The sequence below is a fragment of the Allofranklinella schreckenbergeri genome (assembly GCF_003703475.1).
In the GTDB taxonomy this organism is placed as follows: domain Bacteria; phylum Pseudomonadota; class Gammaproteobacteria; order Burkholderiales; family Burkholderiaceae_C; genus Lampropedia; species Lampropedia schreckenbergeri.
Genome location: NZ_RDQM01000014.1, coordinates 1 through 53213, shown reverse-complemented (window position 1 = coordinate 53213; position 53213 = coordinate 1). Strand labels below are relative to the sequence as shown.

General features: G+C 64.0%; 66 protein-coding genes and 2 pseudogenes (1 of these 68 running past the window's edge). 24 read left to right on the top strand and 44 right to left on the bottom strand.

The genetic code is table 11. The features are described 5' to 3' along the window. Positions 1–36: the 3' end of an endonuclease III gene (gene nth / locus EBQ26_RS10660; RefSeq protein WP_122239001.1), read on the top strand. Its footprint begins 609 nt before the window's first position; 36 of the gene's 645 nt are visible here — the last part of the coding sequence; its start codon lies off the left edge, out of view; it ends in the stop codon at positions 34–36. A gap of 98 nt (positions 37–134) precedes the next feature. Here nth and EBQ26_RS10655 read toward each other — a convergent pair whose 3' ends face one another. The 3 genes from EBQ26_RS10655 to EBQ26_RS10645 form a co-directional block, all read right to left on the bottom strand. Beyond that, on the bottom strand, positions 135–407 hold the full coding sequence (locus EBQ26_RS10655) for a hypothetical protein (RefSeq protein ID WP_124780652.1): 273 nt from the start codon (positions 405–407) through the stop codon (positions 135–137). An 80-nt stretch (positions 408–487) separates the two neighbouring features. Next, complete coding sequence (locus tag EBQ26_RS10650; RefSeq protein ID WP_122238999.1) at positions 488–1690, bottom strand: M48 family metallopeptidase; 1203 nt, start codon at positions 1688–1690, stop codon at positions 488–490. Positions 1691–1707: 17 nt separating this feature from the next. Then, positions 1708–3240, bottom strand: coding sequence for a DUF898 domain-containing protein (locus EBQ26_RS10645; protein WP_238944307.1), 1533 nt, complete (start codon positions 3238–3240; stop codon positions 1708–1710). 278 nt (positions 3241–3518) lie between these two features. Here EBQ26_RS10645 and EBQ26_RS10640 point away from each other — a divergent pair, with 278 nt between their 5' ends. The 5 genes from EBQ26_RS10640 to ahpF all read left to right on the top strand — a co-directional run bounded on the left by EBQ26_RS10640 (position 3519) and on the right by ahpF (position 8797). Further along, positions 3519–4604: an LLM class flavin-dependent oxidoreductase gene (locus EBQ26_RS10640; RefSeq protein ID WP_122238997.1), complete on the top strand. Its 1086-nt coding sequence runs from the start codon at positions 3519–3521 to the stop codon at positions 4602–4604. 24 nt (positions 4605–4628) lie between these two features. After that, positions 4629–5180 carry a flavin reductase family protein gene (locus EBQ26_RS10635; RefSeq protein ID WP_122238996.1) on the top strand — a complete coding sequence of 184 codons (552 nt, stop codon included), beginning with the start codon at positions 4629–4631 and terminating at the stop codon, positions 5178–5180. Between the two features lie 188 nt (positions 5181–5368). Then, the gene (locus tag EBQ26_RS10630; protein WP_122238995.1) at positions 5369–6364 is read left to right on the top strand and encodes an AraC family transcriptional regulator; all 996 of its coding nucleotides are present in this window, start codon (positions 5369–5371) and stop codon (positions 6362–6364) included. Between the two features lie 115 nt (positions 6365–6479). After that, the gene (gene ahpC, locus EBQ26_RS10625; protein ID WP_122238994.1) at positions 6480–7043 is read left to right on the top strand and encodes an alkyl hydroperoxide reductase subunit C; all 564 of its coding nucleotides are present in this window, start codon (positions 6480–6482) and stop codon (positions 7041–7043) included. Positions 7044–7243: 200 nt separating this feature from the next. After that, positions 7244–8797 carry an alkyl hydroperoxide reductase subunit F gene (gene ahpF, locus EBQ26_RS10620; RefSeq protein WP_122238993.1) on the top strand — a complete coding sequence of 518 codons (1554 nt, stop codon included), beginning with the start codon at positions 7244–7246 and terminating at the stop codon, positions 8795–8797. Positions 8798–8976: 179 nt separating this feature from the next. Here ahpF and cobU read toward each other — a convergent pair whose 3' ends face one another. From cobU to EBQ26_RS10565, 11 genes and pseudogenes are all read right to left on the bottom strand, one after another. Beyond that, entirely contained in the window at positions 8977–9582 is a 606-nt protein-coding gene (cobU, locus tag EBQ26_RS10615; protein WP_238944306.1) for a bifunctional adenosylcobinamide kinase/adenosylcobinamide-phosphate guanylyltransferase, read from the bottom strand. Next, positions 9579–11324, bottom strand: coding sequence for a nucleotide-binding protein (locus tag EBQ26_RS10610; protein WP_122238992.1), 1746 nt, complete (start codon positions 11322–11324; stop codon positions 9579–9581). The genes cobU and EBQ26_RS10610 overlap by 4 nt, the downstream gene beginning before the upstream one ends. Before the next feature lie 278 nt (positions 11325–11602). Beyond that, positions 11603–11770 (bottom strand): annotated as a pseudogene (locus EBQ26_RS10605) (transposase); the annotation flags it as partial. 151 nt (positions 11771–11921) lie between these two features. Then, the gene (locus tag EBQ26_RS10600) at positions 11922–12800 is read right to left on the bottom strand and encodes a DNA cytosine methyltransferase (protein ID WP_122238991.1); all 879 of its coding nucleotides are present in this window, start codon (positions 12798–12800) and stop codon (positions 11922–11924) included. Beyond that, positions 12766–12987, bottom strand: coding sequence for a Com family DNA-binding transcriptional regulator (locus EBQ26_RS10595; protein ID WP_122238990.1), 222 nt, complete (start codon positions 12985–12987; stop codon positions 12766–12768). The genes EBQ26_RS10600 and EBQ26_RS10595 overlap by 35 nt, the downstream gene beginning before the upstream one ends. A 165-nt stretch (positions 12988–13152) precedes the next feature. Next, positions 13153–13839: a hypothetical protein gene (locus EBQ26_RS13050; RefSeq protein ID WP_238944305.1), complete on the bottom strand. Its 687-nt coding sequence runs from the start codon at positions 13837–13839 to the stop codon at positions 13153–13155. A gap of 11 nt (positions 13840–13850) precedes the next feature. Then, the gene (locus EBQ26_RS10585) at positions 13851–15497 is read right to left on the bottom strand and encodes a carboxypeptidase-like regulatory domain-containing protein (RefSeq protein WP_122238989.1); all 1647 of its coding nucleotides are present in this window, start codon (positions 15495–15497) and stop codon (positions 13851–13853) included. Continuing rightward, positions 15494–18664, bottom strand: coding sequence for a hypothetical protein (locus tag EBQ26_RS10580; RefSeq protein ID WP_122238988.1), 3171 nt, complete (start codon positions 18662–18664; stop codon positions 15494–15496). Before EBQ26_RS10580 ends, EBQ26_RS10585 begins: the two co-directional genes overlap by 4 nt. Before the next feature lie 117 nt (positions 18665–18781). After that, a complete protein-coding gene (locus EBQ26_RS10575) occupies positions 18782–19156 on the bottom strand; it encodes a hypothetical protein (protein ID WP_122238987.1) in 375 nt (124 codons plus the stop codon). 23 nt (positions 19157–19179) lie between these two features. Beyond that, positions 19180–19494 carry a hypothetical protein gene (locus tag EBQ26_RS10570; protein ID WP_122238986.1) on the bottom strand — a complete coding sequence of 105 codons (315 nt, stop codon included), beginning with the start codon at positions 19492–19494 and terminating at the stop codon, positions 19180–19182. An 80-nt stretch (positions 19495–19574) separates the two neighbouring features. Next, entirely contained in the window at positions 19575–23705 is a 4131-nt protein-coding gene (locus tag EBQ26_RS10565; RefSeq protein ID WP_122238985.1) for a tape measure protein, read from the bottom strand. Here EBQ26_RS10565 and EBQ26_RS10560 point away from each other — a divergent pair, their 5' ends adjacent. Both EBQ26_RS10560 and EBQ26_RS10555 read left to right on the top strand, forming a co-directional pair. Continuing rightward, positions 23706–23900, top strand: a complete 195-nt coding sequence (locus EBQ26_RS10560) for a hypothetical protein (protein WP_122238984.1) — start codon at positions 23706–23708, stop codon at positions 23898–23900. A 36-nt stretch (positions 23901–23936) separates the two neighbouring features. Beyond that, complete coding sequence (locus EBQ26_RS10555; RefSeq protein WP_122238983.1) at positions 23937–24191, top strand: hypothetical protein; 255 nt, start codon at positions 23937–23939, stop codon at positions 24189–24191. 95 nt (positions 24192–24286) lie between these two features. On the opposite strand, the gene EBQ26_RS10550 is transcribed toward EBQ26_RS10555, so the two are convergent. The 30 genes from EBQ26_RS10550 to EBQ26_RS10410 all read right to left on the bottom strand — a co-directional run bounded on the left by EBQ26_RS10550 (position 24287) and on the right by EBQ26_RS10410 (position 43471). Further along, the gene (locus tag EBQ26_RS10550; protein WP_122238982.1) at positions 24287–25078 is read right to left on the bottom strand and encodes a phage tail tube protein; all 792 of its coding nucleotides are present in this window, start codon (positions 25076–25078) and stop codon (positions 24287–24289) included. Positions 25079–25081: 3 nt separating this feature from the next. Then, positions 25082–25273 (bottom strand): DUF7210 family protein, encoded by a 192-nt coding sequence (locus tag EBQ26_RS10545; protein WP_122238981.1) that lies wholly within the window; start codon positions 25271–25273, stop codon positions 25082–25084. 12 nt (positions 25274–25285) lie between these two features. Next, complete coding sequence (locus tag EBQ26_RS10540; protein WP_147474051.1) at positions 25286–25714, bottom strand: hypothetical protein; 429 nt, start codon at positions 25712–25714, stop codon at positions 25286–25288. Between the two features lie 14 nt (positions 25715–25728). Further along, entirely contained in the window at positions 25729–26235 is a 507-nt protein-coding gene (locus EBQ26_RS10535) for a hypothetical protein (RefSeq protein WP_122238979.1), read from the bottom strand. 43 nt (positions 26236–26278) lie between these two features. Continuing rightward, positions 26279–26509: a hypothetical protein gene (locus EBQ26_RS10530; RefSeq protein ID WP_122238978.1), complete on the bottom strand. Its 231-nt coding sequence runs from the start codon at positions 26507–26509 to the stop codon at positions 26279–26281. Positions 26510–26546: 37 nt separating this feature from the next. Then, entirely contained in the window at positions 26547–26930 is a 384-nt protein-coding gene (locus EBQ26_RS10525; RefSeq protein ID WP_122238977.1) for a hypothetical protein, read from the bottom strand. Further along, positions 26927–27382 (bottom strand): phage tail terminator protein, encoded by a 456-nt coding sequence (locus tag EBQ26_RS10520; protein WP_095552943.1) that lies wholly within the window; start codon positions 27380–27382, stop codon positions 26927–26929. The genes EBQ26_RS10525 and EBQ26_RS10520 overlap by 4 nt, the downstream gene beginning before the upstream one ends. 12 nt (positions 27383–27394) lie before the next feature. Continuing rightward, a complete protein-coding gene (locus EBQ26_RS10515) occupies positions 27395–27943 on the bottom strand; it encodes a gp436 family protein (RefSeq protein ID WP_122238976.1) in 549 nt (182 codons plus the stop codon). A gap of 22 nt (positions 27944–27965) precedes the next feature. Beyond that, positions 27966–28874 carry a Mu-like prophage major head subunit gpT family protein gene (locus EBQ26_RS10510; RefSeq protein WP_122238975.1) on the bottom strand — a complete coding sequence of 303 codons (909 nt, stop codon included), beginning with the start codon at positions 28872–28874 and terminating at the stop codon, positions 27966–27968. A gap of 21 nt (positions 28875–28895) precedes the next feature. Beyond that, the gene (locus tag EBQ26_RS10505) at positions 28896–29291 is read right to left on the bottom strand and encodes a hypothetical protein (protein ID WP_122238974.1); all 396 of its coding nucleotides are present in this window, start codon (positions 29289–29291) and stop codon (positions 28896–28898) included. Between the two features lie 15 nt (positions 29292–29306). After that, complete coding sequence (locus EBQ26_RS10500; RefSeq protein WP_122239007.1) at positions 29307–30470, bottom strand: phage protease; 1164 nt, start codon at positions 30468–30470, stop codon at positions 29307–29309. A gap of 109 nt (positions 30471–30579) precedes the next feature. Then, entirely contained in the window at positions 30580–30960 is a 381-nt protein-coding gene (locus tag EBQ26_RS10495; RefSeq protein WP_122238973.1) for a hypothetical protein, read from the bottom strand. Continuing rightward, positions 30960–31160 carry a hypothetical protein gene (locus EBQ26_RS10490; protein ID WP_122238972.1) on the bottom strand — a complete coding sequence of 67 codons (201 nt, stop codon included), beginning with the start codon at positions 31158–31160 and terminating at the stop codon, positions 30960–30962. Before EBQ26_RS10490 ends, EBQ26_RS10495 begins: the two co-directional genes overlap by 1 nt. A gap of 222 nt (positions 31161–31382) precedes the next feature. Then, positions 31383–31868, bottom strand: a complete 486-nt coding sequence (locus EBQ26_RS10485) for a phage virion morphogenesis protein (protein ID WP_122238971.1) — start codon at positions 31866–31868, stop codon at positions 31383–31385. A gap of 159 nt (positions 31869–32027) precedes the next feature. Then, the gene (locus EBQ26_RS10480) at positions 32028–33365 is read right to left on the bottom strand and encodes a phage head morphogenesis protein (protein ID WP_238944304.1); all 1338 of its coding nucleotides are present in this window, start codon (positions 33363–33365) and stop codon (positions 32028–32030) included. Then, complete coding sequence (locus EBQ26_RS10475; RefSeq protein WP_122238970.1) at positions 33362–35068, bottom strand: DUF935 domain-containing protein; 1707 nt, start codon at positions 35066–35068, stop codon at positions 33362–33364. The genes EBQ26_RS10480 and EBQ26_RS10475 overlap by 4 nt, the downstream gene beginning before the upstream one ends. A 14-nt stretch (positions 35069–35082) precedes the next feature. After that, positions 35083–36525, bottom strand: a complete 1443-nt coding sequence (locus EBQ26_RS10470; protein ID WP_122238969.1) for a phage terminase large subunit family protein — start codon at positions 36523–36525, stop codon at positions 35083–35085. A gap of 9 nt (positions 36526–36534) precedes the next feature. Next, on the bottom strand, positions 36535–37122 hold the full coding sequence (locus EBQ26_RS10465; protein ID WP_122238968.1) for a phage protein Gp27 family protein: 588 nt from the start codon (positions 37120–37122) through the stop codon (positions 36535–36537). A 9-nt stretch (positions 37123–37131) separates the two neighbouring features. Beyond that, positions 37132–37452: a hypothetical protein gene (locus EBQ26_RS10460; RefSeq protein ID WP_122238967.1), complete on the bottom strand. Its 321-nt coding sequence runs from the start codon at positions 37450–37452 to the stop codon at positions 37132–37134. Then, complete coding sequence (locus tag EBQ26_RS10455; RefSeq protein WP_147474050.1) at positions 37449–37829, bottom strand: hypothetical protein; 381 nt, start codon at positions 37827–37829, stop codon at positions 37449–37451. Before EBQ26_RS10455 ends, EBQ26_RS10460 begins: the two co-directional genes overlap by 4 nt. Next, complete coding sequence (locus EBQ26_RS10450) at positions 37826–37975, bottom strand: TraR/DksA C4-type zinc finger protein (protein ID WP_122238965.1); 150 nt, start codon at positions 37973–37975, stop codon at positions 37826–37828. The genes EBQ26_RS10455 and EBQ26_RS10450 overlap by 4 nt, the downstream gene beginning before the upstream one ends. A 96-nt stretch (positions 37976–38071) precedes the next feature. Next, positions 38072–38521 (bottom strand): hypothetical protein, encoded by a 450-nt coding sequence (locus EBQ26_RS10445; RefSeq protein WP_122238964.1) that lies wholly within the window; start codon positions 38519–38521, stop codon positions 38072–38074. Positions 38522–38600: 79 nt separating this feature from the next. Further along, a complete protein-coding gene (locus tag EBQ26_RS10440) occupies positions 38601–39302 on the bottom strand; it encodes a transglycosylase SLT domain-containing protein (RefSeq protein ID WP_122238963.1) in 702 nt (233 codons plus the stop codon). Positions 39303–39324: 22 nt separating this feature from the next. Beyond that, entirely contained in the window at positions 39325–39675 is a 351-nt protein-coding gene (locus EBQ26_RS10435; protein WP_122238962.1) for a putative holin, read from the bottom strand. A 151-nt stretch (positions 39676–39826) separates the two neighbouring features. Then, positions 39827–40453: a hypothetical protein gene (locus EBQ26_RS10430; RefSeq protein WP_147474049.1), complete on the bottom strand. Its 627-nt coding sequence runs from the start codon at positions 40451–40453 to the stop codon at positions 39827–39829. Next, positions 40408–41463 (bottom strand): hypothetical protein, encoded by a 1056-nt coding sequence (locus tag EBQ26_RS10425; protein WP_147474048.1) that lies wholly within the window; start codon positions 41461–41463, stop codon positions 40408–40410. The genes EBQ26_RS10430 and EBQ26_RS10425 overlap by 46 nt, the downstream gene beginning before the upstream one ends. Before the next feature lie 17 nt (positions 41464–41480). After that, positions 41481–41621, bottom strand: coding sequence for a hypothetical protein (locus EBQ26_RS13045; RefSeq protein ID WP_238944303.1), 141 nt, complete (start codon positions 41619–41621; stop codon positions 41481–41483). A 37-nt stretch (positions 41622–41658) separates the two neighbouring features. Then, positions 41659–42825 (bottom strand): type I restriction endonuclease, encoded by a 1167-nt coding sequence (locus EBQ26_RS10420; protein WP_122238959.1) that lies wholly within the window; start codon positions 42823–42825, stop codon positions 41659–41661. Between the two features lie 33 nt (positions 42826–42858). Next, positions 42859–43059: a hypothetical protein gene (locus EBQ26_RS10415; protein ID WP_122238958.1), complete on the bottom strand. Its 201-nt coding sequence runs from the start codon at positions 43057–43059 to the stop codon at positions 42859–42861. Further along, complete coding sequence (locus EBQ26_RS10410; RefSeq protein ID WP_122238957.1) at positions 43031–43471, bottom strand: helix-turn-helix domain-containing protein; 441 nt, start codon at positions 43469–43471, stop codon at positions 43031–43033. Before EBQ26_RS10410 ends, EBQ26_RS10415 begins: the two co-directional genes overlap by 29 nt. 213 nt (positions 43472–43684) lie before the next feature. On the opposite strand from EBQ26_RS10410, the gene EBQ26_RS10405 reads away from it, so the two are divergent. The 16 genes and pseudogenes from EBQ26_RS10405 to EBQ26_RS10330 all read left to right on the top strand — a co-directional run. Then, on the top strand, positions 43685–43939 hold the full coding sequence (locus EBQ26_RS10405) for a DNA-binding protein (RefSeq protein ID WP_122238956.1): 255 nt from the start codon (positions 43685–43687) through the stop codon (positions 43937–43939). Further along, positions 43936–44265, top strand: coding sequence for an IclR family transcriptional regulator (locus tag EBQ26_RS10400; protein WP_122238955.1), 330 nt, complete (start codon positions 43936–43938; stop codon positions 44263–44265). The genes EBQ26_RS10405 and EBQ26_RS10400 overlap by 4 nt, the downstream gene beginning before the upstream one ends. 339 nt (positions 44266–44604) lie before the next feature. After that, positions 44605–45342 carry a hypothetical protein gene (locus tag EBQ26_RS10395; RefSeq protein WP_122238954.1) on the top strand — a complete coding sequence of 246 codons (738 nt, stop codon included), beginning with the start codon at positions 44605–44607 and terminating at the stop codon, positions 45340–45342. 10 nt (positions 45343–45352) lie between these two features. Then, positions 45353–47152, top strand: a complete 1800-nt coding sequence (locus EBQ26_RS10390) for a DDE-type integrase/transposase/recombinase (RefSeq protein WP_122239005.1) — start codon at positions 45353–45355, stop codon at positions 47150–47152. A 20-nt stretch (positions 47153–47172) separates the two neighbouring features. Then, complete coding sequence (locus tag EBQ26_RS10385) at positions 47173–48390, top strand: ExeA family protein (protein ID WP_238944311.1); 1218 nt, start codon at positions 47173–47175, stop codon at positions 48388–48390. 2 nt (positions 48391–48392) lie between these two features. Then, positions 48393–48575 (top strand): hypothetical protein, encoded by a 183-nt coding sequence (locus tag EBQ26_RS10380; RefSeq protein WP_122238952.1) that lies wholly within the window; start codon positions 48393–48395, stop codon positions 48573–48575. Then, entirely contained in the window at positions 48572–48763 is a 192-nt protein-coding gene (locus tag EBQ26_RS10375) for a hypothetical protein (RefSeq protein ID WP_122238951.1), read from the top strand. The genes EBQ26_RS10380 and EBQ26_RS10375 overlap by 4 nt, the downstream gene beginning before the upstream one ends. Beyond that, a complete protein-coding gene (locus EBQ26_RS10370; protein ID WP_122238950.1) occupies positions 48760–48948 on the top strand; it encodes a hypothetical protein in 189 nt (62 codons plus the stop codon). Before EBQ26_RS10375 ends, EBQ26_RS10370 begins: the two co-directional genes overlap by 4 nt. Next, positions 48945–49208 carry a hypothetical protein gene (locus EBQ26_RS10365; RefSeq protein WP_122238949.1) on the top strand — a complete coding sequence of 88 codons (264 nt, stop codon included), beginning with the start codon at positions 48945–48947 and terminating at the stop codon, positions 49206–49208. Before EBQ26_RS10370 ends, EBQ26_RS10365 begins: the two co-directional genes overlap by 4 nt. Further along, positions 49202–49939, top strand: coding sequence for a hypothetical protein (locus EBQ26_RS10360; protein WP_122238948.1), 738 nt, complete (start codon positions 49202–49204; stop codon positions 49937–49939). Before EBQ26_RS10365 ends, EBQ26_RS10360 begins: the two co-directional genes overlap by 7 nt. Next, complete coding sequence (locus EBQ26_RS10355) at positions 49936–50184, top strand: hypothetical protein (protein ID WP_122238947.1); 249 nt, start codon at positions 49936–49938, stop codon at positions 50182–50184. Before EBQ26_RS10360 ends, EBQ26_RS10355 begins: the two co-directional genes overlap by 4 nt. A 17-nt stretch (positions 50185–50201) precedes the next feature. Then, entirely contained in the window at positions 50202–50744 is a 543-nt protein-coding gene (locus EBQ26_RS10350; RefSeq protein ID WP_122238946.1) for a hypothetical protein, read from the top strand. Positions 50745–50937: 193 nt separating this feature from the next. Further along, positions 50938–51231, top strand: coding sequence for a hypothetical protein (locus tag EBQ26_RS12735; RefSeq protein ID WP_147474047.1), 294 nt, complete (start codon positions 50938–50940; stop codon positions 51229–51231). A gap of 2 nt (positions 51232–51233) precedes the next feature. Beyond that, a complete protein-coding gene (locus EBQ26_RS10340; RefSeq protein ID WP_122238944.1) occupies positions 51234–51884 on the top strand; it encodes a gp16 family protein in 651 nt (216 codons plus the stop codon). After that, complete coding sequence (locus EBQ26_RS10335) at positions 51881–52264, top strand: Mor transcription activator family protein (RefSeq protein WP_122238943.1); 384 nt, start codon at positions 51881–51883, stop codon at positions 52262–52264. Before EBQ26_RS10340 ends, EBQ26_RS10335 begins: the two co-directional genes overlap by 4 nt. 563 nt (positions 52265–52827) lie before the next feature. Continuing rightward, a pseudogene (locus EBQ26_RS10330) lies at positions 52828–53094 on the top strand (transposase); the annotation flags it as partial. Between the last annotated feature and the right edge of the window lie 119 nt (positions 53095–53213).

Sequence of the window (53213 nt, the reverse complement as noted above, 5' to 3'; positions counted from 1 at the left end):
GATTACCAGCCCAAAACGGCCGCACCCACACGCTAAGCCCTTTTTGCAACCTTATTTTCTAAATCAAAAAGAAAATAAATCGCCTCATTTCGGCAATTCCATGTTCAAGTGATTTTTCCATTGATTTGGAACATTCATTTACCCGGAATCACCTCCAGCAACTCCAGTTGGCTGCCCAGCAAATAGCCGGTGTGGTTGCCCCACTGGCGCTGCTGCACATCGAAGTCGCACAGCACAAGGTAGTGCCCGCCCAGCGCCCGCACCTCGGGCCCTTGCAGCGCTTCGCACTGGAGGGCGGGCCAGGCGGTGTCGCGCCCCTTGCTGCGCAAATAGCCTTGCACCGCCGCCACGGCTTGCTGTGCCCCAGGGGCTTGAGGGGCTGAAGGCTGCGCAGTGCATCCGGTCAAGATCACGCAAAGCGCCGCGCCAGCGCACACCGCTGCCGCCCGGCATGGCCCATGCACATCGCCGCCGCTCATACGCAGCATTAGCGCAACCGCCCCGTTGCCATATCGCACTGCATGGCTTGCCCCGAGGCGAACATGCCGATGCGCCCTTGCGTGCCGGGGTGGCTGGAGAGCCAATCCAGCCCTTGGCTGCGCGCGTTTTTGGGGGCGTTTTCAGGTGTGCTTTCGGGGGCGTTTTTCTCGACAGACACGGCCCGGCCCTCCATCGCGGCAAACAGTTGGGCCAGGCCTTTGGGGTCGATGCGCTGGTGGCGCATCAGGGCCAGGGCAAAGCAATCGGCCTCGCGCTCGTGGTCACGGCTGTAGGACAAGACCGTCAAGCTGGTGCTGGCCAGCGCCACCATGCTGGAAACGTCGTTGAGCGCCACGCTCAGGGTGGCATTGAGCACGCCTTGCTCAATCAGCATGCGGCTGGAGTGGCGGTGCACGATGTGGCCGATTTCATGCGCGATCACCCCCATCAGGGCGTGATCGCCCAAGCCTTTGGCCTGGGCCAGTTCGACCATGTCGTCCGTCACCACCACCAGCCCGCCGGGGAAGGCCAGCGCATTGGGGCCGATGAAGCTGGCGCGAAACTCCAGCCGCCACAAGGGTTGGTAGCTGCCGTAGCGCTGCATGCGCTCGGGGATGTCGGCCAGCATGGCGGCAAAGCGCTCTTTCAAATCGCTTTGCCGCTGGGCAGAGAGCTTGGTGGGGCGAAAGAACTTGCCCTCGATTTGCTCCAGGAAACCATCCGTCATCGCGGTTTCCCACCCCAGGGGCACAAAGCGCGCCAGTTGCCCGGCGGCCCAGGGGGTGCCGTAGCGGAAAAAGGCCACCAGCAAAAGCACGCACGCCAGCGTGAAGCCGATGAGCATTTTCCAGCCCGTTTGCAAGCGTTCGGCCATCTTGCGCCGCCCGCCTGCCAGCTCATAGGCACGGTGCCACTGCGCAGCGCTGGCCACTTGCAGGCTGCCGTGCTCGCCCAAGTTCACCGTCAGGCGGCGCTTGGGGTCGGCCTTGCCGTAGGTTTGGGGCCATTTCACGTCGGGGCTGTCCAGCGTCAGGCCCAGGGCCTCGGGGTCCAGCGGCGCCAGCGTCAGCCGCGGCCCCTTGGGGCCTGGCTCAATCAGGGCCAGCACGCGCTGGCCGCTGCTGCTGGTGCCGTCGAACCACAAGGCTTTGAGGACCGGCGGGGGCGCGGCAGCAGGGGCCGCGGCATGTTCAGGGGCTGCGCTGGGCATGGCAAATGGCCTCGTGCTCAGGAAACGATGTCAAAGCCAGCGAAGTCGGCAACGGCATCGGCAAATGCACCGCCTTCTTGCTGGATGGTCAGCAGGTTTTGCAGGCGCGAGGCTCCGCCACGGATGTGCACGGTGGTGGAAGTCCAGCGCGCGCGGTATTCACGCACCCGCGCAAAGGGGCGGAAAAAGCCCAGCGTGATGACGGTGAGCAGCCAGTTTTGCAGCCGCAGCCACACGTAACCGCCCACGCTGAGCTTGCAGCGAAAGCGCGCAATATCGCTCACGCCCGAAAGATTCCACACCAGCCGGTGCTGCTTGGCCTCACGGTAGGCGTGGGCGATCTCGAACACCAGCAGCATGGGCAGCCAGGACAGCACTATCAGAGCGATCAAGACGAAATCGGCGCCGCCCGCCTCCAGCGCTGCCTCATCGGTCTCTGCCTCGGCCGGATCGGCTTCGCCTTCTGTCCACCACCCGGCAGCGCTTTGGCAGTAAGGCTGCTGGCTCTGGCCCGGTTCGCGGCACTTTTGCTGGCGGGCCTCCTCAATGGCCTGCATCTCGACGCGGAAGGTTTCCCAATCGACCGATTGGGGCGATCGCTCCAGTTGCTCCTGCATTTTTTCGTAAAGCTGCCTGCGCGCCTGGCTGAATTCGTCCTCTTCCGCAGCGGCTTGCTCCACAGCAGCCTCGACCTGCTCATCCCAGCCGAAACGGCTGGGCAATTGCTCGGCAAGCAGCAGACTGGCCCCCGTGACAACGGTCGCAAATCCCAGCACCGCAATCAGGGTTGCGCCCAGCCAAATCCGCACGAAATCGCCGTAAGTGCCGCGAAAGACGCCCTGTTCCACCCCGATATAGGTGCGCTCAATCGTCAAGCGCTGGTAATTGAACATCACCCGCACAAAGCACAGCCAGCTCACCACCAGGCCCAGCGCCACCAATATCCAATCGATCACCGTCAGGCCCAGAAACGTTTTGGGGCGGGTTTCTTCCAGCAGGCTGGGCGAGGTGAAGGTGTGGCGCATGTCGATGCCCGCGTACACACAAAACCAGACCAGCGCAATCACGAACACCGGCCAACTGGCCCAGTAAATCTCTTTCCAACTGGTGCCAAAACGCAAGCGCAGGCCGCGCCAGCGTGTGGCGGTAACGCGAAAGCGCCGCGCACTCCCCCACAAAAACGGCACCGATACCGCCGCCGCCAGCAGCGCCAGCCCCACCAGCAGCGCGTTCTGGCTGTTGGTGGCTTGCTTGAACAAGCTGTAAAGCCCCAGAAAGACGAAAAAGCCAATCACCATGCGCCGGGTTTCCGCCGTGAACTCCAGCGGACTCCGCGCCAACACGCTATGGCCGAAAAAATACTCCACCGTGCGCTTGCGCGCCCAAGGGGTGTAAATGCCCAGCGTGAGAACCATCAACAGCATGTTGACAAACCAAACGCGAAAGTACTCTGCCCCCGTGCCGGTGAATTTCAGCCGATAGGCTTTGACGACTTTGGATGAATCGGCCACACCCACAGGCGCGGCCGCAGCACGGGCACTCTCTGGCATACAAGGCTCCTTTTGATGAGCCCTCACGGTCTGCTTGGGCCGGGCGCGATTGTAAAAGCCTGCCCAAGCCAGCCGCTCGCCGACCTCGGTGTGTGCTGCGTCTCGCGCGCGCATTCGCCCCAAAGCATCTGCCACGGCCATCCACAACAATCAATCAATTGCAGCCTTTCGATAAAACCGCATTTTTTTGATAGAGCTGCATGGGCCGTCTCCCTAGACTGTGCCGCGCCAGCACCAGCGCGGGCTGGCCTCATCCAACAATATCCAGGAGACACACCATGGCCCAAAACGCTTTATTGACCCACGACAAGTTTTTGCTCGGCACTTTTGCTTCCAACTGCGGCGGGGGCATGACGGTATCCACCTTGCCCGACCGCTGGCAAGCCACTTGGGACAACAACCTCAAGCTCGGCCGCATGCTCGACGAGGCGGGCATCGACTTCATGCTGCCGATTGCACGCTGGATTGGCTACGGCGGCCAAACCGACTTCCACGGCTATGTGCTGGAAACCATCACGTGGGCGACCGCCTTGCTGGCCCATACAAGGCGCATCAGCGTCTTTGCCACCGTGCATACCGTGGCCAACCATCCCGTCGCGCTGGCCAAGCAAATTGCCACCATGGCGCAAATGAGCGGCAATCGCGTGGGCCTGAATATCGTGGCGGGCTGGAACAAGCCGGAATACGACGCCCTGGGTATTGCCCTGCCCGATGACCACGAAACACGCTACGGCTATGCGCAAGAGTGGTTCGATGTGATCAAGAAAATCTGGCATCACGAAGGCCGGTTTGATTGGGATGGCCAATATTTCCAGCTCAAAGGCGTGTATGGCAATCCGCGCCCCGAGTTCGATCCTCCCGTTTTCAATGCGGCTGGCTCCGGCCAGGGGCGCGAATTCGCCAGCCGCAATGCCAACTTTCTCTTTACGCCCGCCATGCAACTGGAGCGCTCGGCAGAAGAGATCGCCGCGCTCAAAGCCCAGGGCCAGGCGCAGGGCCGCAAGGTGGACGTCATGACGTTCTCCCATGTCATCTGCCGCCCCACCGAGGCCGAAGCCAAGCAGGAATGGCAGCGCCAGCTCCAAAACACCGACGAGGGCGCTTTGGACAATCTCATGCATCTGCAATTTGCACACGCCCACTCCTTCCCCCACGAGCTGCTGGCGCAAATTCGCGAGCGCATGGCAACGGGCCACGGCGGCTTTCCTTTAGTGGGCACGCCAGAGCAAGTGGCCGAGCGCTTGTGCGCATTGCAGCAAGCAGGTTTTCGCGGCACCACGCTCTCGTTTTTCGACTACGTGCAGGAGTTCCCCTACTTCCGCGACACCGTGCTTCCCCTGCTCCAACAACGCGGCATCCGCTAAGGCCAGTTGGACATGGGTCACCCTATGGTTTCCAAGCCCCTGCCAGCAGCCATTGCCCATCCGCACGATGGGCGCCTGCCCGGCGCGGTGTCTGCCGATCAATTCAAGCAGGCCATGCGCCATTTGGGCGGAACGGCCAACGTCATCACCGTCGCGCATCAAGGGCGCCGGGGCGGCTTGACCGCCACTTCCGTGACATCGGTATCGGCTGAGCCGCCAGAAATCCTGGTGTGCATCAATCAAAGCGCGTCTTCATGGCCTTTGCTGCGCGATAGCGGACTGTTCGGCGTCAATATCTTGAGCGCAGCGCAAATGGGCCTGGCGCAGCAGTTTGCCGGACTCCAAGGCGAGCAAGGCGAACAGCGCTATGCCGGCCATGAGTGGATGTGTACCGAACACGGCATCTGGCTGGCGCGCCTTGCGCCGGCGGCCTTGGCCTGCCAAGTCGTCGAGATCGTGCTGCGCCACAGCCACGCCATCGTGCTGGGCAAAGTGCTGCAAGTGCATCTGCCCCAGCCGCTGGAAGATTCGCCTTTGCTGTACTGGCAAGGCCGCTTTGGGCGCTTCCAGGCATAACAGCGCAGCGCACAGCAACCAACTGCCCCATGGCAGCGGCCAGGCAGCAAACGACCTGCGCTGCCTGGCCTGGCAATAAAGCGCGAGGCCGTACCGATCATTGAGAGCCAAAGCAATAGGGATAGCCTTGATTTCCTGCCGCCCTCAAGCATGCCAAGATGGCAATCGGCTTTTGCCCGTTGTCCGCTATGGCTTCTTTCTTGACGCAACATGCGCAGCTACGCTCCTGCGATGTGGGGCATGTCCAGCGCCACATCACGCAGGTCTTCTGCCCCCACAAGCTGATCCTGCTCGATCAGGGTGCCAGCCTGGATACCCACTTGTTTCTGCGTCAAGGGCAGGATATGGCCTATGGCCGTCTGCGCTACGGCGCGCAAGTGCGCATTGAGCCTCAGCCGCTTGACGACTTCTACCTGCTGCAAATTCCATTGCGCGGGCAAGAGCAAATCCACACCCCCAATGCCTGTTTTTCCTCCACCGCCACCCTGGCCTCGGTCATCAGCCCTGCGCAGCAGTTCTGTATGGAGCACAGCCATGACGCCGACAAATTGTTTGTCCGCATCAACCGGCACGGTCTGGAGCGCCACTTTCGCGACTACTTCGGGCAAGATCCCGGCGCGCTGCTGCAATTTCACCCCCGTATCGATTGGGGCCAACCCGCAGGCGCCAGTTTGCGCCGCCTGCTCAATTGGCAGTTTGCCGAAATCTCCGAAAACGGCTCCTTGTTCGAGCACCCCCGGCACATCCAGCATTTCGAACAAACGCTCGCTTACGCACTATTGGCATTACAAGCGCACAACCAAGCCAGCAACCGCCCCGCCACAGTGCTGCCACACGTTATTCGGCGCGCGCTGGAATTCATGGAGCAGCATCTACCCCACTGCATCGGCATCGCCGACGTAGCGCAGGCAGCGGGCATTAGCGTGCGCAGTCTGCATGTCGGATTTCGCAACCATCTGCACACCTCCCCTATGGCGCACCTAAAAAACATGCGACTGGAAGCAGCGCGGCGGCAACTGTGCGCGGACAGAGCCTCCGTCACCCAAGTGGCGCTGGCGTGCGGCTTTACCCACCTGGGGCAGTTTGCCGCCGATTACCGCAAGCGCTACGGCGAGCGCCCATCCGAAACCCTTGCCAACGCCCGACGAGATCGGCTGTTCACGATCAGCCACCCAAAAAGATAACTAAAAACTATCGAAACCATCAAATCATTCAATTAGATTAAAAAAGGGAAAACCCCTACACTGCCCGCCATTGCGAGTTACCTCCATCAACCCTTCTCCAAACAAAGGAAACAGCATGGCCAAAGTCAATACCCCCATCAAGCCCTTCAAAGCCACTGCCTACCATCAAGGCAAGTTCGTGGAAATCACGGAAAAAGACGTGCTGGGCAAATGGGCCGTTTTCTTCTTCTACCCCGCTGACTTCACCTTCGTCTGCCCCACCGAGCTGGGCGATGTGGCCGACAACTACGCCGAGCTGCAAAAAATGGGCGTCGAGGTGTATTCCGTCTCGACCGACACACACTTCACCCACAAGGCCTGGCACGATTCTTCCGACACCATCGGCAAGATCCAGTACTACATGGTGGGCGACCAAACCTTCCAACTGGCCAACAACTTCGACGTGCTGCGCGATGGCGAAGGTCTGGCTGATCGCGCCACGTTCATCGTTGATCCGCAAGGCGTGATCCAGGCTGTGGAAATCACCGCCGAAGGCATTGGCCGCGACGCGAAAGATTTGCTGCGCAAGATCAAGGCCGCCCAATACGTGGCCAGCCACCCCGGCGAGGTCTGCCCCGCCAAGTGGCAAGAGGGCGAGAAAACGCTGGCGCCTTCGCTGGATCTGGTCGGCAAGATTTAATCGCTCACTGCCCCCCCCACATCGCCCCACGATGATGAAGGCCAGGGCCGCGCGCTGACCTCCCAGCGCGCGTCACTTGGCTCACAGCCCCGAAGCCTGCCCTGCGGGCACGGGGCTTTTTTACGCGCAAAAACCAGCCCAACGACGGCCCCAACGCCCCCCCGCCTACCCTCCCCCTCTTTTTGCAAGGATTTGCACCCATGTTGGACGACGCACTCAAAGCCCAATTGAAAGCCTACCTGGAACGCCTGACCAAGCCCGTGGAGCTGGTCGCCACGCTGGACGACAGCCAAGGCGCAGCCCAGATGCGCGAGCTGCTGGAAGACATCCGCGCCCAGAGCGACAAAATCACCGTACGCACCGATGGCAGCGATGCGCGCGTGCCCTCTTTCCTCATCACCAACCCCGGCGTGGATACGGGCCTGCGCTTTGCGGGCGTGCCGCTGGGGCATGAATTCACCTCGCTGGTGCTGGCGCTGCTGCAAGTGGGCGGCCACCCTTCCAAAGAGCCGCAAGAGCTGCAAGAGCAGATCAAGGGCATCCAGGGGCGCTTCCACTTCGAGACGTATTACTCCATCACCTGCCATAACTGCCCCGACGTCATCCAGGCGCTGAATCTGATGACGGTGCTCAACCCCAACATCACCCACACCGCTATTGACGGCGCGCTCTACCAGGGCGAGATCGAAGCCAGGGAGATCATGGGCGTGCCCACGATCTTCCTCAACGGCCAGCACTTTGGCCAGGGGCGTATGGAGCTGGCCGAAATCGTCGGCCGCATCGACCAGGGCGCGGCCGAAAAAGCCGCCCAGGCCATCAGCGCCAAAGAGGCGTTTGATGTGCTCGTCATCGGCGGTGGCCCCGCCGGCGCCACGGCTGCGATCTATGCCGCGCGCAAAGGCATCCGCACCGGCGTGGCCGCCGAGCGCTTTGGCGGCCAGGTGCTCGATACGATGGATATTGAAAACTTCACTTCCATCACCCGCACCGAAGGGCCGAAATTCGCCGCCGCGCTGGAGGCCCACGTCAAGGACTACGACGTGGACATCATGAACCTGCAAAAAGCCACGCGCCTGATCCCCGCAGCCCAGCCCGGCGGCCTGATCGAGGTGCAGTTTGAAAGCGGCGCCAGTCTCAAATCCAAAACCGTCATCCTCTCCACCGGCGCGCGCTGGCGCTCCATGGGCGTGCCCGGCGAGGAGCAATACCGCACCAAGGGCGTGACTTTCTGCCCCCACTGCGACGGCCCGCTGTTCAAAGGCAAACGCATCGCCGTCATTGGCGGCGGCAACTCGGGCGTGGAGGCGGCCATCGACCTGGCGGGCGTGGTACAGCACGTCACGCTGCTGGAGTTCGCCCCGCAACTGCGCGCCGATGAGGTGTTGCAGAAAAAGCTCAAGAGCCTGCCCAATGTGGACATCCTCACCAACGCGCAAACCACCGAAGTCACCGGCGCGCAGGGCAAAGTCAACGGCCTGGCCTATAAAAACCGCGAGACGGGCGAAATCGTCAATCTGGGGCTGGAAGGCATCTTCGTGCAAATCGGCCTGCTGCCCAACACGGACTGGCTCAAGGGTCTGGTCGATTTGACACCCACGGGCGAGATCAAGGTCGATGCCCACGGCGCCACCAATATCCCCGGCGTGTTTGCGGCGGGCGATTGCACCAGCGTGCCCTACAAGCAAATCATCATCGCCGCAGGCGAAGGCGCCAAAGCCGCGCTGGGCGCGTTCGATCACCTGATTCGCGCGTAACACGCTCTAGGCTCCGGCCCGGCAGGGCAGCTCGCCTGCCCAGCCCCCTCCGCCCTCTGACGCTTGTGCGCAGAGGGCTTTTCATTTTTACAAATCAATAGGAATAAAAATCAACCAATTCTGGCATGTTGGCATTTATTTCAAATTCATATTGATTTGCAAACCAATCCAACAACCCATCACACGCCTGGCGGCGCGGATTTGAGCGGCATGGGCAAGCCCGCCGCCATCAACAGCACCTGCGGGCAGTGCGCGGCCAGCATTTGGTTGAGCGCCCCCAGCTCATCGGCAAAGGCGCGCACGGCCCGGCCCAGGGGCATGACGCCCCAGCCCATTTCATTGCTGACAAAGACTACCGGCCCAGGCGCTTGCGCCAACGCACCCAGCAAATCGGCGCGCGCTTGCTGCCAGCGCTGGCGGCGCTTGCGCAAATGGGCGGCATCATCGATGGCGGCGGGGTCCAGCGTGATGGGCATCAGCCAATTGGTCAGCCACAGGGTGAGGCAATCCACCACCAGCAAGGTGTCGGCGCGGCTGCGCTCGGCAATCACTGCGGGCAGTTGCAGCGGCTCCTCCACCGTGTGCAGGCCGGGGGCGCGTTGCAGGCGCTCTTGCTGATGGCGCGCGATGCGCGCGCGCATTTCGTCATCCCAGGCTTGGGCGGTGGCGATCAAGGTCGCGGCATGGCCGGGCTGGGCCAGCCAGTGCGCAGCAAGATGCTCGGCATGGCGTGATTTGCCGCTTTTTTGGCCGCCGATGATGAGGGTGTGCATGGGGCCGCTCATGGCTGGCGCTCCTGCACGGGCAACGCAGCGGCGGGGCCGTCGTCGTTGAGGCTGTCCAGCGCGCCAGGCGCGCCCAGCAGCCAGGCCACGCCTTGCGGGCTGGAGGGGAACCAGGCATGGAAGTAGCTGGCGCGCAAGCTGCCGCATTGGTACACGGCTTCGCCCGCGCGTGCGCCGCTGCCGCTGCCAACACCGCTGCCCCTGCGATGCGGCGGGCGCTCGGTGTGGCCGATGACGGGCGCTGTGCTCTCCAGGCGCGAGTAATGAAAGGTGTGGCCGCGCAGCCAGGCCGCGGGATGCTCGGCAGCCGGGCCTGCGGCAGCGCCCGCCCAATGCCACTGCTGCGGCCCCAGGCCAGCCAGGCGGGTTTGCATGCGCGCCGTGCCGGGCAACAGCCCCCACAGCGGATACCACTCGCCATCGGCCAGCGCGATGCCCTCGCACAAGGCCAGCATGCCGCCGCACTCGGCCCAAATGGGGCGCTGCTGCGCCAGATGCTCCGCCAGAGCGTCGCGCAACGCCGTTTGCGCGCCCAGGCGCTGGACGTGCAGCTCCGGATAACCGCCCGGCAGCCACACGGCATCGCAGGCTGGCAAAGCATCGCCCGCCAAAGGCGAAAACCACGCCAGCGTAGCGCCCATGTCTTGCAGGCATTGCACGTTGGCCGGGTAGATGAAGGCAAAAGCGGCATCGCGGGCAATGGCCACCGTTCGGCCCCGCAACGGCTGGCTAGCGATGAAGCGCTGCGCTGCCAGCCAGCGGGCATGATCGTCCCCCCAAGGCGGGACAGCGGCGGGCGCGCGCAGCCCGCTGCCGTCACCCTCCGCCTCTGGCAGCGGGGCGATGGCCCGCGACGGCGCATCCGCAGTGGCTGCGCCAGCAAACTGCACGCTGGGCGCGGCAAACGCCACCTGCCACTGCGCCCAGCCTGCCGCATCGCGCTGGCCCAGCGGGGTTTGCGCCAAAGCATCGGCAGCTTGATCCAGCCGGGCCAGAGCATCCTGCATTTCCGCCGCCGGGATCAAGCCCAAATGCCGCTCGGGCAAAAAAGCACTGCCCAGACTGCCCGGTGCGCGCGCCTCACCCGCCGTGCGGGCCGGGGCAGCATCATCCAGCACCCGCAAGCGCGGCAATGCCCCCAGCCATTGGTCGTGTAATGGATCGTGTGTTTGGTCGCGCGCGCTGGCAGCGCCCGCATGGCCCAACGGGCGCAAAGCCTCCCGCAACAAACTGGCATGATGATCGCCACCCACCCCGCTGCACAACACCCCCGCCCAACGCAACCCCGGCCGGAAAGTGCGCAAACCGTGGGCAATGGCCGCGCAAGTCTGGGCCATCGCTCCCGCTTGCAGCACGGGCATGACGGGGATATTCCAGCGCAGCGCCAAATCGGCCGCGCTGGGCTGCCCGTCAAACAAGCCCATTACGCCCTCAATGAGGATGACATCGGCCTCACACGCCGCCGCATACAAACGCGCCGCGCCATCGTCCGCGCCCGCCATCCACAAATCCAAGGTTTGCACCGGCGCGCCGCTAGCCAGCGCATGCCAGTGGGGATCCAGAAAATCCGGCCCGCATTTGAAAACCCGCACCACCTTGCCTTGCCGCGCAAGCAAACGCGCCAGCGCCGCCGTCACCAACGTTTTGCCCTGCCCCGAGGCCGGGGCCGTAATCAGCAAGGCAGGGCAATGGGCTACGGCAGGGGCCTCTGTAGCGAAAAAAACAGGGGATGGAGATGGCATGGCAACAGCCTTGAAACGGGAAGAACAACCGTCCCTTATCCCATTGCGCCACGAAGCTGGCACGCAATCTGCAAGGCATGCTATGAAACGGGTGCGGCTGACGGCGGCGCTGGGCGGGACAAGCGGAAAGAAGGATACCCGCTGCGAAGAACTCAAGCCTCCACTTGCCCCAGATATACCTACCGCTAAAGCGCGGACGCATCGGCCTCAAGTTCCCAAAGGAAGGAGATGACGCAGCGCCCTTCCAAGCCCAGGGCGCGAATGCCCTTGGGCGCGTGTTATGCACTCTGTGCCAATCGAATCAACGGCATGGCATTGGGCAGCATGAAAATGGCAAAGACCACAAAGGGCAATCCACCCAGTACGTCTGGCAATCGTTCGTAATCACGAGACAAGCGTCTGAAGCGGGCAAGCCAGCCAAAGCTGCGTTCCTCCACCCAGCGCCTCGTGAAGCGGCGCGCGATAAATGCGGGAGTTTGCGTGAGATAAATGGGTTGGCTGGCAATTGCAGCCAGTGCAAAGAAATTACAGTCAGCCAAACGCGCAGCACTGTGAATAAGAGAAACCGGCTGGAGTAGCCGGTTTTTTGTGCGTGGGTTACTGCTGGCCTTGACTGATTTCAGCCATCAGGTGCTGGGCGATCCATCTGGCCACGGGTACGCACACTGCGTTTCCGGCCGCCCGAGCTTCTGCGTGATCGGTCGCATCCAGTCCGGTGGGAATCCTTGCAGTTTCAGAGACTCGGGCCCGCTCAAGCATCGCACCCCGTCCGCCTCGGTGACAGACGAGATTTTCTGCACCGATGGCCAGCAGGCTTGGCGAGAGCTTGGCAAGCAGACAATAGGCAGCCCATCCATCCTCAGGCCGTGACTCTTGCTGCGCTGCAAGCGTGCGAGGTATTGCTGCCACTGGCGCGGCGTCAGCCAACAGCCCAATGGGGGGCTGTCGTCCAAGACCTGCGACCAGGAAAACCCTGCGGCGACCCTGGGCGACTCCGAAATACTGAGAATCAAGCACCCGCCAGCATCCCACATACCCGCGTTTGGCGAGGGCCTGGACGACCGTGCCAAAGTCTCTCCCAGCGTTGCTGTTGAGCAAGCCCACGACGTTTTCAAGCACCAGCCACTGGGGCCGAATTTCGTCTGCGATGCGGCAGACCTGCCAGAACAGGCCTGTGCGTTGTCCTGCCAGGCCTGCCCGGCGGCCCATGCTGCTGACGTCCTGGCAGGGGAATCCGCCAACGAGCACATCCACTGCTCGCAGGTTGTGGGCGCCGACATCTCGCACGTCGGCAAATTGCCGTGCATGCGGGAATCGCAAGGCGAGCACGTCGCGTAATCGCGGCTCGATTTCGACTTGCCAGGCGGTGGTAAAGCCCGCCTGCTCAAATCCGAGATCAAATCCGCCGATGCCTGCAAAGAGGCTGCCGACGCTTGGCCCGTCAAAACTGGTTGTTGCTGCTTTGTTTGCATCCATCCTCTACCTTTTGAAGAAGGCCATCGGGTGGCGCGGGTTGGGGGCTCTGGGCCCTCAAGTGATTGACCGTCTTGCATCGCTGGCATTTGATCGCCAGGCAGATATAGCTGCCTTGGCCGAGCTTTTTGCCGCATTGGCCGCAGCGGATGTCCTGATTGGTGTATTGGTGCGTGTGATCCTTTTGCATGGTGTGCAAATCCTTTGCACAGGCTGTAACGCCCGTGGTAGGCTCGCCCCGCACTCGCGAGTGTGGCGGGCCTTGCCTGATTTGCTGGCTCCTTCAGCGGATCGGGGGCTGCGCTGGTGCCCGCAACACCAGTGCAGTCGCCCGTCTTTTTTTGCCCGGCCGCTGTCAATGCCCGGGGAAATAGATATCGAGCTTGAGCTCGGCGACTTGTTCGCCGCCGCAATGGGCCCAGGCCGTGAGGCTGAACGTCATCTCCGTGCCGTCGTATGTGACCTCGTTGCCGACCACCTGCAACACGTTGCCCCAGGTGCTCACTGCAATAGTGCCGCCGTAGTGGATGCTCTGCGGCATTTGCGGCGCTCCGATCTCTGCGCCGTCCCACTGAAACGTCCAATGTGCGGCCGATAGTGCAGTGCCTTGCAGCACGGCGTGTATGCCGCCACGCACTGGGCGCAACGCATCGAAATGCACGCGGGCTTCATGGCAGTGAAAGCCTTCGGCGGGCACGGGCAGGGGGTTGCCGTCGCTGTTGGTCTGAGTAGGGGCACCAGACCAAACGGTGCGGGTGTTCCAGTCGGAGATCTCGATGCGGCCATCTGGCAATGTTCGCGACTGCATCCCCCACTCGTCTACCGACAGGCCGATCCAGCCTGCCCCAATGACTGCACAGGCGGGCGGCGGTGGCGGTGGCGGTGGCGGTGGCGGCGGTGGCGGCGGCGGCGCTTCTGGCGCTGGCGCGGCCTCCAGTTTCGGGGCGGGGCCCTCGGGGCGCAGTTGTACTTCTACGGCCACGCGCTGGCCTGGTTCGATATTTCGTCGCTTGCTTGGGAAGAATCGTCTGCGCTCTGTCACTGTGTTTGCTCCTAGATGACAACGACGGCCTCAGATGGCGGGTAGCCGTCGGCCTCGATCAGCAACACGTGGCGCCCTCGCGCAGCGGCAAAACTCACGCGCCCGAGGTTGTCGGCGATACGTGTTGCCCCGCCATTGATCGTCACGCGCGCACCCGCCAGCGCGCGGCCTTGCTCGTCGCGCACGGTAAAAACAATTTCCCCATCCGCGACTTCGACGGTGACGCCGGGCTGAATGAGCGGATCGAATGCACTGGAGACGCGCTCGGTTTCAATCTCAGGCGCATCGCCCACCGGGGCCTCAATCTGGCAGCGCATGGAGGCGCTTGCCAGGTCAAGCTCGGCGGTGATGAGACGGTGGCGGCCCCCGATGGGCGAGAGGCGGTGTTGCATGTCGATCCATGCGCCGGTGGGCAGGTCTGCAAAGGCTTGCTGCCATGTGACGCGCCAGCGCGGGCGGGCAAGTTGGGCGAGCATGCGCCGCCCCAGCGCCTCGGCCTGGCGCGGGGTGCGCAGCCAGGGGGCAGGCCACTCCAGCTCCAGCTCGCCGTATTGGCGCGCGGCTTCGGGGGCGCGCAGTTGCACGGCGCGGCGGTAGCGGTCGCTGGCATCGTCCCAGTCGTAAAGCACGCGCAACACCGTGTAGATGGCGTTGGCGGCGGCGGCAGCATGCAGGTCATGGGCGCGCAGGGCGTCAATGCGCGGCGCGGGGGCGGCGGCATCAGCGGCCGGGGGCCAGGTCAGGGCAATGCCAGGCATGGCCGCTGCCCAGGCCCCGCCTGCGCTTTGAATGATCTTGTCCACGGCGGCGCGGATGCTGATGCTGTTGTCAGAGAGCACACCGCCCAGCGCGATGTCGGCTGTTTCGGTGCGGTAGTCGTCTAGGTCGGCCCACTGCACGGGCGCGCCTGCGAGGTTGGCCAGCAGGTCGTGCACGATCTCGGCGGGAGTTTGTAGCAGATGGCCGGTTTGCGGGTGCATGCGCCCGCGCAGGGTGACGGCCAGGCGCTCGCCTTCGGCCAGCGGCTCGGCCAGCTCGACGAACGCCACGGCCCGCCCGGTGCTGTCCAGGCCGTTGTGCCATGCGTAGGCGGTGGTGGGCACGTCGTCGCGTTTGACCTCGTCCACGCCCGCAATCGGGTGGTCTGCCAGCACATAGACGCGCTGGTCACCGCTGTACTGGATGGGCGTGAGCGTGACGCGCCCCCAGCACCAGGGCAGCACGCGCACATCGCGCCAGCCGCCCCACACAGCGCTGGTGCGCAGGGGCAGATTGTCCGACAGCGGCCGCTCCATGCCCGCCTCCAACGTCAGGCGCGCCTCGCGCCCCAGATCGATGCCGGTGACGATACCTGAGAACACGGCGGTTGGCACGCCAGCGCGCAACACCATCACCCGCGCGGCGCGGCGCATAGGCGGGCGCGCGCCCCACAGGGCGGTGATGGCGCCATCGGCGTTATCCAGCGTGATCTGCATATTGCTCACGGGCGCGGCGGCGATGCCGGGCACGGACAGGGGCCGATCCATGGCCGAGAGGCCGCGCAGCAGGGGCATCACCCTTGCGCCGGTGGCAGCGGCGGCGGCCTGCCGGTCGGCTGGACCGGTGAGGCTGACGCTGCATGCGGCATCGTCGCCGTCGATGTCGAGCCAGGCGATCATGCGTACACCGGCTCCAGCTCCAGCGTAGCGGACAGCAGCCGGTGCTGCACATCATCGGCTTGCCAGGCGTGTTGATCGGTGATCTCCAGCGCGTCGGCGCCGGGGCGCACCAGGGCGGCGTCTTGCGGGTGGCGGTGGTGGGGCACGAGGATCAGCGGCTCGTCTTTTTGTTGCGCCCAGTCCAATAGCGCCATGAGGCGATCCATGTCGTCCTGCACCAGGCGCGAGGCGCTCCAATCGCTGGGCGACCAGGCCAGGCGCCAGCCGTCGCCCGCGCCCGCGTACAGCCCGGCGGGGTTGATGCCGCCGGCGCGGCCCACGGCCCAGCGGCGGGTGCGCTGGCATTGGCTGGCGTGGTGGTCGGTGGACAGGGGCACACCAGCCCACACCCAGCCGATGTGCCCGCCCTCGGCCTGGGCCACGGTGATCGTCAGGCGCGCAGCCTGCACGGGCGCGGGCAGCATCCAGACGGCCACGGGGCCGCTGGTCTCCAGCGTGTGGGGCGCGCCGCCATCGATGGCGATGCGCACCTGCGCCCCGGCGGGCAGGTGGTAGCGCGCCAGCGCAATGGCCTCAATGGGCGTGGGCGCGCCCAGGTCGATGGTCAGCGAGCCCGCACCGCCCGCCCAGCCCCATGCGCGCTCGTGTGCATTGTGTATGTGGTTCACGGCCCAGGGCTGATGCACGGCAAAGTTGTAGGCATCGCCGGGCACGAACGAGGGGGCGGCGCCGGCGATGAACTGCACGTGCAGGCCATCGGCCAGCGGGGCAGCGCTGGTGTCGTCTCCGGCGGCCGTGGCCGGGATGTTGGCGGCGGCGCTCCAGGGGCCGCCATCCCTGCGCCAGCGCCATTGGCCGGCCTCTACCGACAGGCTGAACGCATCGCCCAAAGCGAAGGGGATGCCGCCCAGGGCCAGGCGCAATTGCACCCCGGCCTGGTTGTAAACGGGCGCGGCCGCGCCATTGGTGGGCACGATGTAGTCGGGCAGCGAGCCGCTGACCGAGCCGAGCACGTGCCAGGTTTGCACGTCCGTACCATCGACGCCGCCCGAGAGCCAGGCAGGCGCGCCGGCTACGGTTTGGATCACGGCTTCGTCGCCTTCCTGGTACGGCCGCTCGCCCGATACGGTGAGGATGCGCAGCGTGATTTCGTCGCCTTCCTTCAGGCGCTCAGGGCATGCCACCACAAGCCCGAAGCCGAATTCCATGGTCGAAACCGGCTTGCCGGTATCGGCGTCGCGGCGCGATGAGATATAGGGTTTGTTGGAGAATGCGGGCAGGTAATAGCCCTCGGCGTCGACCCACCAATGGGAGCCGCCGTGGTCGATCCAGCAGCCGCCCGCGTCTGTGCTGCTGGTGTCAGATTTTGGGAGGATGCCTGCCAGGGCGCGGCAGTAGTCCATGCGTGCGGCGTACTTGCGCGCCAGGTCCGCGATTCTGGTAGAAAGAGTTTGACGCATCCAAGATTTTTTATTATCGCCATAAACTTCCAGCAGCTCGCTTGGTGTATTTACGGCTATAGATTCGTTATTCAGCCTATCTATGTTGTTATAGTGGTTCAAGTTGCTGCCCGAAAAATCTGTCCATTGCAAGCCCTCCAAGCCCTGCAGATCGGCGCGCATGTCTACTAACGCAGCATCCCACTCGGCCAGGGCGGCTGCCACTTCGTAAATCTCCGCGAGCGCCTCCGCAAAATGCCTGGTCACCAAATCGGCAAAGTCCATATCCTTGGCTATGGCGTAGTACTGCGCCGTATTGCTGGCGATGAAGTTTTTGCGCCATTCATACAGCGTTTGCAGCCGCGACTGATGCGCGGGGTCAAGTGGCATATCCCCTCCTGATGAATCCAGCCCCAGACACGACAACGACAGCCGGGGCGTGGGCATGTCGCTGCACGAACAATCAGCGGGCGGGCGCAGTTGATAACGAAACGTCACCGTGCGCGCCTTGGCGTTGCGCCCGAAGCGAAACGGGCGCAGGCATACGCTGGGCACGCCCTCGCCTTCTGCGCGGGGCATGGGCTGGTACTTGAACGAGTGCTCGCCGCTGCTTTCCCTATTGGCCGCCTTGGCCGGGATCACAAACCGCGCCGCCGCGCTGGCGTAGGGCTGGCCCGTCACGGCCTCGGCCAATGCGCCGGAGACATCGCCCACGACGCTCCACCTCTCACGCCCGACCACATCGGCATTGATGCAGCGCACGATCAGCGACTGCGTGGGGGCCAGCGGCGGGATGGTCACATCTTTCAGCTCCACCTTGCCCGATAAGCTGTGCAGCCAGGCCTGCGTGCGCAGCGGCACGTCGATGGCGGCCATGCCGCCAACGGCGCGGTCTGCGGCTACGACGCCCGCCACCTCCACCAGCGCAGAGCCTTGCAGGGCGCGCAGCAGGTCATAAAAACTGGCGATCTCGCCCTGCCCTGCGCCGGTGTCGCCATAGGTTTGTGTCGCCTGGCCATCGGTGACGGTGACGACGTAGCCGCCCGAGATCAGCCACACCGCCGCCCCTTTGGGCAAGGCGCGCTCGGGCGCGGGCGAGAGGCCAAACTGCCAAGCCCCATCCTTGTACACGCGGTAGGGGCGATAGACCTGCGGATCGTGCCCAACTTGAATACGAGGGCTGCGCTCGTCGAGCTCGCCTTGAGCCGACAGCGGCAACGCACCCCAATCCCATTGCTCGCCTTGTTGCAGCGCCCCGCCTGCGGGCCAATCGGACAGCAGCGCCCAATCGGTGGGCGCGCGCGTGAGCTTGGGCTGCACCGACAGGCGAATCTGGTTGCCCGCTGCCCCGGCGGCGCGGGCGCGGATTTGCACCGTGCGCACGTCCAGCGATGCCGTTTGTGTGGGGATGCCCAGATCGGCCAGCGTGAGCGTGAGCGATTGCAGCGGCGCGGCGGCCTCGACGCCCTGCACCGAGAGCTGCCCATTGCCCACGCCCGCGAACTGGGGGCGCGATGCGCGGGGGATGCCGCCTGCGGCGACGATCTCCACATCAATGGCCGTGGCCTCATGCCCGGTGTAATCGCCGCTCAAGCGCACATTACCCCCGCCCGTGCGCGCGGCGCGCACGCGCTCAATGGCGCGGCTGGCGCGTACGCTGGAGGCGCTCAATGCGGCAGTGCGGGCGGCGTTGTTGTGGCCGGAGAGAAAGCGTTGGACGGATGGCATGGCGGCAAGTGTGGGATGCACTGGCCGCGCGGCATGAATAAAGCGCTTTGTAAAAACAAAACCCGGCCAGTGGCGGGCACTGTGCCGGGTTTGCGGGGGTGAGTCTTTTGACAGGTGTCAGAACTGGGCGCTGCGCTGCGCGGCGGCAATCAGCGCCGCGTTGATGGCGGCTGCTTTCGATGGAGCGCCGCGCTCGAGCAGGGTTTGCAGGGCCTGGGCCGCCTCGGCAGAAAGCAGGCCGCCGGGAATGCGCGCGCTGCCTGCCTGGAGTTTGCGCTGCTCGTATGCGCCCTGGTGCTTGCGCGCGGCCGCTTGCAGTTGCTCGGGGGTGTGCACGCGGGCGAAGTTGCCCGCGCGTGCGTCCATCAGACTCTGGCGCAGGCCGGGGATGGGGTGGCCTGCATCGCGCTCGGCGGCGGCAACCACGGCATCCACGTCGAGCTTTTGCAGCGCCCGCAAGGCCGCTTGTACGCCATCTGGTTTTTGCTCCATAACCATACTCCTTGATTGGGCCATCACAGGCCCGATTTTTTCCGCTTGGCCGATATCTGGGCGGCCGAGAGGCTTGCGCGCTCGGATTTGCTGTAAATCGTCAGCAAGATGATGACGCCATCGGCCAGCATTTCAAAGTAGATGATGCGCGCGCCGCCACTTTTGCCCTTGCCGCCAGCGCCCCAGCGCACTTTGCGCATGCCGCCCGTGCCCACGACCAGATCGCCAGCCAAAGGGTTGTGGGCAATCCAGACGTTGAATTGCTCGCGCTCCTGGGCGGTGAGGATCTTGGTGACGCGGGCCTGATACTCGGTCGCTTCAATGACGGTGGGCAGCATGAGGGGTATTGTCCGCCTAACGCGCGTTATCGTCAAGCATTCGGTCAAGCATGCAAACCGGCCACCGTGGCCGGTTGGCTTCATCGGGCCAGCCTGGCCAGCCTGGCCAATTCCGGCTCAATGGCCTTGGCCAGGCGCACGGGATCGGTGATGCCGTGGGCGTGCAGGGTGATGTGGACGGGCGGTGCAGGTGGCGCGGGCGGGGCTGGCTGGGGCTGGGGCGCTGGCGCGGGCGGCGGCAGGCTGCCTGCGCTGCTGCTGCCGCTGCCACCACCACCGCTACTGCGGCCATGGCTGCGCTCTTCCCGCTCGCGCTCCTTGCGCAGTTCTTTTTCCTTGGCGTGGATTTTGTCCAGCCAGGTCAGCTGCTCTTTGAGCGCGGCGATTTGCAGCTCCATTTTCTTGACCTCGGCCGTATCGCCAGCGATTTGCGCCCTTTGCAAATCGATTTCAAGCAGGGCCAGTTTGAGGTCGATCTCCTGGCGGGCCATTTGCATTTTCAGCTCGGCGGCGGCTTCCTGATCGCCGGTCAACTCCAGATAGCGCAGGCGCAGCGCCTCCAAGCCGCGCACGGCGTCGTTGTTGACGGCCTCCAAATTGCGCTGCTGCTCGCTCAGCGCTTCCATTTGCTGCACCAGCCGGGCGTGTTCTTCGCTCATTTGGGCAATGGCTTTGCCTTGCTCCCAGACCACTTCGGCCATTTGCTTGGCGTATTGGCTGGCGGCGACGTCGGCCCTGATCCAGCTGCCTTCAATCTTGCCTAAGGCGGCGTTGTGTTTTTCGGCTTGTTCGACCAGGCTGCCGTCGGCCCAGGCGTCTTTGGCTTTTTGGGCGGCTTCGGCCATTTTTTCACCGGCCTTGCCTGCGGCTTGGCCCACGCCTTCGGTGGCTTCCTTGGCCTCCTCCATCGACTTGATGATGGATTTGCCGGCCTTGTCGGTTTCGATGGCAAAGCCGTGTTGCTGGGCGGCGGCCTTGAGGCTGGCATCGGCTACGCCGTCGTTGGCGGCAATGGCGGCTTCGGCCATCTTCTTCCACGCTTCGTTGATCTCGCGTGGGGTGGCTTGGCCCGATTGCTTCACGGCCTCGAAGGCCTCCTTTGCGCTCTGCGCCAGGCGATCCAATTCCTTTTGCGGGGTCACGCCCAGTTGTTTCAGGGCCTCTTCCAAACTCTGAATGCCGGGCAGTTGCTGCTCGATGGCCGCGCGCTGCTTGTCCAGCGCGGCTTGCACGCGCGCAATGCCTTCGGCGCCAATTTGCCCGGCCTGGCCGGCGGCCTTGAGGCGGCTCTCAAGGGCTTCGATGGCCTGTAACGAATCGGCTTTGGGCACGGCGGCGGTGAAGGCTTTTTCGATGGCCTGGGCGGCTTCATTGACGCCCAGCCCGGCCTCTTTGGCAGCGGCGGCGATTTTGTCCACCGCGTCGATGGCTTTTTGCGCGCCTTCGCTGATTTGCCCCAGGGCGGCCGCGCCGTCAGTGCCCAGCTCCTTGAAGCCTTCGAGCATGGCTTGGCGCGCCTGGTCGGTCGCTTCGATGCTTTGGCGCTGCTTGGCTATGGCCTCGGTAATGGCCTTGACGCCTTCAGCGCCAATGCGCCCGGCGGCCTCCAGGTCTTTGAGCTTTTTCTCCAGCGCCTCAATGTCGGCCAGGGTTTTGGCCTGGCCGATGGCTTGCGAGAAAGCCTCTTGCAGCGCCGATGCGGTGGCCTGGGCGCTCACCCCCGCGCGCCGCATGGCCTGGTCCACCTGGTCGATGGTGGCGATGGCGCCCACCATGGCCTGGCCGATGCTTTGCGCGTGGTCGGCAATGGCCCCGGTGATGGCCTTGACGCCATCGGTGCCAATGCGCCCGGCGTCGGCCAGGGCCTGGAGCTTGTCTTGCAGGGCCTGGATGTCGGCCAGGGTTTGCGCCTTGGGCACGGCTTGCAAGAACGCCGCCTCCAGAGCCGATGCGGTGGCCTGGGCGCTGACGCCGGCGCGCTGCATGGCCTGATCGACCTCGTCAATGGTTTTGACAGCCCCGGCCATGGCCTGGCCCATGGCGGCGGCGGCCTGCTGGGTTTGCGCGGCTTGCTGCTGCACGGCGGCGGCGGCCGTTTCTGCCGCTTGGGCCAGCTGCTCTTGCCCCTGGCGAGCCTGGGCGGCCGATTCAAACAGCGCGGCGTAGTCGTCGTCGATTTGCCTCAGCTTTTGCGAGAAGCGTTCCTCTGCGGCCTCCAGGGTGTCGTCGGTGAATACGGCCTTGAGCGACTCCCAGTAGTGCTGCGCGCGCGCGGCGGCTTTGGTCAGGCCCGCGGCCAGGGCGATGCCTGCTTGTTCGATGACGAGGAATTCTTCGCGCAGCCACGCGCCCACGTTCCAGCCGATCCAGCCTGCGGCGGCCAGCTTGCCAGCGCCCGCAATCACGCTGGCCGACTTCTCGATGTTTTGTGCGCTCAAGGCAATTTCAGCGCCCCAGCCCAGTGCGGTCTTGCCCAGCGAAAGCGTCTTGAAGCCAATGGCCACTTCGGTCAGGGTGCCCAGCTCGTTGCCCCAGTCTTTGAAAAAACCGATGCCGGACTTGATGGCCTCGTACAGCGACACGATGGCGTCAGAAGCTGCTTGTGCCCACGCCTTGAGCTCGCCCGTGCGGGCCAGCTCCGCAATGGCCTGGTTGATGGCGACGACTTCTTCGCGGAACAAGTCCAATATGCCGCTGGTGGCAATGGTGTCCAGAAACTCTTGCCAGTTGCTTTTGAGCAGGGCGATCTGGCCGTTCCAGGTGTTCATGGCGCCAGCGGCTGCGCCCGCATTGGCTTTGCCCATTTCGGCGATCAGGGCGGCAATGGCCTCGCGCCCGAGCTGGCCAGCGGAGGCGAGCTGCTGCAATTGCACGGCGCTTTTGCCCGTGGCACGCGAGAGCAAATCCCACACGGGCACGCCGCGTTCGATCAATTGCAGGGCCTCTTCGCCCTGGAGCTTTTGCTTGGTCCACGCCTGGCCCAGGGCCAGCACCACGCCCTCGAGGGTTTGCACGCCGCCACCCAGCGCGGCGGCCTGGTCGGCAATGGCTTGCAGGGAGCCGTCCATGGGGTCAAGCCCCATGGCTTTGAGTTTGGTGAATGCGCCGGTGACGGCCTCCAGTTCATAGGGTACGGTCTTGCCAAAGTCTCGAATCCATGCAAAAGCGTTTTGGCCTTGCTCGATGGAGCCATATAGCGTGGCAAGCTGGGCGCGCATTTGCTCGAAACCGCCACCCACGCGCAGCACCTCTTCGATGCCCGTGCGCAGCGTGCCCAGCGCGCTGCCCAGACCACTCAAACCGATTTGCGCGGCGGCAAACCCCAGGCCAGCCGCAATGCCTCTTTGGAACGTTGCCCAGGCTTTGCCCGCCTTCTCGACGGCAGCCGATTGCAGCTTAGCCGCATCGGCAGTGCTGCGCATGCGCGCGACCAAGCCGTCTCCGCTTTGGCTGATCTGCTGCATGCGCTCTGCCAGCGCCTTTTGTTGCAGGGCAAGCTGACTGGTTTGCAGCCCGGCGGCCTGCATGTGCTCGCGCGTTTGCGATAGCGCCTTGTTCTTGCTGTTGAAACTGGCGCTGAGCTTGCCCGCCTCCTGCACAGCCCGCTGGTATTGCCCGGTCAGGGCCTCTTCAGCGCGTGCGGCATTTTTTGCCGCCGCTTCGTTTTCCTTGTTGGCCGCAGCCAGCAAGCGGGTGTTTTGGGTGGCAACGGCAGCTTCGGCTTGCAAGGATTTGAGCTGCTGGCGCGCATCGGCCAGGCGCTCGGTCAGATGCGGCGCAATCGATTCGCCAGAGGCCTGTTTGAGCTCCTGCATTTCTTGCCGCGTGGCGGCAATGGCTTCTTGCAACTGGGCTTGCCAGGCGCGGGCGGCACTGAGCTTTTGCGCCGATTGGGCCTGCGCCGCGGTGGCTTGGGCGCTGGCCTGGGCCGCGCGCTCGAGCTCTGCTGCCAAAGCATCAACTTGCTGCGCTGCGACATCAAGCTGCTTGCTCAAACCGGCCGTTTCCCGCTTGAGGCTGCCGAAGGTATCCATCAGCGCGCTGTCGCGCTCCAGCCGCGCCAGCGCCTCGCCCAGCTCTTTGGCCTCTTGCTGGAACTCGTCCGTGGCAACACCCGCGCCCTCCAGCTCCCGGATCACGTCTTGCAGGTGGCTCAAACCCGTCTGCGCTACACTGAGCAACAGGCTTACTTTCATGTCTTTTTGGCTCATATGAAAACCCTTTTTGTGACTCCCGCTGGCGTACTGCGCTGGGGCTTGTTGCTGTCGGTGGCGCTGGGGCTGCTGGCTTGGGGCATCAATCCCCTGGCAGGGGCTTGGGTGGGCTTTGTGTGCGGTTGCTCCACGCTGGCGGCCTGGGGGCTTGCGCTGATGGCCTTTGCCCTGCGCGATGTGTTCCAGCGATAACGCCGGGCTGGTTGGATTTCAAGATCGCTGTTTGCCATGTCTCAATCTCCTGCAAAAAAATCCCCTTGGCTGCACTGGCCGCCCACGCGCAATGAGTGGTTGCAGGCGTTGCTGTTGCTGGCGGTGATCGTGCTCGCGCCCGTGCTTTTTTATGCGGTCTTCGTGTGGCAAGAAAGCCTTGAGGCCGTCCTGTGGCCTGTCCTGGTGGCTGCGGGCACGGCGCTTTTCCTGCTCTTTGTCGTGGCCATGCTCATGTTTGCCTGGACGCTGCTGGCGGGCTTGTTCAAGTAGCTCTAACGCGCAGCCTGCCTCCCGTAAAAAAACCGCGCCCAGCAACTTGCCCGGCGCGGTTTTTTGTTGGCCTGGCAAAGGCCCTGTGCTGGCGATCAGAGATCAGGCATCACATCCACGCGCATGAACGGCCCAAAGTCGGCATCCGTTTGCAGCTCGGGCACGTACAGCGCCTGGCCGCCCAATGTGAGTTCCGATGGTTCGTCGGAAATCCACCCGAAGTCGCCGCTCATGGCCAGCGAAATGCGCGGGATGATGACGCGCACCTTTTGCCCGTCGCCATTGATGCCCGAAAAAATCAGCCCCTTCTCCACGTTCGTTTTCGAGAACGCGGCGATGTTGACGTAGCCGTCGTACGAGTAATCGACCTTCAGCGGTTCGGTGTGCCCGCCGGGGTGGGCGATGAGCTGGTAGCGGCTGTGGGCGGCGTCGCTGATCTTGTAGTGCGTGCCTTCGACGTAGGTCTTGGGCGAGCCGGTGCTGTCTTCAATGACCACGCTTTTGGAGCGCGGGTACTTCAAAAAGAAGTAGTCGCCGGGCTTGAGTTCGGCCAGCACTTCGTCGGTGACGGTGCCTGCCTGCTTGACCACGGCCTCGCCAAAGAAGGCTTGCGCCAGGGTGCGCGCGTCGAACTGCACCATGGACAGGCTCACTTGCAAGGATTTGCTGGTCTCCAGCTCCTTGAGCGTCAGGCGCTGGCCGGAGCAGGATTCCTTGAGCGTGGTGGTCTCGCGCGATGGCGTGGCCGTGAGCGTGCGGTTGCCGCAGCCGACGCTGTAGATATGGGTGAGGTAGCCCATTTCCGGGCGGCCGCGTTGCGGATCGAAGGTGCCGATCATGACCGGCCCCTGGCCGTTCCAGATCAGCGATGTGGATGCGATGCTCATGGCTTACTCCTTCTTGCCTTTGGTGGGGTTACCTTCGGGCGCCGCAGCCGGGGCCGCTGCCGGGGCGTTTTGGGCCACGCCAAGGCCCATCAGCCAGGCGGCCTTGTGCGCGGGCAGCGTCAATTGCGCGCCTGCGGGGTAGTCGCGCCCGGCATGGCGGTGCGGGCGCAGCAGGTGGATGGTGGTGGTTTGCATGTGTGTGCTCCTTTATTTCCAGCGGCCCCAGGCCATCAGATTGATGTCCAGCGCGGATTCTTTGGAGCCAAGGTTGATGGCTCTGAAGTGATTGACGCCCAGGTATTTACCGCTGACGCTGTCATAGGTAAACCAATTGGGTTTGACCAGCGCCATGGCGGTCGCTTGGCCGACGTCCGTGATGTACAAATGCGGCAGCGGCGAGACAAGCATGGGCTGCGGAAACTGCCAGCCTTGCTGCGTTTGCACGATGGCATTGGTGGCAAAGCCATTGGCGCTTCTGATCTGCATCCGGTGGCGGCACAGCAGCGTGCCATCGCCCCAGCGCACCCACGAGCCGTTGCCGTTTTGGCCGCTATCGACGATCACGCCGCCTTGCAGCGCCTTGATGTCGCCGCCCACGGCCGCAAAGGCAGCGCTGATGCTTTGTTGCATCGTCATGGCCACTGCTCCGCTCAGGCCTTGGCGGCGTTGTAGTCGGCCACGAAGCTGTGCGTGGGGGCGCCCACGCCGATGTTGGCGCAGGCCTGCTTTTGCTGCTCTTGACTCAACACTTGGGCCTGGTCGTAGCGCACGCGCTTGGCGATGTCGGCGGCGATGGTTTGCGCAAAGTTGGCGTCGTTGCCGAGGGCCTCAGCCAGCTCTTTGAGGGTGTCCAGCGCGGCGCCTGCGCCATCGGTGAGCTCGTTTTTGACGGCCAGCTTGGCCTCGTCGATGGCGGCGACCAACTTATTGGCGCTCCAGGTTTTATCCATCACGCCCGTGCCGGCGCTGTCGTCGATCTGCGCACCGGCGCTGGCGCTGAGCTGCTGCATGGCGGTGTGCAGCTCGGTGAGCGCGGCTACCAGGCTGGCCTTGGCGGTGGTGGGCAGCGCGCTCAAATCGCCCTGCTTGAGATTGATGGCTTTGATGTCTGCGCCAATGGTCTGGGCCAGGGTGATGATTTGGGCTTCCATGGTCATGTGTTTGCTCCTTGTGGTGCTTGGGTGATGGGGGTTGATGGGATCAGGACTTGGCCAGGATGTAATAGGCCACGGGGTCGCTCAAGGTGTCGGCCACGTGCAGGCCGCCGTCGCTGCCGGGCTTGAGGCGGTTGGCGGCGTCCGCGCTGATGAGGGGCGCTCCGCCGCTGCCTGCGCCTGGCGGGCCGGGTGGCCCGGCGGGGCCGGGCACGCCGACGATGGTGACGGTGTGGGCGGCGTGGCCTGTGTGGATGATGGTGATGGGGCTGCTCATGGCGTTGGCCTCCGGTTGTGGTGGGTTGGCAAGCGGGTTAGCGGGTGATGGCCTCGCACACGAGCACGGCCACGGTATCGGTGTGCATGACGCGGCCTGTGGCATCGGTGTAGCGCACGTCCAGCGCGGCGCGGCCTGCGGGCCATGCGGCGGTTTGGGCGCTGCTGGCGCGCAAGGCGTACTGACCGGCGGCGGCGTTGACGATGGCGGGGGCAAAGGCATACACCAGGCGCGCGGCGGCGTTGCGTTGCACGCTGCGCAGCTGGCAGGCGATGCTCCAGCCGGTGATGTCCAGCGGCAGGCCGCCGCCGGGGCCGCCGGCTTGCACGCGGCAGTGCCAGTCGATGCTGTCGCCGCGCTTGACGGTGATGGCGGGCGATGGGCCGCCGGGGCCGCAGGGGGTGCAGGGGGGGGTGCTCATGCTGTGCTCTCCTTGTGCAGCAGGTAGCGCAGGACGTAGCGGTCGGCAAAGAGCAGCACGCCCGCGTCGTAATCGAGCACGCGCCCGGCCTGCCACTCCAGCACGCGCGCGCCGCTGACTTCGGGGCGCCAGCCCAGCAGGGCACAGCGCACCTGGCCGATGAGCTGACGGGTTTGCGCGGCCATTTGCCCGCCGCCTTGCTCGCGGTAGTGGCGCAGCGCCAGCACCACGCCGATCTCCACCACGCTTTCTTGCGTGCACACGCCGATGGATGCAGGCACCTTGCCGGTGTTTTGCTCCTCGCCAAACACCACGTAGGCGCTGGGCGTGCGAAAGCTGCGCAGCTCTTGCACGGCGGCGTAATCGGCCATGTTGCCCACGGCCTGCAAGGCGGGCACAGCGTTGGCCAGGCGCTGCACGATCAGGCTGGTATCGAATGGCTCAAACCCCATGACGGCCCCCTGTCAGCGCCAGGCGCGCAGCTCGTCGCGGCTGAAGATGCGCCCGCCATCGGACTGGCCCCAGCGCTGGTCTGGGCCGTTTTGGTTGGCAAAGCGCGCATCGGTCTGGTGCACGGCCACGGCGTCATCGGCGCCCAGGCTGAACTTGCCATCGGCCGTTTGTTGCAGCAGGCGCTGGGCGTCGCGCCAGTCGCGCACGATGGGGTCCTTGTCGTCCATCGAGCGGCGGTTCTTGTGCAGCAGGTAGCGGGCGATGGCGCGGCACCAGGCTTGCACCAGGGAGGGCACGGGCGAGAGCGGCAGCGCGTAGCCGCGCTTGGCCAGGTAGCCGTCGATCAGGGCGGCGGCGTCCTGCACGGCGTCGTCGATGCGCGCCAGGGCGCGGCGGGCGGCCTGCACCTGCTCATCGGGCCAGGCACTGGTGTCTGCGCCGCGCAGGGCGGCGTCGAGCAGCTCGGCGCTGACCTCATCGGCGTGCTCGTCGCTGGCGACCTGGGCCAGCTCCAGCGCGCCGGGGCGCTCGGCCAAATCGGCATGGGTGATGTAGGGCATGGGCGGTGCTGTCGATGTGGGGTTACAGCCAGTCGGCCACCAGCACATCCACCACGTTCTTGACGTCGTTGGATTCGGTGGCTGTGCCTGCGGCGTTGGGCACCAGGTCGGACTCCAGCAGCTTCTTGGCCACAAATCGCAGGGCCTTGGGCACAACCAGCAGGTTGGGGCTGATGCCCAGCGGGCGGCCGTGGTCGCCGGTGAGCGTTTCCATGGCGGTGATGGCCGCCTTGAGGTTCTCGGCCGTCAAATCCTTGTTGCTGGCGTGCGCCAATTGCCAGAAGCCAAAACCGGCATTGCGGCGGCAATCCACGCCGTAGATGTACTGGGAGCGATGGAAAACGTTTTCATCGCTCTCACCCGTGAGGCTGACGAACGTGGGCGCCTTGCGCGACTGGTAGATCAGCGGCTTGAGGCTGCGGCGCGTGTCCAGCAAATACCAGCTCGGGCCGCTGCCGCCATCGCTGAGGTTGGAGACGGCCACTTCCTTGCCCTTGTCGTTGAGGACTTTGTGCGCCGCACTGAAAAACGGCTGGCCGTCGTAGCACAGCGCCGTGCGCCCCTCCTTGAGCAGGCCGAAGACGAGCTGATCGGGGTGGGCGGCAACGGCGCTGCCCATCTCCTGCATCAGCGGGGTGTAGACGCCATAGGTGTCGTCTTCAATGGCTGTGCGCGGCACGCCCACGGTCAGCTCAAAGGGGCGGTTCTTGATGGTGTAGCCGTGGTTGCCAATGGCGTGCACCACGCGATCGCCGAGCCATTCGCGCAGGCCGGGCAGTTGGCCCAGCCAGCCGTATTCCTCGGCGGCGGTGGTGCTGGGCACGGTGGTGGCAATCTGCCCGTACTGGCTGGCCGCCTGGCCCAGGCCCTGCTTGAAAGCGGCGTTGAAGGCGGTATAGAGCGCCTTGAGGTTGGTGTTGTTGATGTGCATGGTGGTTGTCCTTGTCGTCAATCAAGCTTTGGCGCCGATGCGCACCCACACGCCGGCGTCCTCCACGTCCAGCACCACGCCGGCGATGCAATTGCCGGTTTTGCCGACGGTCTGGTCGTCCACCACGTAGGCATTGGCGCCAATCTCTGCGCGGGTGATGGCCGCGCTGGCTGCGGCGTTGTCAAAGCGGAACACGCTGATGAGGCCATCGACGTGCGCATCGCCTGCGGCGGCGCTGGCGCGCTTGCGGGCTACGGCGCGCACGGCGCCGCTGTCGCTGGCCGCGGCCGGTTTGGCCTTGCCTGCCTTGAGCACGTACATGCCCCCGGCGTAAATCGTGGCGCCCGCATCCAGCGGATCGGCCACCAGATCGCCCTTGCGCTCGGGCGTGGCGCGGTCTTTGTTGAGTGCAGCCATGGGTGTCCTCCTTGCTTACTGTTTGCCGCTGGCAAAAACTTCCGGGGTGAGGCCGCAGGCGGCGGCCACGGCCAGCTCATCGCTGCTCAGACCGCCCGTACCTGGCGCGGTGCCGGCGGGTGGCTGGCCCTTGGTTTGCGTGCCGCTCAAGGCGGCAATGGGCTGGGCGGTTTGCAAATAGCTGCTCAGGGCGGCGAGATTGGTTTTGCCCAGATCGCGCGCCCAGGCCTCTTGTGCGGGCAGCAGGCGGCCATCGGCCAGGGCGGGGGCGACGAGGTCGTCCACCTCGCGCTCGCGCTGGCGGGCCGTGAGGGCGGCCACGCTGGCTTGCAGCTCCTGCACAGCGGCAATGGGAACGAACTTCGCGGGGTCGGGTTGGGCCGCCGCAGTGGCCTGGGCGCTCAGGCTGGTGCAGGCGGCGGTGATGCTCTCGGCGCTGGCGTCAATGCCCAGGCTGAGCGCTGCGCGCGCGGCTTCGGCCTGGGCGCGTTGGGCGGCGCAGGCGGCCAGGGCCGCGTCTTCGCTGGTGGATTCGGGCAGGCCCAGGGCCGCCAGCAGTTTTTGCAGCAGGGTCATGGTCGTACTCTCCTCGTCAAGGGTGGTGGTGTGGGGGGCAGCCATCCATTTGCTGGTGGCCGCGGCCATCAGGTCGATGGCCTGCATGCCGTGGATGGCGGGGTTGTTGGTCAGCGCGCCCATCAGGATGCGGCGCACCTCGCCGGTTTTGCTGGCGTACTCCAGCACAGGCGAGAAGTAGCGGTATTCGCCGCCTGCAATCAGCTCGCGGGCGCGGGCGGTGAGTTCGGCCTCGGCAAAAAGACCCCGGCCCTCAATCCAGCGCAGGCCGTGTATCCAGCCCGCAGCTGGGGCAGGCTGGCCGTTGGCCTCGCTGCGCAGGGTTTGGTGCTCGTAGTCGATGACGGGCGGCTGCGCAGCGCTGAAGGCGGCGATGACGCGCTGGGCAATGGCGGCGTTGATGCGCCAGGCGGGCACGTCCATGGGGCGGCCGTCGCTGGGCCGGAAATCCCGCGCGGGCGTCAGTTGCAGCAGCACGCGCGGCGGCTGCCCGTTTGCAGCCCCTTGGGCGCTCTGGGCGCTCTGGGCATGGATGGCCGCCGCGGCATCGAAGGCGCAGGCGGCGATGGCAATAGCGGTTTGGGCGGGTGCTGTGCTGGACATGCCGCCATGATCGGCAGCGAGGCGGCGCAAGTCTTTTGACAGGTGTCAAAACTGGAGTGCGCAAAAAAGCCCGCCAGAGCGGCGGGCCGGGTGTTTGTTGAGCGTTGCCTTAGCTTTTGCGCGCAGCGATGAAGGCCGTTACAAGCCCCACCAGAGTTGTGCCCCCGATGATGGAGGCCACAACGGTTTTGTCGTACATGGCCAGATAGATGGCGCCGCCTATGCCTGCGCAGGCAATCAGCAACGCGAAAACAAGGCCAGCAATGCGGTCGATGAAGGTCATGGTGTTGACGCGTCGCGTCTCGGCGTGACGAAAGACGATTTCTTCACTGGTTTTGTCAAACAGCCATTGCACCTTTTCCGGGGCAATTTCCTTGAGGCGCGCCAGTTGCTCTATGGGCAACAAAGGGGCGTCGGTCGTAGTCTCCGAAAGGGCCAGCTCATCGCCTCTGGAAGAGCGGGCGCGGGCATGGGTTTGGCGATTGGACATCAGTGTTTTTTCGCGGTTACTCGCAAATGACGTCCCAAGGTACGGCGCAGATCCAGATCCACGGCGCGCATATCGGCTGCGATGCGTGCGGCGTCGCGGGCGGCGTCGCCTGGACGGGGGCGGATGTAGTGACGCGCCGGGCTAAAGGGGTTGCCCACCGAGGCCCCGGCGCGCGCGAGCACTTTGAGCAGCGCTGTCATGGTTTCTCCTTGAGTGGGTGCAAAAACGGCCTTGATGTTACGTCAGGTGAAAAAGACTTTCAATGTCCAAGGCTGCTGCGTGCGCCCGGGGTGGTCGGGCAAAGCGTTTCATAAAGCGGTTTATGGCCTCTGTGCGGGGCGTTCGTGGCGGGGCTGGTACGAAGGCTTGGGGCAAAACGTGCCGTGCGCGCCGTTTGGCGGGAATGAATTTTTGCACCGGCTTCACCTGAGGTCTTTGTGCAAGTACTGCTGCACGATTTCTACGATGGTTTGCGCATCCTTCTCGCCCAGGCGCCCGGTGTTGGGGTTGGAAGTGAGCAGGCCGCGGCGCTTCATGCGTTTGGTGCCCCATTCATGGTAGGCCGCGTAGAACTGATCGAAGCCGATGCTGACGCTGTTTTTGTCATGGCTGACGGAGATGCCATCGAACATGCTGCCGTAGCGCTCCAGCATCAGGCCGCGGCCGGGGCCGTCTTTGCCTTTGGCGGCCTTGCTGCCGCGCCAGGGGTAGCTTTTCTTGGTGGACTGCTCCCAATCGCCCCATTTGTTGCCGTCCGGGTCCCTGCGGGTTTCGTAGCGCGCGCGCATGTTTTGCTCCAGCGCGTGGCCGATGCTGTCCATGACCGGGCTGAGGTCGCTCATGCGCTCGTGCAGCTGTTGCAGATAGGGGCGCAGCGCGCTGTCTTCGAGCTTGATGGTGATGGGCATGGCAGTCTCCTTTAAACCGCTTGTGGTAGATTGGGGGTAAGTTTTTTGCCGCGCATGACGCCGGAAAATAATCCTGCGCGCCGAGCACGGGGCTCCGGGCCAAGGCCCGGCAGCGCCGGATGAGGGGACAGTAGGCCCTCCATGCGTGGCCCCGCTTTCTCAATCCAGGCTGCCGTCGAGCAGCTCCAACTGGCCACCGGCGACGTTGCCGCGTATGTCTGCCAGGCTCGCCCAATAGGCCGTGCGCAGACTGGCCGATTCTTCCCCCTTGACTGTATAAGCAGGCGCTACGACCACACGCTGGGCCTGGGCCCCTTGCGGGGCCAGCACGTACAGCAGGGTTTGATTGTGTTTGTCCAGCAGCACGGCCTTGGGTCTGCGCAGATTGGCGCTGAGGGCGCGCCAATCGCCCTCGCTCAGGGCGTCGCCCTTGCCCTCGTGGCGTTTGGCCTTCTTGCCAATGACGCGGCTGTCTTCGACCCGGATAGCGGCGTTGGGCACGTCGATGCCCTTGTTTTTGAGCGCGGCGACATCTTGCGGGCGCACGAATCCCAGCAGCGCCATGCGCTTGCGGGCGATGGGGTCGGCCATCAGATCCGTGATCCAGGCGGCCCAGGCCTTGTCCACCAGTTCAGCGCCTTCGGGGCTTTGGTTGATGGCCTGACCAAGGGCCGCGCCCAGCTCGGCCGGGGCGCTGGCGGCTTTTTGCGCCAGTTGCCGCGCCATGCTTTGCCATTGGGCGCTGGCCTCGCCCACGTTGTAGTCAAAGCCTGGCGAGACGCCCGGCACGATCTGGCGCACTTCGCCGGTGCGTCGGTTGATCCATTCCCTGGGCTGCTCCTGGGGCGGCTCGGTGCGCAGGGGCGCTCCGGTGGGGCTGGCGCCTGCATCGACCTCCTCCTGGCGCATGGCGACCACGCGGCAGCGGCAGCGCCAGCCGTTGGGCGGGTAAATCTGCTGCCATAGCGGGTGGTCGACCGGCAGCGTCAGGTTGTGCCAGCGCGCATGCTCGGGGCGCACGTGCTCATCGCCCACCGTCACGTAGCGCAAATAGGGGTAAAGGTGCTTGTTACGCTGGATGCGCTGCCATTGCCCGGCTGCGTGGGCAGCGCGGGTGTTGGTGTCGTAGATCAGCTGCAGGCGGCTCGGATTGAAATGGGTTTGCACGGTCTCGCCCGTGGCCGGGTCCACCACAGCGTTGAGGCCCCACCAGCCCTTGTCACGCAATGTCCGCTCGACGTCGCGAATGAAGTCGCGTCGGCTCAAATCGCCCTCAGTGGCGCGCTGCACGGCCTCGTAAACGGCTTGCAGCGTATCCAGGCAGGCAAGGCGGCTGACCGTGAAATTGCGCAGGTGCTCGTCTGCATACACGTCAAGCCAGTTGTAGCTGGTCAGCAGCTTGCTGCGCGCTTGCATGTATGCGACGGCATCTTGCGGCAGCAGACGCCAGAGCTGGGCAAACTCGGCCGCTGTCAGGGCATCGGGGGTATCGCTCATGCCCGCCCCTCATCGGCGGCATCGCCGCGCAGCCCGGCCACGCCTGCGGCGCGGGCGGCAAAGGTCAGCGCGTCCAGCGTGCGCTGCAAAGCGCTGGCATCCATGTCTTGCAACAGCTGCGGCAACGCGGCCAGAAACTCCTGCGCGCTTTGGCCCTGGGTGCGCGCCCGCTCCAGGGCGTCGAGCAGCGGTTGCAGCATGGGCTGCATGGCGGGCTGCCAATCCTGCGCGGCCTCGTCGATGGCCTCTTGCAATGGGTCAGGCTGGGGGTTTTCTGCAAATGCAGCAGGCTGGGCCGACAAGGCGGCGGCAGGAAGCGTTTTATAAAACGCTTGGGCGGGGTTTTGCGGCCTGTTTGGTACATCGGCCCCGGCGGCGGGCAAAAAGCGCGTGTGGGCCGCAAAATGCGCCGGGCCGTTTGCGGCGGGTGTGGCGGGCGCTTGCAACACCGCCTGCCCTTCTTCCGGCTGCGGGATGCCCAGCTCCTCTTGTGCCCATTGCACCGGGATTTGCATGCCGATGGCCACCAGCTTGGGCAGGGCATCGGCGTAGGCCGTCAGGTCTTCGCGTTCGCGCGTCTTGAAAGAGAACACCGGCGCGCGGCGCATGCCGCCCGGGGCCAGGCCATTGAGCGCGGCCAGCGGGTAGAGTAGATCACGCGTGAGCGTGCTGCCCAATTGCCGGATGTCCGAATCGCGCAAATCCTTGCGCACCTCGTTGTGCACATTGCCCAGCGCGTTGGTGCTGGATTTGCCATCGGCGCTGCTGGTCAGCGTCGCACCCAGGATCACTTTGGACTGCGTGCGCTCGCACCATTCGATCATCAAACGGAACGCCTCCGGGTCCCCCCGCGCCGCGTCCATGAACTCCAGCTGCATGCCCTCGGGGATGATGCCCGCCGCATTGTGGCCAATGCCAACCAGCGCGCGCAGCAGCGTGGTTTTTTCCTTGTCGCTGGCGCCGTGCGGGTACTTTCCGATGCGCACCGGGATGCCGTAGATCTCCAGGAATTCAGCCAGATCGCCCACGCTGTAGTTCTTGAACAAATACGGCCACACCAGCGCGCGGAACATGGCCGTGCGCTCCAGATAGCCGCTCTTGGCCTTGTGCACGTGCGTGATCCAGCCAAACGGCCACAGCCGCTCGCCCACGATGCCATCGGCATCCGTGCTGCCCGTGCGCAGGCGCAGCTGCTGGCGCTGGCCGCGGTGCAGGGTAAACCAACTTTGCGGCCGGTGCGTGATGTGCCGCGGCACATGGTAGGGGCCGACTTTGTGCCACTCGATTTCAAGGCATGCAAATCCCTTTCCAATAGCGTCTGTCACATCGAACAGCACGTCCTCGAAATCAGCGATCTCTGCCACCAGCTCCGTCAGCTCGGCAGCGGCCTTTTGCTCTGCGGCGCTGGGGTTGTCCGGCGGGTCGATGCTCCAATCGACCAGCGCGGCGCGGCGGCGCTTGCCCAGCTCGGCGGCAATGTGGCCGTCCTTTTCTTCCATGTCCTCGAACAGGTCAAACTGGGAGAGCAGGTCGCCGTTTTCAGCTCTGTCGAGGATGGCCGCCAACTTGGTCGGCGTCAGCCCCCGCGTGGGGTGCGTTTGCAGCTCGCGCTGCAAATGGCCGTAGTGCGCCGTCTGCGGCTCGTACAGGGCGTGGCGTTCGATGGGCTTGCCATCGGGCCCCAAAATCTTGCTCTCTGCCATGGTGGCCTCTCTCCTTACCAGCCCTCGGGCTCGGGCAATACAAAGTCCAGCGCATCGGCCTGGGCGGTCGTTGTGTTGTCGAACCCGCGCGCGTGCGTGGGCACGGGGATGTAGTCGATGGGGGCGGCCGGGTTACTGGCCGCGTGCAATGCCAGCGCCAAGGCCCAGAACCGGTCGGCGTGGCCGTCCTCGGTGGCCTCGGCCACAAAGCGGACATTGCCTGCGGCCGTCGTCACCTTGCGCACCAGGCGCAAATCGGCGCGAATCTTGGCGTCTTGCGGAATGCGCAGCGCGCGGTCCTCCATGGCATTGCGCACCGGGTAGGCCAGCGCCTCTTTCACGCCCGCGGAAAAGGTCACGCCCTCCACCCGCTGCGCGCCGAATTTGTCCTGCGCGTCATCCGTCCAGCCAATGCCCAGGCCCGTGGCGTCAATGCAAATGCGCTGGCATTTTTCGAACCAGGGCCAGAGGATTTTTTCCTGCTCACTCTTGCGCATGCGCTCCATGGTTTCGACATGGCGCGTGTACAGCACATCGCCCAGCTGCTCCACCACCCACAGCACCGTCAAATCGCGCTTTCGGCCAATGTCCACCCCGCAATACAAGGGGCCATCGCCCAGGCTGTGCCAGTCCACGCCTGCGGCGTACTCGCACGATGCAATCAGGTCGTAGGCCAAAAACTTGGCATCGTCATCGGCCGGGTTGCACATGTACTCCTGCTGGAAGCTCTCCTCATCGGCGCAGCCCGCGCGGATGAAGTCGAAGTACGCCGCCTCGTCCATGGCCTGGCACTCGTCATCGTCGGGCAGGCGCTCTTGCAGCTTGTAGAGAAAGCCATCTTCCAGCGCGCGTTGCAGCGTCACCGTGTGCAGGCTGATGTTCTTCGGGTTGCCCCGCTCCTTGACCTCGCGCACCAGCTCATTGAAAAAGTTGCCGCTGCCGCGGTGCGTGGAGATCAGCTCCATGTTGCCGCCCCAGGTAATGCCCGGGTAGGCAATGCTCCAGAGCTTGCGCGGGTCGGGGTGCAGGGCAAACTCATCCAGCACGCGCCCGCCGCGCTTTCCCGCCTGGGCATCGGGGTTGGAGCTCATGCTGTGGATGCGCCGGCCGTTGGCAAACTCCAGCACGTAGGCGCTGATGCGGGCCTTGTCATCAAGCACCACCTCGCCCAGATCGCGCGCGGCCAGTTGCATGATGCCCGCCCACAGCTTGCAGTCTTCGACGAACAGGCGCGCCTGCAAATCGTCGCGGCTGCTCACCCATTGGTCGTGCCGCGCACCCTGCGCCGCCGTGCGCTCCACACAGGCGTAGGCGGTGGACCACGACAGGCCGATCTGGCGGGATTTCTCCATCAGCTTCAGCCGCGCGCCGTCCTTGATCCAGGCCGCCTGAAACGGCAAGAAGATGCCCTCTGGATTGGCCGGGATGATGCGGGCCTTGCCCTTTTGCGTGCGCATACTTGCCCCTCACTCAATGCCCAGCACGCGGCGGATTTCGGCCATCGCCTCAGCGGACACCCCCGGCTTGGCCTCCAGGGTCTTGAATGCGGCTTTTTGCTCTTCCAGCAACTTCCTGCGCCCGGCCTCCTCGGCCTTGGCCTGAAACTGCTTGAGCGTCACGCTGGAGCGGGTGAGCGTGGCAATGTGCTTGGCCGCCTCGCTGAGCAAGCCGATGCGCTCGGCAGGCTCCAACTGCTGACCATCGGGCCCCGGCTCGTCTGCGGCCTGTAGGGCGAGGATGGCCTCGAACAGCTCGGTTTGCACCAGGCTGGTCAGCGCTTCGCTGCGGGCATCTTCTTTGTCGGCGGCGTGCTTGCGGATCAGCATGGCCGCCTCGGTGCTCGCCTTGATCGCCGCCAGGCGGCGGTCGAGCTTGCTGCCATAGCGGTGCAATGCCGTGCGGCTGGGCAGCTCGCCCGCCTTCGCCTCGGCCGGGAAGCGCTCTTGCAGATCCGCAATCATCTCATCGAGCGTCTGCGCGCCCGTGGCCAGCATCGCCTCGATGTAGGCTTTGATCTCGGCGGGCAGGCGGCTGATGCTGCTCTTGCGTCCCATGGCCGCGCCTCACCAGTACTTGGCGGGCCGGGCAATGCCCGGCTCGCAATCGACCGTGTACTCGGCCACGTCCACGCCGTGGCGCGTGAGCTTGCCCTGCCAAATGCCATCGGGGCGGCGCTCCAGCGCCACCAGATCGCGGTCGCTCAAGTACTCCAGCTCACGGCGCAAATCCAGCAGCGTGGCATCCGGGTATTGGGTCTGGGCCACGGTCAGCACCAGGGCATCGGTCGCGCCAATCGGGCGGGCATTGTTGAGGGTCAGCACAATCAGCCAGCGCAAACCTTCACGGCGCGCGCGGGCCAGATCAAGCGGGGTGGCGGTGGTCATGGCTTTTGGCCTCCTATCAACATTTGGACATTGGTCAATTGCCCGGCAATGGCATCAAGCCGGGCCTGCGTCACGCTCTCGCTGCGGATGTGGTCGGTGCGCTGCAAATACGTCATGGGCAGCTCCGCCTTGAAGACCAGAAACTCCCGCTCCAGCTTCTGCACCCGCACGGACTCCTCTTTTTGCGAGATTTCGATGCCGTCCAGGCGCTTATGCAGGCTGGCTTGCATGCCCTGGCCCGCGCGCTCCAGCGCGGCAAACTTGGCGTCCTGGTGCTTTTGGTGCTGGGCCAGCAGCAGCTTGCCCACACCGGCGGCCGCACCAAAAATCGTGATCAGCAGCCCCACTAACCAAGTGAATTCAATCTCTAAAGTCATCGCTTTTGCTCTCTTTCCAGGGCTGTCTGACAACCCACGCAGCGCCGCACGCCCGGCAACGCCTGGCGGCGCGCGGCCTGGTGGGCGAGCTGGTCGTGCAACCATTCCTGCCCGCGCTCCTGCGCGCGATCCATCACATCGCCCATCACTGCCCCTGCTCCAGCCAATCAATCAAACGGCGGTGCCGCCAGGCGCACAGGCCATAGACGTCGTACATCTCTTTGAGCGTCAGCAACACGGCATCAGCCTCCGCTATCGGCACCTGCGCCGGGGGCGGGCAGCTTTGCATCAGGGCTGCCGGCGGCGCGGCCTGCGGCAGCGTCAGCGGCGCGCTGGCGGGCGTTGACCAGGTGCTGCATGACGCCGTCGTCATAGCGGCAATCAGCGCGCTCGGCAGCGTCCAACTCCAGGGCTTGCTTGAGGGCATGGGTCGTTCTCCGGTTGGTGGTTTCCATGGCGCTGGCCGTGGCCCGGATGGCCTGGCTGGCGGCCTGGCTGGCCGCAATCAGCGCGGTGTGCTCGGCCACGGCGGCGCGGTATTGCTCCAGTTGCCGGGCCTGGGCGGCCACAGTGGCGCGGTCGGCGCGGGCCTGGGCGGCAGATTGGCCGCTGAGGTGGCCGATGGCGTAGACGGTGCACAGGCCGGCCAGCACCAGCAGCGGGCCGATGAGGCGGGGCAGCATGGCGGTCATAGGGCACCCCACAGACTGCCCAACAGGCAGCGCCAGAGCACGGCGCTCAGCAATGCGATTTGCAGGGGCACGGGCATGGTCATGGCTCCACCGTTTGGCCCCAGCTCGCATAGCGCGGCTGCAGGGCGATCAGGATGCGGGCGGGGTAGCCCAGGTTCTCGGGGCAATGGCTGGCATGGCGGCGCGCCTGGCCGCAGGCAGCGTCCACCCGCTGGCGGCTGGGCTGCGCCAGGCCGGTGGCGGCGGCTTCGCGCTGCCAGTGGCCCAGGCCGCCGTTGTAGGCGCGCAGGGCCACCCACCAGCGGTCAAATGCGCTGTAGCGTGCGGGCGTGCGCTCGTACAGCCAGCGGTCGTAGCCCACCAGCGCGCGCAGCGCCCAGGTGGGGTTGTGCGGCAGGCAGGCATCGGGCGGCGTGCCTGTGCGCTCGCACCACCAGCGCGCCGTGGCAGGCATGAACTGCGCCAGGCCGCGAGCGCCCACGTGGCTGATGGCATTGGGACGCCAGGCGCTCTCCTGATGCACCTGGGCCGCAAAGACGGCAATGGGCGCATCCAGCCCCCAGGCGCTGTGCGCGGCGCGGACGAGATCGCGCCGGTAGTGCTGGGCAGCGGCGGGGATGGTCTGGGCCTGGGCGGAGGAGGAGAAAAATCCGCCCGCATACAAGATCGCCAGATGAATCACCACGGACGCCACCGTGGTCCAGAAGTTGTGCGGGCCGCTGTGGGCCTTGCCGTGCAGGTAGGCGGCGGCCAGCAGTGAAGCCAGGAGCAAGGCCAGCATGGCCCATTGAGGCCATCCCATATCAGGCCCCCAGCGCCACGGCCAGCACAGTGGCGGCGACGATCAGCGCGCGGCGCAGCATGACGGCGGCCAGGAAGTACAGCCGGCTGTGATCGGGCGGGTACAGATCGCGCAGCGCATCCAGCTGAGGGCGCGCATAGGGGAAGATGGCGCGGTCAATCCAGTACCCGGCCACGGCGGCCAGCGCGATGAGATTGAGCTTGTAGAGCGTGACGGGCAATTGGCCCGGCGCAATCAGCAGCACCAGGGCAGAGAGCACAGCGGCAATGGCCCACCAGCTGGTCAGGCGCGGCAAGCGGCCGAAGGTGTAGGCATCGGTGGATAGGGTTTCGGGGGTACGGGTATCGGGCATGGCGGCTACTTCCAAAAGGCAAAAAAAACGGGCATCCGTTGGGATGCCCGTGATGGTGCTTTTTGGGGTAGCCCTTGTCTTTTGACAGGTGTCAGAAGATGCGCGGCAAAGCTGCGCCGTACCTGCGGGGGGGTGGGTCAATCAAGCGTTTTTAATGTTTGCTTATTTCGAGGGGCGGCCCTTCTACCCATCCTTTTGCGGCATTCACGGAAGCGCCGCTTTGTATTTTTTCCAGTAGCTCTTGCCGCTCCTGACGCCTCTTGCTTTCCAGCTTCTGGGCGCCCCGCTGCGCGCGAATTTGCTCATCCCAGCAGCGGGCCAGCAAATAGCCAAAGATCGCTATGGCAACGGCAGCGCCACAGCCAAGCACCATGGGATACCAGATCACTCCTGCCAACTGGTGGGAGATGGCCGGAGCCGCCGCCGCGAGCGCGGCCAACGCAGCCAGTGCGGCCCATCGGGTGGCTTTGCGGCGCTGAGCGGCGCTTAAATCAACAAATCGCTGATATGCCTGCGCGGTCATCTGGTCTGTGTCCAGCAGGTCATCCATCCGGTCTCTCATGCCCCAGATCGCCGTGGCGCACATCATGCAAAAAGGCGAAAGCACGCCAGAGGCCCAGGCAATGATTTGCCCGCTACCGGCCAGCAGCCGCCAGGCCAACTCCCCCAGCCCGACACAAACTGCAAGCAATACCAACAAAGTAATCGGCCGCGGGGCGACCAGCCAGATGACTAGCTGGCTGGCAGCTCTTGCGATGACACTTTGTTGAGCAGCCATTGCCGCAGCCCTTCGTAAACATCTGTGGCGTTAAGCTGGCCATCGTAAGACGTGAGGCGAATATCCCCTTTGAGCTTCAGCTCGGAGCCTTTGATGCTGCCGCCACCAATCAGTTCAATTTCGGTCTCCACATCCTCAGAGTTGCGCAGCGCAGCTCCCAGCGATGTCATCAACTTTTCCCCATCCTCTGTCGTGCTGCGGCCATAGCGCAGCGTGACGCTCATCTCAATGTTGGAGCCCGCCAACTGGTCAAAGTCTATCTTTGCCGCATCAATGGGCCTCATCAGCTTTTTCAGCGCAGCCAGCACCCCGTAATCCTCAGACGTGGCAACTGCCGTTGTATGCAAGGCAACCTGCCGGGTTGTGGGCTGCTTTTCAGGCGCGCTGGCCGCACTGCCGTCTTCGGTGTCTTTCACGGGGGGCATGATCGACGGGGGCATGACCTGCCCGCCAATCTTGATGGCCTTGACCCCCTTGCCTTGGCTGACTTTTTTCTGCAATGCCTCACTGGGCGTATCGAGCAGCTGCAACGTGTTGGTGCCCTCCAGAACTCCTGAGGCGTGCAAATACCATTGCAGATAGGATTCTAGATGGACGGCTTTCAATGCCTGCGATTGCATCAGCACCATGTGGTTGTCAACCACGCCAAAGTACATCATGGATGCCAGAAACTCCCGCCTCTTGCCGTTTTCCGCCTGGGGCGCGGCGACCTTCTCCAGCACAACCTCTTCACAAAGCTCATCATCAATGAAGCACAGTGGATCGGTGCCTGGCGTGTACGTCATCAAAGTGCCAAACACGAACCCGTTGGGCTCATCTTTGGGGATGCCCAAGGCGTGGTAGATCGGATCATCTTCAGCCGCCACGTTCTTTCTGCGCTCGCCAAGGGTTTTTCTCTTCCGTAGCGCAGCAGCCAGCAGGCTCTTGAGCGTCTGCCCCTCGACGCTGGTGTGGAATTGAACCCTTTTGTAGACAACGGCTTTTTGAACCCGCTTTCCTCTCGCACTCATAGAGGCCACCTTTCTAGTCACTCGAGATAAACGCCCGCGCCCGCATGTGCAATGCTTGCCTTGGCCTCTATCAGTTCGTTGAGCAGGTACTTGATGATTGCTGCTTCATCGGGTTTGTCGCTCATTGCTTGCTCCGTTGCTGTTTGCGCCATTGCCATGGGCGGGTCTGACCAGATGCCGCGCCGCACAGGGACTTCAAGCTGAGTCCCCTCGGGTTCGCTTGAAGTTGTTGTCATCACGGCAATACTCAAGCGCGTCAAACACAATCCCTGCAATGCGGGCCAAGTGCTCGGGCTGGTTGAGCAGGATGCTGTCGCCCGTGCCGATCTGCAGGCCTGCGCGCTCAATCTCTTTCTTTCGATGTTCCGTCAATGGCACACACACAAAGATGCAGGGTTGTCGCTTGTCTGCCTGATAGCGCAGGAGCCAGCGGTTGACTTTGCCTTGGTAAAGAAGGGAGTAGTAGCTTTCGGTGTCCTTGGCCGTAATGTCTGCCTGCGCGCCCAGAATCTCCAAGGCCACTTCCAACAAACGCCGCTCTGCGTATGTGGTCACGATACGTGGGTTATCGGCATCCACGATATCGGCCATAGGGTCAATCTCAGGCTCTGGCTCCGCAGCCAAAACCTCTGCTGGGGCGGCAGCGGGCGCTTTCATGGACAGGCCGGAAACCACCATATTGCTCACGGCACGCTCAACAGCCTGCTTGACAAGCGGTGCGATGCTTTCTAGGAATCGGGCGTTGAATTGGCGCTGGATGTCGGCGCGGCCAGCCACGTAGCGCACAAAGTCCACATCGGGTTCGCGCAGGCTACTGCTGATCACTTCAGTAAACGCATTGAGATAAACCGTCTCTTCTGCCAGCGTGCGCAGTGCTTCGGGCTGAAACTCGTCGTGGCGAAAGCGGCGCAGGCGCTGCAAGAACGTGATGTCCATATCGCCAAAGTCCACCGTTAGAAACGGGGTGCTGTCCATCACGTTCTTGTTGTTCAAGTCGGTGAAAAAGCGCCACTCCTCCCCATTGGTGATGGCGGCGATGGTCACTTCCGGGGTGGCATTGAAGTAGCGCGAAAGCTGCGGGCAATGGTTGTTGAGCTTTTCGCTATGTGCCTTGGCTTCGATGAACATGACAGGCACGCCGTGGCAGAACAAGGCGTAGTCCACGCGCTCGCTGCTTTTCACGCCCGGGAAGTCGGCACCGTATTCGGCTTTGACTTTTGTCGGGTCAAAAGGTGAGAAACCAAGAATGTCGAGCACCGGCAAGATCAGCGCTTGTTTAGTGGTTTCCTCACTGTTGCAATGCGCCGCCACGGCTTTGACGTGCTCGGCATGCTTGCTCATTCGTTCGGTAAAAGCGTCCATTTGTCTCTCCTGCATTGCGTGATCGGGGGCGTCTCAAGCACCCGCGCCCGCATGGCTTGATGCGGGCTTTTTTTGTTGGGGCGGGGGCGCCTGCACATAGATGTGCACGTGGGTGTGGCTGCCCCAGTTGTGGATGGCGTGCGCGGCTTGCGCGATTTGCCGGGCGCTGGCCGTGGTCAGCGCGCCATGCCCGGCACTTGCGGCCTCAGCCCTTGCCAGAGCGCTTTCTTGCATTGGGTTTGTCTCCTTTTTGTTGTTTGAAAAAACCGATCGCCCCGGCGTTGTGGATGGCGCCTGCCTGTTGGCCTATTTGCACGTTGCCGCTGCCTGATTGGTGCAGGCTGAAACCAGCCTGTGCTGTTGCGTCCACAGGGTCTTTGGCCGGCAGTGCGGGAGGCACTTCATCTAAAGCGGCATGAAGCAACTCGTCGAGAGACATGCCAAGAAGACGGGTGATCTTCACTAAATACAAAAAGTCGGCTGTCACCTCGCCGTTTTCTATTCGGTACTGCTGAGAGAGCGCCACTCCAGCGGCGGCGGCCAAATCTCCTGGCTTCAGCTTCTTTTTGCCTGATGCCACACGGATTGCTGCACCCAAGCCTATGCGGAGCGCCACTTCTTCCTCGGTGAGTTCTCGTTTCGGCATATCCCTACTAAATAGTCAAGAAATTTCCCAGCCTTGCGAATTTCCCAGGGCTGGGAAATAATTCACACCAACAAACGGCCTAACCCGGCCCTAACCACACTGCAAGGAGCAAAAAAATGACCTCAATACGCACTCCAGATGGCTGGCCATCAAGCTGACGAAGTCCACTACCGCCCCTTCGATCTTGTTACACCAAATTACACCATTTTAGCCATGAAGAAACTTCGCACATCGGCCCAGGCGCGCCAGTGGCTCAGTGAGCAGGGCATCACGGTCACCCAATGGGCGCGCGATCACGGGTTCAGCACCAGCCTGGTTTTTGAGGTGCTCTACGGCCGCAAGCGTTGCCTGCGCGGCAAGAGCCACAACATCGCCGTGCTGCTGGGTATGAAGCACGGGCAGTTGACGGACAAACCGGCGCGCGTCAGCCCGGCGCAGCGTCAGCAAGAAGAAAGGGCTGCGGCATGAGCGCACCCACCAAATCGGCCGCCCCCGTGCTGGCGGTGCTGGAGGCGCTGTGCGGCTTTGCCGCCAACGGCGCGACGAACAAGGACTTGGCGGCGGCCTGCCGCACGACGCCGGTGGCGATTACGCGGGCGACGCAGACGTTGATCGATTACGGCTGGTGCCGCAAGGCCGAGGACACGGGGCGCTTTTACCCGACGACGCAGTTCACGCGGCTGGTGTTTCGCGTGCACGACGACTTTGATCGCGCCATAGAGCGCATGCAAGAGCAGCGCCGCGCGATGACGGGCGTCACGAGCGATGCCGAGACAAGAGCACTTTTTGGTTAGGAGTAAACAATGGCAAGAAAACCCACAGGCACTGCCGCCCCCGTCGAGCTGATCGAGGTGGCGCCGCAGTATGAGCAGTTGACGCAGCAGGCGCTGGATGCGCAGGCAAATTTTGATCGCGACAAGGACGAGGTGTTTGCCGCAGGGGTGGACATTGGGCGAATTGAGGCATTGGATTTCATTACGACGGTCGGAAATTCGGCTCTCTTGTCCATATACGAAAATTTAAAAAAATCAAAGGGTTGGCGATTTTTGAGGAATCCCAAAAATTCCGACGGTCGGAATTTTGAGAGCCTGCAAGAGTTCTGCACAGTCAAACTTGGACGGTCTTATCAACGTATGCAGGAGTTGACCGCCAACCGCAATCTGATCGGCCAAGAAGCCTTCGAGCAAGCCGAAAAACTCGGGCTGCGCCAAGTGGACTACAACGCCATCAAGGCGCTGCCCGCGCCCGATCAGGAGCTGATCCGCCGCGCGGTGGAAGAGGCGCAAAGCCGCGATGAGGTGCTGGATGTGTTGCAGGAACTGGCCGCGCGCAACGCCAAGGCTCGCGAGAAGCTGGAGGCGGATGTGGCTCAGTTGAAAGTGGACAACGAGTACGAGGCCGAGCAGCGCAAGAAGTTGCAAGCCAAAACGGAGCAGCTGGAAAAACAGCTGCGCAAGGGCGGCCCGCAGGTGCAGCCCTACAGCGAGCGCCTGGCGGAGTTCCGCACGGGCGTGGGCGAGCTGCAGGATGTAGCGGGTAAGTCACTGGTGCAGATGGCCAAGCAGATCGATGCATTGGCGCAGTGGTGGCAGCAGGAGGTGCTGGCCGCGCCGGATTACGACCCGCAGGCGCCGGTGCGCATGCCGCCTGAGCTGCTGGATACGGCGCGCGCGCTGGCTGAGCACATCGAGTTGCTGGCCGGCGGCGTGGGGGCCTTGCAGCACAAGGTGGCGCAGGCGTTTGGCGCGGAGCTGGAGATGCAGCCGCAGTACCTGATGCGCGACCCGATGGGCGGGCAGATGGGCGATGCGGGGCAGGATGGCGATGGCGTGGATGAGGGCGAGGCGGCCTATGCCGATGCCGGTGCATGAGGAGGCGGCCATGGCCTTGTCCCCTGAAGCGGCTGCGTACATCCGCGAGCTGGCGCGCCGGCTGGATGGGGCGGCGCACAGCGCGCGCGGCGCGCTGGTTGACGATGCGGCGCAGTTTTTGGGCATGAGCCGCCAGACGGTGTATCGCCACCTCAAAGCGGTGGCGGGCTGGAGCAGCGGGCGCAAGTGCCGCGCTGACAAGGGCACGACTTCGGTGCCATTGCAGGCGTTGACGCAGCTGGGCGCGGTGCAGCGCGAGAGCGTGCGCGACAACGACAAGCAGACGATGTTCACGCCGGTGGCGCGCAGTGTGTTGCAGGGCAATGGCGCTCAGCTGGGGGTGAGCAACAGCCAGCTGAACCGGTTGATGCGCGAGCGCAGGCTGCGCGCGGCAGTCAAGCGGCAGGCGGCGCCAGTGCAGCGTTTGCGCGCCCTGCACCCCAACCATGTGCATGAGGTGGACCCGTCGCTGTGCCTAGTGTACTACCTGGGCAATGAGCAGCACATCATGCGCGACAGCGAATTTTACAAGAACAAGCTGGAGAACTTTGCGAAGGTGAAGTTCAAGGTGTTTCGCTATGTGCTGTGGGACATGGCCAGCGGGGCGATTTGCGTGCAGTACCGCGAGGCGGCGGGCGAGGATCAGCACAACTTGTTTGAGTTTTTGATGTTCGCCTGGGGCAAGCAGCCGGGCCGGGTGTTGCATGGGGTGCCGCAGCTGCTGTTGTGGGACAAGGGCAGCGCGAACCAGTCCGAGGCGATCAAGGGGCTGCTGTTGCAGTTGGAGGTGCGCCATGAGGCGCACCGCGCAGGCAATGCGCGGGCCAAGGGGGGCGTGGAGAACGCCAATAACCTGGTGGAGACGCAGTTTGAAAGCCGCTTGCGCTTTGAGCCGGTGGCGAATGTGGCGCAGCTCAACGCGGCGGCGCAGGCGTGGTGCGAGGCGTACAACGCGAACCGGATTCCTGGCCAGGACACGCGGCTGCGGCGTGAGGGGTTGGCGCAGCCGATGGCACGCTATGGGCTGTGGATGCGCATCAAGCCCGAACAGCTGCGGCTGCTGCCGCCCATTGAGGTGTGCCGGGCGCTGATGGCCGGGCGGCTGGAGGAGCGGCAGGTGAAGGCCGATTTGTCGATCCGCTTCAAGCACCCACAGGCCGGGCGCACGCAAACCTACAGCCTGCGCGGCTTTGACGGCATTAATGAGGGCGATGTGGTACGCGTGCGGCCGCTGGTGTATGGCGAGTGTGCGGTGCAGGTGGAGCTGGAGCGTTACGACGGCGCGCCGCTGATTTACCGCGCTGAGCCACAGGTTGAGTACGACGAGTGGGGCGCGCCGATGAGCGCGGCGGTGGCGGGGCAGGAGTATCTGGCCCAGCCGGCCACGCCTGCGCAGCGCGCGGCGCGGGCGATGGATGCGATGGCGTACCCGGAGCATGCCGATGCCGAGCAGGCGCGCCAGAAGAAGGCGGTGCCGTTTGGCGGGCAGCTGGATGCGCACAGCCATTTGCGCGAGGTGCAGATGCCGACGTACCTGGTGCGCCAGGGCACGGAGATCGAGGCGCCGGCGCATGCGCAGGTGGCGCCGATCATGGTGGACAGCGTGACGGCGATGCTGCGCATCAGCCGCGAGCTGGGACGTAATTTGTCGCCCGAAGAAAACCGATTCCTCTCAGGCCGTTTGGGCGATGAGGGGATTGCCGAAGGGCAATTGCAGGTGCTGATTGAGCAACTCAAGACGCCGCAGCCGGAGCTATTGCGCGCTGCCGGGGGCGGTGGTGGCCTGCGCATTGTGAACGGGGGGAACTGATGCTGAGAGCCAAGAACGTGATGGTGCGCTTGTACGTGCGTCAGCGTGAGCTGGCAGCGCATGTGGGTGTGAGCGACGCGACGATTGCGCAGGCCATGAACCACGGCGTCTGGCCCAGGCGTGCGGGCCTGGCTGAGACCATGAAGGTGCGTGTTGAGGATTATTTGCGCGAGCGTGGGGCGCGCGCGGATGAATTGGCCACGTTGTGGCAGACAGCCCCTGAAAACGAGGTGCCCCTGCTGCTGCGTAGCGGCGCGGCAGCAGAGGCATTGATCCCCGGCCAGCAGGCCGATAACGACACTGAGGATTTGAGTATGTTGTTGACACACCAAACGTTGACGCCAGAGGCGCGCCGGCAGTTCCGGATTGTACGGGACCCGTTTGTCAATGAGCTGGCGGGCATGGACGATGTGTTCATGTCGCCCGATATCAGCTATGCCTACGCGGCGATGCGGCAGACGGCCAAGCACGGCGGGATGTTGATCCTGGCGGGGCAGTCGGGCAGCGGCAAGAGTGTGCTGCGCAAGGCGCTGGTCGATTGGATTCACACCGATCGCGAGCCGATCACGGTGATTGAGCCGTATGTGATCAACATGACGGGCGATGACCAGCGCGGCAAGAAGTTCAATGCGGCGGACATTGTGAGCGCGATCATCCGCACGCTGGACGATTCGGCGCCGATTCGCCAGACGATGCAGGCGCGCATGGCGCAGATGCACAAGATGCTCAAGGACAGCGCCAACATGGGGCAAAAGCACGTGGTGATCATTGAGGAGGGCCACGACATTGCCAAGCCGACGTTGCGCAGTTTCAAGCGGTTTTTTGAGGTGGAGGACGGCTTCAAGAAGCTGCTGGCGATCATCGTGATCGGCCAGGATGAGCTGGCGCGCAAGTGGGAGAACTACGACCCGACGATCCGCGAGGTGCAGCAGCGCGGCGAGCTGATCAAGTTGCCCCCATTGGACAACCATGTGGAGCAGTACCTGCGCCACAAGCTCAAGCGGGTGGAGCTCGATTACGACGCGATTTTTGAGCGCGATGTGGCAGATGCCATTCGCGGCGTGCTGCGCGCCCATGTGGCGGAGGTTCAGGGCGGGCGGCGCGTGGTGGCCGAGCGCAGTATTTGCCACCCGCTGGCGGTCAATAACCTGGTGACGCGGGCGCTCAATCAGGCGGTGCGCATTGGCGCGGCCAAGGTCAACGGCGCATTGATTGCGGCAGCGGCGAAGGGGGACTGACGATGTACCACACATGGCAGATGCGGGTGTTTTTTGATTCATCCGAGCGCACGTTTGAGGTGCGCGAACGTACCCAGGCGCGGGCGTTGTTCGGGCTGCTCGATTGGCTGGGCGCGGCGATGCCGGTGCGCATCGACACTTGCCGCATTGCAGAGGGCGCGCGCGTGGTGGAGGTGGCAGCATGAGCCTGACTAAAAAGCAGCTTGCTGCCTACCAACGAAGAACTCTCCGGAAGATTCAACAAACCTTGCTGAAGATGGCAGAGGCGTGGGATGGCATGGATGAATTCAACCGCAGCGAATTGACTGCCTTGGCAGACCGTGCCGATGGCATTGCCGCAGAACTTCTTGCAGATGAGGAGTATGAGGAATGAGGGAGCGTTTTCCGTATGAGCCGCAGCCGCTGCATGGGGTGATCGTGGGTTATGCGCGCAGGCGGCGCGATTGGCGGCGCCTGGTCCTGGCGGCGGTGTTGGCGGCGGTGCTGGTGGCTTTGCTGGCGGGGCTGCCTATGTTGTTGGCGCGGGTGGTTTTGTTGCTGCTGTGGGGGGCTGTATGAGCGTGGGGCTGGATTACGGGACCGCGCGGCTGTGGCTGCATTTGCGCGATGACGGGGCGTGGTGGACGGCGCAGGGTTTGTTCGATTACTGGCGGCCGGTGTTTGATTTGGAGCAGGTGCAGCAGATGCTGGATTACTTGTGCATGCACGGGTTTGCGGTGCAGCGCCTGAGTATTGATTGGGGGGCGCTGATGTATGCGGTGACGCCGCATTGCCGGGCTTTGCCGGGGTATGCGCTGGAGGGGGCGGCGGCATGTTGAGTTATGTGTGCCCGGTGTGCCGTAGCCAGGCGAGCCTGGAGCTGGTGATTTGCCAGGCGGTGGACGATGCCCAGGCGCGGCAGATGATCGAGTACCTGATCAAGACGTATCAGCCGTCGCTGGGCGCTGCCACGCTGCGCTATTTGCGGCTGCATACGCCGGCCAAGCAGCGCCTGAGCTGGGCGCGGGTGCGGCGGGTGTTGGGGGAGTTGGTGGAGGCGATGCGCAGCCGCAAGGTTAACCGGGCCGGGCGCGATTGGCCGGTGGGGGTGGAGGATTGGCAGGCGGCGTTCGAGGCGGTGTTTGAGGCGCAGGGCAAGGGGACGCTGGTGTTGCCGCTCAAGGATAACGCCTATCTGTACGCGATCCTGGTGCGGCGGGTGGACAAGAGCGAGGCGATTGCCGAGGCGAAGGCGGAGATGGAGCGGCGCGCGGGGCCGCGCGGCGCGCATGTGCAGGGCGCCGCCACCAGCATTGGCCAGGCGCTGGACGAGGCTCTGCGCCCGGATGCCGTGCCAGGCGCAGAGGCCAGCGCCGGGGCCCAGCCGCCGGCTGCGCCGGCGGGCGAGCCGCCACGCTACACCAGCCTGGCCATCCGGCGCATGCAGGAGGAGCGGCTGCGCAACCTGCAGCGGCGCGAGCGCATGCTGCAGCGCACGCAGGGCAGCGACGCTGGCGGCAACGGGCCGGGCGAGCCGGGCGAGCCAAGCAATGGGGAGGCCGCCCAATGAGCAGCGCCCCCATCGCCCTGCAGGCGCAGGTGCAGCTGACGCCGGGCCAGGCGCGCGGCGTGGCGATCCGCGTGCTGATTGAGCTGCTGAGCGGCGGCGAGGCCATTGAGCACGGCCTGTTGCTGGCCGATGACGGGCGCGGCCTGTATTCGCCCACGCTGACGCCGCTGCGTGCCGCCACAGACCTGGACCGCGCCGCGCTGCTGGTGTTGCAGCACCTGGCGCAGATAAACCGTGATTGTTGATTTTGAGAGAGGACACCATGGACACCCAAACCACCAACCCCATGACTGCCATTGCCGCTGCTGCACGCAGCTACCGCCAGCACAAGGATGTGCTGACCGAGCGCGCCCAGGGCCTGCATGACGCGCTGGAGGCCATCAAGCGCCAGCGCCTGGCCGGTCTGCGCAGCGCCGTGGCGCGCGTGACCGAGGCCGAGGCGGCGCTGCGCGCGGCCATCGAGGCCAGCCCGCAACTGTTCATCCGGCCGCGCACGGTGGTGCTGGAGGGCATCAAGCTGGGCTACCAGAAGGGCAAGGGCAAGATCAGTTGGGACGATGACGCGCAGGTCGTGCGGCTGATCCGCCGCCACCTGCCAGATGCCGCCGATGCGCTGATCCAAAGCCGCGAGGTGCCCATCAAGGCGGCATTGGCGGGCCTCAGCGCCGCCGAGCTCAAGCGCGTGGGCGTGAGCATCAGCGATTCTGATGACGAGGTCGTCATCAAGGACACAACGGCCACCGTAGACAAATTGGTGGCCGCGCTTCTCAAGGGCGCGGAGGAAGAGGCTGGCGAGGCAGTTTGAGGAGGTGCACATGATCAAATGCACGCGCTGTAGATACGCCTGCGCGCAAAGCGAGTGGGTGGACGTGCCCAGCAAAAAATTTGCCAATGCCACTGAGGGCGCCTGCCCGCGTTGCGGATGCCGGAGTTTTTTCGACATGGCGCCCCAGGTGCTCTGGATTTTTCGCGATGGACTCGTGCAAATGGGCGAACGAATGCACCATGAGCCCGACAGCGGGCCTTTGCTGATCGCTGCCGGGCCGCGCTGCGAGCTGGAGCTCATCATGGGCATGATGGCGCAACGTGTTTTCGAGCGTGACGGCTGGCTGGTACCCAACGTCGGGCAAGCGCAGGCCGTGCGAGAGAAGCTCCTGGCAGTGGACGCATGGCTGAACAAATGCCAGGCTAGGGCCAAAGCAGGCCGCATCAAAGGCGTCGTGTTCTACACGTCGGACGCTGTGATGCCGCAAGAGCCATCGGTCGGGATGATGTTGTGTGAGGAGGTGTGAGCATGGCTGCTACACAACGCCCCGCAAACACGCCACGCGCGGCCAAGTGGCGCAAGTTGATCCATGTGGCCAAGCGTCAATTGGGCCTGGACGAGGAGACCTATCGCACAGTGCTGCGCACCGTGGGCGGCGCGGATTCGACCAGCCACATGGACATGGCGCATCTGATCAAGGTGCTCGACCATCTCAAGCGGGCCGGGTTCCGGGTCAAGCCCACAGGCCAGCAGAGCGGCCGCACGATCTACATCGACAACGAGCAGGCGCGCAAGGTGCGCGCGCTGTGGCTGTTCCTGCATGCTCTGGGCGTGGTGCAGGACCCGTCTGAAATGGCGCTGGCAGAGTTTGTCAAACGCATCGCTCACGTGGATGATTTGCGGTTTGTGCGCGATTACGTGCCACTGATTGAGGCGCTCAAAAAATGGGCGATGCGTTTTTTGCCAGGACAGGTCGAACAGATGCTGGCCGATCTGATGGAGATGGAGCTGCCGCCTGAGCGTGCGGCGCATGCCGCAGCAGCCGTGCGCCGCCTGGCCGCTGGCGAGGGGTTTGATATTTATTACGCCGCCTGGGTGCATTGCATGCGGGCCATGGGCCGGGCGATCCCGCCCGAGGTAGCGCCCCAAAAACGCAGCGGCAAGGAGGCCGCTGCATGATGGAGCGTGAAGGCCGCATGCGTATCAGGCGGCACGAATTCTTCGAAGATTTCGTGGCGGCGGCTACGCGTATTCTTGTTGAGCTGGGGATAAGCCAGGCAGAAAGCGCTCTGGCCGCCAGCGCAATGGCCGATCACATTGCCAGCCACTGGGGCGGGCAAAATCTCAATGTGCCCATGGATTGGCGACGGGCGCTGACACAGCTGGAGCTGGAGATTTACAACAAGTTCACCGGCGACAACTACGATGAGCTGGCCCGCCACTACGGAATTTCGGAGCGCACCGCGCGCCGCTATATTGATCGCATCCGCAAGCGCCTGGCGGCGGCAGCTCGCCGCAATCAGCGCGATCTTTTCAACAACGAGCACGACGACACTTGAGGAAGTGTCCAAGGCCCGATTCTTGAGGCCGTTTTTTGTTTTCACTCCTTGAAAACTTTTTTCTTTCGGCCCGTTTTTATTTCCCTCTATTTCCCACTATTTCCCGGATTTATCGCACTCTGCAGCCGGGATTTATCTCTCCTCCCTTCAGCCTCGGCAGCAGAAAACTGGACTGTAAGATGCAATCATCAATGGCCACTGCGCCTGGAGGCCCTATCGACCTTGAGCGCTCCGGATGATGGAGCGTAAATCCGACACGATGGCCTCGCCTCGAAACAACCTGCATGCAGCCAGCGCCTGCTTTGCTGATACACAGCTTCCACAGTGGCGAGTCGTTTGGCAGCGTGGGGCAGGGAGCACCAGCACAATACTTTGAAAACTTCACGTAAATCGTGCTGACACTGCGGCACCTCTTGATCCAAGAAGATCAGGAAAGGGACAACAAAGCTCCATTCCTCGCCGCTTACATCACTGGGATAAGGCTTGCGAGATAAACCCAAGGCTAGGTGTTCAGTCTCAGAACCTGTTCAAAATCTTTTTGCCAGTTTGTTTATGCTCGTTGCATGAGAGCGAAATACCCAAGCGACATCAGCCCAGAGCAATTTGAGCATGTGCGCCCTTTGCTGGAGAGCGCACGCAAAAGCACCCGCCCGCGCACGGTGGATCTGTATGAGGTGTTCTGCGCCGTGCTGTACCTGCTGCGCACAGGTTGCCAATGGAGAGCTCTACCGAGTGACTTTCCCAAATGGCGCACCGTACACGCCTACTTCCAGATCTGGAGCCAGCCCAATGAACAAGGCACCAGCTTGCTGCAGCAGGCTTTAGAGCGTGTTATGCACTTTTCCGAGAGGTGGTGCTGAGCTTGGATACAGTGCCAGCATGTCTCGCAAGCCTTACCCCAGTGATGTCAGCGATGAAGAATGGAGCTTTGTCGCCCCTTATCTGATCT

Coding starts and splice junctions, on each gene's coding strand:
- EBQ26_RS10650 (WP_122238999.1), bottom strand. CDS start 1,690: ATGCCCAGCGCAGCCCCTGAACATGCCGCGGCCCCTGCTGCCGCGCCC.
- EBQ26_RS10645 (WP_238944307.1), bottom strand. CDS start 3,240: ATGCCAGAGAGTGCCCGTGCTGCGGCCGCGCCTGTGGGTGTGGCCGAT.
- EBQ26_RS10640 (WP_122238997.1), top strand. CDS start 3,519: ATGGCCCAAAACGCTTTATTGACCCACGACAAGTTTTTGCTCGGCACT.
- EBQ26_RS10635 (WP_122238996.1), top strand. CDS start 4,629: ATGGTTTCCAAGCCCCTGCCAGCAGCCATTGCCCATCCGCACGATGGG.
- EBQ26_RS10630 (WP_122238995.1), top strand. CDS start 5,369: ATGGCTTCTTTCTTGACGCAACATGCGCAGCTACGCTCCTGCGATGTG.
- ahpC (WP_122238994.1), top strand. CDS start 6,480: ATGGCCAAAGTCAATACCCCCATCAAGCCCTTCAAAGCCACTGCCTAC.
- ahpF (WP_122238993.1), top strand. CDS start 7,244: ATGTTGGACGACGCACTCAAAGCCCAATTGAAAGCCTACCTGGAACGC.
- cobU (WP_238944306.1), bottom strand. CDS start 9,582: ATGAGCGGCCCCATGCACACCCTCATCATCGGCGGCCAAAAAAGCGGC.
- EBQ26_RS10610 (WP_122238992.1), bottom strand. CDS start 11,324: ATGCCATCTCCATCCCCTGTTTTTTTCGCTACAGAGGCCCCTGCCGTA.
- EBQ26_RS10600 (WP_122238991.1), bottom strand. CDS start 12,800: ATGGATGCAAACAAAGCAGCAACAACCAGTTTTGACGGGCCAAGCGTC.
- EBQ26_RS10595 (WP_122238990.1), bottom strand. CDS start 12,987: ATGCAAAAGGATCACACGCACCAATACACCAATCAGGACATCCGCTGC.
- EBQ26_RS10585 (WP_122238989.1), bottom strand. CDS start 15,497: ATGATCGCCTGGCTCGACATCGACGGCGACGATGCCGCATGCAGCGTC.
- EBQ26_RS10580 (WP_122238988.1), bottom strand. CDS start 18,664: ATGCCATCCGTCCAACGCTTTCTCTCCGGCCACAACAACGCCGCCCGC.
- EBQ26_RS10575 (WP_122238987.1), bottom strand. CDS start 19,156: ATGGAGCAAAAACCAGATGGCGTACAAGCGGCCTTGCGGGCGCTGCAA.
- EBQ26_RS10570 (WP_122238986.1), bottom strand. CDS start 19,494: ATGCTGCCCACCGTCATTGAAGCGACCGAGTATCAGGCCCGCGTCACC.
- EBQ26_RS10565 (WP_122238985.1), bottom strand. CDS start 23,705: ATGAGCCAAAAAGACATGAAAGTAAGCCTGTTGCTCAGTGTAGCGCAG.
- EBQ26_RS10560 (WP_122238984.1), top strand. CDS start 23,706: ATGAAAACCCTTTTTGTGACTCCCGCTGGCGTACTGCGCTGGGGCTTG.
- EBQ26_RS10555 (WP_122238983.1), top strand. CDS start 23,937: ATGTCTCAATCTCCTGCAAAAAAATCCCCTTGGCTGCACTGGCCGCCC.
- EBQ26_RS10550 (WP_122238982.1), bottom strand. CDS start 25,078: ATGAGCATCGCATCCACATCGCTGATCTGGAACGGCCAGGGGCCGGTC.
- EBQ26_RS10545 (WP_122238981.1), bottom strand. CDS start 25,273: ATGCAAACCACCACCATCCACCTGCTGCGCCCGCACCGCCATGCCGGG.
- EBQ26_RS10540 (WP_147474051.1), bottom strand. CDS start 25,714: ATGACGATGCAACAAAGCATCAGCGCTGCCTTTGCGGCCGTGGGCGGC.
- EBQ26_RS10535 (WP_122238979.1), bottom strand. CDS start 26,235: ATGACCATGGAAGCCCAAATCATCACCCTGGCCCAGACCATTGGCGCA.
- EBQ26_RS10530 (WP_122238978.1), bottom strand. CDS start 26,509: ATGAGCAGCCCCATCACCATCATCCACACAGGCCACGCCGCCCACACC.
- EBQ26_RS10525 (WP_122238977.1), bottom strand. CDS start 26,930: ATGAGCACCCCCCCCTGCACCCCCTGCGGCCCCGGCGGCCCATCGCCC.
- EBQ26_RS10520 (WP_095552943.1), bottom strand. CDS start 27,382: ATGGGGTTTGAGCCATTCGATACCAGCCTGATCGTGCAGCGCCTGGCC.
- EBQ26_RS10515 (WP_122238976.1), bottom strand. CDS start 27,943: ATGCCCTACATCACCCATGCCGATTTGGCCGAGCGCCCCGGCGCGCTG.
- EBQ26_RS10510 (WP_122238975.1), bottom strand. CDS start 28,874: ATGCACATCAACAACACCAACCTCAAGGCGCTCTATACCGCCTTCAAC.
- EBQ26_RS10505 (WP_122238974.1), bottom strand. CDS start 29,291: ATGGCTGCACTCAACAAAGACCGCGCCACGCCCGAGCGCAAGGGCGAT.
- EBQ26_RS10500 (WP_122239007.1), bottom strand. CDS start 30,470: ATGTCCAGCACAGCACCCGCCCAAACCGCTATTGCCATCGCCGCCTGC.
- EBQ26_RS10495 (WP_122238973.1), bottom strand. CDS start 30,960: ATGTCCAATCGCCAAACCCATGCCCGCGCCCGCTCTTCCAGAGGCGAT.
- EBQ26_RS10490 (WP_122238972.1), bottom strand. CDS start 31,160: ATGACAGCGCTGCTCAAAGTGCTCGCGCGCGCCGGGGCCTCGGTGGGC.
- EBQ26_RS10485 (WP_122238971.1), bottom strand. CDS start 31,868: ATGCCCATCACCATCAAGCTCGAAGACAGCGCGCTGCGCCCCTATCTG.
- EBQ26_RS10480 (WP_238944304.1), bottom strand. CDS start 33,365: ATGAGCGATACCCCCGATGCCCTGACAGCGGCCGAGTTTGCCCAGCTC.
- EBQ26_RS10475 (WP_122238970.1), bottom strand. CDS start 35,068: ATGGCAGAGAGCAAGATTTTGGGGCCCGATGGCAAGCCCATCGAACGC.
- EBQ26_RS10470 (WP_122238969.1), bottom strand. CDS start 36,525: ATGCGCACGCAAAAGGGCAAGGCCCGCATCATCCCGGCCAATCCAGAG.
- EBQ26_RS10465 (WP_122238968.1), bottom strand. CDS start 37,122: ATGGGACGCAAGAGCAGCATCAGCCGCCTGCCCGCCGAGATCAAAGCC.
- EBQ26_RS10460 (WP_122238967.1), bottom strand. CDS start 37,452: ATGACCACCGCCACCCCGCTTGATCTGGCCCGCGCGCGCCGTGAAGGT.
- EBQ26_RS10455 (WP_147474050.1), bottom strand. CDS start 37,829: ATGACTTTAGAGATTGAATTCACTTGGTTAGTGGGGCTGCTGATCACG.
- EBQ26_RS10450 (WP_122238965.1), bottom strand. CDS start 37,975: ATGGGCGATGTGATGGATCGCGCGCAGGAGCGCGGGCAGGAATGGTTG.
- EBQ26_RS10445 (WP_122238964.1), bottom strand. CDS start 38,521: ATGACCGCCATGCTGCCCCGCCTCATCGGCCCGCTGCTGGTGCTGGCC.
- EBQ26_RS10440 (WP_122238963.1), bottom strand. CDS start 39,302: ATGCTGGCCTTGCTCCTGGCTTCACTGCTGGCCGCCGCCTACCTGCAC.
- EBQ26_RS10435 (WP_122238962.1), bottom strand. CDS start 39,675: ATGCCCGATACCCGTACCCCCGAAACCCTATCCACCGATGCCTACACC.
- EBQ26_RS10430 (WP_147474049.1), bottom strand. CDS start 40,453: ATGGCTGCTCAACAAAGTGTCATCGCAAGAGCTGCCAGCCAGCTAGTC.
- EBQ26_RS10425 (WP_147474048.1), bottom strand. CDS start 41,463: ATGAGTGCGAGAGGAAAGCGGGTTCAAAAAGCCGTTGTCTACAAAAGG.
- EBQ26_RS13045 (WP_238944303.1), bottom strand. CDS start 41,621: ATGGCAATGGCGCAAACAGCAACGGAGCAAGCAATGAGCGACAAACCC.
- EBQ26_RS10420 (WP_122238959.1), bottom strand. CDS start 42,825: ATGGACGCTTTTACCGAACGAATGAGCAAGCATGCCGAGCACGTCAAA.
- EBQ26_RS10415 (WP_122238958.1), bottom strand. CDS start 43,059: ATGCAAGAAAGCGCTCTGGCAAGGGCTGAGGCCGCAAGTGCCGGGCAT.
- EBQ26_RS10410 (WP_122238957.1), bottom strand. CDS start 43,471: ATGCCGAAACGAGAACTCACCGAGGAAGAAGTGGCGCTCCGCATAGGC.
- EBQ26_RS10405 (WP_122238956.1), top strand. CDS start 43,685: ATGAAGAAACTTCGCACATCGGCCCAGGCGCGCCAGTGGCTCAGTGAG.
- EBQ26_RS10400 (WP_122238955.1), top strand. CDS start 43,936: ATGAGCGCACCCACCAAATCGGCCGCCCCCGTGCTGGCGGTGCTGGAG.
- EBQ26_RS10395 (WP_122238954.1), top strand. CDS start 44,605: ATGCAGGAGTTGACCGCCAACCGCAATCTGATCGGCCAAGAAGCCTTC.
- EBQ26_RS10390 (WP_122239005.1), top strand. CDS start 45,353: ATGGCCTTGTCCCCTGAAGCGGCTGCGTACATCCGCGAGCTGGCGCGC.
- EBQ26_RS10385 (WP_238944311.1), top strand. CDS start 47,173: ATGGTGCGCTTGTACGTGCGTCAGCGTGAGCTGGCAGCGCATGTGGGT.
- EBQ26_RS10380 (WP_122238952.1), top strand. CDS start 48,393: ATGTACCACACATGGCAGATGCGGGTGTTTTTTGATTCATCCGAGCGC.
- EBQ26_RS10375 (WP_122238951.1), top strand. CDS start 48,572: ATGAGCCTGACTAAAAAGCAGCTTGCTGCCTACCAACGAAGAACTCTC.
- EBQ26_RS10370 (WP_122238950.1), top strand. CDS start 48,760: ATGAGGGAGCGTTTTCCGTATGAGCCGCAGCCGCTGCATGGGGTGATC.
- EBQ26_RS10365 (WP_122238949.1), top strand. CDS start 48,945: ATGAGCGTGGGGCTGGATTACGGGACCGCGCGGCTGTGGCTGCATTTG.
- EBQ26_RS10360 (WP_122238948.1), top strand. CDS start 49,202: ATGTTGAGTTATGTGTGCCCGGTGTGCCGTAGCCAGGCGAGCCTGGAG.
- EBQ26_RS10355 (WP_122238947.1), top strand. CDS start 49,936: ATGAGCAGCGCCCCCATCGCCCTGCAGGCGCAGGTGCAGCTGACGCCG.
- EBQ26_RS10350 (WP_122238946.1), top strand. CDS start 50,202: ATGGACACCCAAACCACCAACCCCATGACTGCCATTGCCGCTGCTGCA.
- EBQ26_RS12735 (WP_147474047.1), top strand. CDS start 50,938: ATGCACCATGAGCCCGACAGCGGGCCTTTGCTGATCGCTGCCGGGCCG.
- EBQ26_RS10340 (WP_122238944.1), top strand. CDS start 51,234: ATGGCTGCTACACAACGCCCCGCAAACACGCCACGCGCGGCCAAGTGG.
- EBQ26_RS10335 (WP_122238943.1), top strand. CDS start 51,881: ATGATGGAGCGTGAAGGCCGCATGCGTATCAGGCGGCACGAATTCTTC.